Source organism: Candidatus Accumulibacter sp. ACC012 (genome assembly GCF_907163155.1).
Lineage (GTDB): Bacteria > Pseudomonadota > Gammaproteobacteria > Burkholderiales > Rhodocyclaceae > Accumulibacter > Accumulibacter delftensis.
On the sequence record NZ_CAJQUC010000021.1, the window covers coordinates 57,672 to 115,342 of the forward strand.

Consider the following 57,671-nt stretch of genomic DNA (forward strand, 5'->3'; position numbering starts at 1 on the left):
ATCGGGCTCTGTGTGAGCAGGCCTGAGGCTTAATTTGTCTGATATTTGTGGGGCTGCGATGAGTGGGTATTTTAAGCATTGGTCGGCTGATGTGGCGGCTTGCGAGATCGGCGATGGGTCCAGAATCTGGCAGTTCGTAGTGATTCTTTCGGGTGCTCGCCTGGGAAAATATTGCAATATCTGCGCCCATGTTCTGATTGAGGGCGATGTTGTGATAGGCGATCGGGTGACCGTCAAGTCTGGGGTTCAATTGTGGAACGGGCTCCGGGTGGGGAGCGATGTCTTCATTGGCCCGAATGCAACTTTTACAAATGACCGATTTCCGCGAAGCGGAGTTTATCCGGCTATTTTTTCACAAACGGTAATCGAGGAAGGTGCCTCCATTGGGGCTGGCGCTGTCGTTCTGCCAGGGCTCAGGATAGGGCGGCGAGCACTGGTGGCTGCGGGTTCCGTCGTCACGCGTGATGTTGCGCCTCTTAGCCTAGTGCGTGGAAATCCTGCGCGGCATGTTCGTTTTTTCAATGAGGAGGGGCAGAATGGATGTGAATAAATGCAGGGTCATTGAGTTACCAAAAATTGCAGATCCGCGCGGCAATCTAACATTCATTGAGGCAAACGATCATATCCCGTTTGATATCCAGCGTGTATATTACCTCTACGATGTGCCGGGTGGCGCAGAGCGCGGGGGGCATGCGCACCAAGCGCTTCACCAGTTGATCATTGCCATGTCAGGAAGTTTTGATGTGGTGCTGGACGATGGGGAGCAGAAGCGCCGTGTCCATTTGGCTAGATCGTATTACGGGTTGTATGTGTGCCCGATGATCTGGAGAGAATTGGATAATTTTTCGTCTGGATCGGTGTGTATGGTTCTCGCCTCGAATAAGTACGATGAGGCTGATTATTTCCGCAACTACAACGATTTTATGGCAGCAAGGTTGGACAAATGAACGTTCCGTTTCTTGATCTAGGGGCATCCTATCGCGAGATACAGGAGGAAGTTGAGGAGGCAGTGCTTCGTTCCCTACGTTCCGGATGGTACATAGGCGGAGAAGATGTCGAGTCGTTCGAGCATGATTTCGCTGCTTTCACGGAAGCGCGGTTCTGCGTTGGTGTGGCCAACGGCCTTGAGGCCTTGCATCTGGCGTTGCGCGCGCTTGGGATTGGGCCAGGGGACGAGGTAATTGTTCCGTCAAATACGTTCATTGCGACATGGTTGGCTGTCAGCCAATGTGGCGCCGTTCCCGTTCCCGTGGAGCCGAATACGGAAACCTTCAACCTGAATATTGCGCAGATTGAATCGGCAATTACCTCCCGCACGAAGGCCATCATTCCTGTCCATCTATACGGTCAGCCAGCCGATATCGATGGCGTGCTTGAGGTTGCGCGGCAGTACGGACTTCGTGTGCTCGAGGATGCGGCACAAGCGCAGGGGGCACGTTACAAAGGTCGAGCGGTCGGGGGGCATGGCGATGTAGTAGCCTGGAGCTTCTATCCAGGGAAGAATCTCGGGGCGCTTGGTGATGCGGGAGCGATCACCACGAATGACGAGGTCTTGGCTGACCGCGTCCGGGTATTGCGGAACTACGGGTCACGCAAGCGCTACATCAACGAGGTTCGCGGTTTTAACAGTCGCCTGGATCCTGTTCAGGCGGCGGTGTTGCGCGTAAAACTTCGTCATCTTCCGGAATGGAACGTCAGAAGAAGTACGATCGCCGAGCGCTACAGTTCGGAACTTGCCGGAATAGGTCTGATCTTGCCGCGAGTGGAGCCTTTTGCGAAACCCGCATGGCATTTGTATTGCGTTCGTCACCCTTTGAGAGATACCCTGCGTACGCATCTGTCGAATGCGGGCGTCGAAACCTTGATTCATTATCCGGTCCCGCCACACCTTCAGGGTGCTTACTCGGAGCTTGGGTTCCCGGTAGGAGCTTTCCCAGTTGCTGAATCAATGGCAGATTCCCTGATTAGTCTGCCAATTGGCCCTGCCCTTTCCCGGGAACAGGTGAATTACGTAATTTCCGCGATAAAGGATAGCCTGTCGCCATTTCATAAAGAGAGCCAGGCAGTCGCAGGCCTTGGGTAGGACAGTCGGTTCCCTTCGGCTTATTTGCATATTCTGGCTTTCCCGCATGCACCAAAGTAAGGAATTTCTTCGCAATGGGTGACGAACTTGTACAGTTGCTCCCTAGGGTTTCCGTAATTGTCCCTAGCTTCAATCATAAGAACTATGTGGAGGAGGCCGTAAACAGTGTGCTGAGCCAAGTGCAGGATACGTTTAAGCTGGAACTGCTGGTCGTCGATGATGGGTCGTCGGATGGAAGTGTCGATGTCCTCAAGGCGTTGCATTCGCGCGCGGGGGAGAGCTTTCAATTGATCCTGAAGGGAAATGAGGGGTTGTGCCAGACTCTCAACAGAGTAATCCGAGATTGCTCGTCAGGGACTTATATTGCTGTCCTTGCTTCGGACGATTTGTGGCATCCTGAAAAACTGACCAAGCAACTAGAATGCATGCGATCTAACCCGGCGGCGCGACTTTGCTACAGTAACGCGGAAGTCTTTGGATTTGATACGATGAGCGGGCGTCGGAAATCGGGTAAGGCGCAGCGATATCAGTTTTCTGGTCGAGTTAACAATCTGTTGCCTCTAAATAACTTCGTTCCGGCGGGAAGTGTAATGTTTTCTAGGGACTTGTTTGATGAGATTGAGGGATTCGATCAGAGCGGTCTCCGTTTGGAGGATTGGGATTTTCTTATTCGAGCATCGGTGCGCACGCCATTTTGTCTTGTGAAAGAGTGTTTGCTTTTTTATAGGCAGCATGATGAAAGCGCGATTTCGAGGATGCGTCGGAGCGGAACTCTTTTCTCTGAGAAGATGAAGGTTTTGAGGAAGAATTGTAAACTACTGAACCCGCTGGTTTTGGCCGCTTCGGTTTTTATCAATTTCGCCTTGGACAAGCTGATTCGGCCCGTGCTGAGCCGAGTTGCGGTCGATAGATTTTGAATGATTATCCTATGATACTGATAACTGGTGTGACAGGTTTTGTTGGCGGAGCGCTATGCTCCGCTTTAGAGGGACGCTTTGAGCTGAGGGGGGCGTTAAGAGCTAAAAAGTCTTGGCATGGTGGTTCGTCAATTGACCTGCGAGAGCAACAGTTGACACCAGACGAAGACTGGTCCGCGGCACTGCAGGGAGTTGATACGGTTATTCATTGTGCGGCCCGCGTCCATCTGCTCCGCGAGCAATCGACAAACCCGTCTGCGGATTTCCACTACGTCAATGTTGGCGGTACTCTCAATCTTGCCCGACAGGCATTGCATTCGGGTGTGCGCCGTTTCATTTTCTTGAGTTCAATAGGGGTAAACGGTGGGGAGACCGATCTGAACCCTATAAATGATAAATCGGATGCCTGCCCTCATTCTCCATATGCAATTTCGAAGCACCGAGCAGAACTTGCCTTGTTTTCTCTTGCGAACAAATCGGCGATGGAGGTCGTGGTTATCCGTCCTCCGCTGGTCTATGGGCCAAATGCGCCAGGAAATTTCGCTACGTTAATGAATTGGTTATGGTCGGGGTTTCCGTTACCCTTCGGGATGGTCACCAATAATCGGCGGAGTTTTGTCTGCATTGATAACCTGGTCTCCCTGATAGAGATTTGCCTAGATCATCCTGCTGCTGCAAATCAAACGTTCTTGGTTTCCGACGATGAGGACCTGTCGACCGCAGCGCTGCTGCGACGGCTGACAACCGCGCTGGGACGGCCAGTGCGGCTGATCCCAGTGCCGGTCGGGTTGATTACGCTGGGGGCAAAGATGATAGGGCGACCGGGCATTGCCCAGCGCTTGTGCGGCTCGTTGCAGGTGGATATCGGCAAGACCAAGGAACTGCTGGGCTGGTCGCCGCTGGTGAGCGTGGATGAGGGTTTGCGGCGAGCAGCGGAACACTGGCTGAAGTCTTGCGGTAAGCGCCAGCGTGTTTCGGGGTGAGGTCGTTGTTCAGGCAGGCGAAGCTTGATGCCCGGTGTTTGGTCTTGTGTAGCTTGTTCATGAAACGAGTGCTTGATCTGACTCTTGACTCGTGTGCGGCAGTTTTTTTGGCCGTGCGGATCTTCATCGCGGCAACTCTGGTTCGGCTGAAGTCGTCGGGCCCGGCGCGTTATTGGTCTGACCGGGTGGGCAAGGGAGCCACTGATTTGGTTTCGGATATCGAGATGGGACAATGCGCTATTCCTGTTGCCAGAGTTCGCGCGATGAAGAAAACCAGTTTTTCCCAGGTGGAGTTTGAGCGGAAGAAGCGACTGACCAGACGCGAGTTGTTTCTTGCTGAGATGGAAAAGATCATGCCATGGTCGGAATTGTTGTCGGTGGTTGAGCCCCTCTACCCGAAGGGAGCACGAGGCCGGTCGCCGATCGGACTGGAGCGGATGCTGCGGGTGTACTTCGTGCAGAAGTGGAACGGGCTGTGGCTTGAAGGCGTCGCGGACGCGATCGTCGATGGCCAGGCGCTGCGGGCCTTGGTCGGAATCGAGCTGCGCAGAGAAGCCGCCCCCAATCCGATAACGGTGCTGCGGTTCAGGCACCGGCTTGGACTCTGGCTCTCCATGTGCGGCGATCGTTTCTTCCTTCCCGGCGGGGTGGTGACGGCATGATGAGGAGGTTCCTGGACCTGCCGCGCTGGCACAAGCAGTTGATCGCTGTCCTTACAGATTATGTGCTGCTGCTCCTGGCCTTTTGGTCGGCGCTCGCACTGCGTTTCGACACATTCATGCCGGAACCAGAAGTCTACCAGTGGCAGATGATTGTCGCGCCGCTGCTTGCGATCCCGATTTTCGTCCGGCTCGGGCTTTACCGTGCGGTGATTCGCTTCATGGGAGACCGAGTCGTCTTCGTTGTTGCGGGCGGGGTGGTTCTTTCGGTACTCCTGCTGGCCGCACTGATTGCACTGACCCACAGCCCGGGCCTGTCACGTGGCGTGCTGCTCATCTATTGCCTGCTAGCGGTTGTCTACGTCGGGGCGACCCGCTTTTTCGCCCGCAGCTATTTCCGACATGGTGGCTGGCGGCGAGACGAGCGGATACGGATCGCGATCTACGGTGCAGGCAGTGCGGGAACCCAGTTGGCGTATGCCCTGCGTGCGGGGAAGGAATACTGGCCGGTGCTCTTCGTCGACGACAACCCGCTCATTCAGAAGACCGAGGTGGCCGGCTTGCGGGTTCATTCGCCCGAGGACTTGGACAGCGTCCTGAAAGCGCGGCAGATCGACGAACTGCTGCTGGTCATTCCATCGGCCAGTCGAGCCCACCGACTGCGGATCATTGACCGGTTGGAAGGGCTCCAGTGCAAGGTGAAAATCGTGCCGGGCATGGCGGCGGTGCTGAGTGGTCATGCCACGGTCGACGCCATCCGCGAGGTGGAGATCGAAGACCTTCTTGGCCGCGACTCGGTTGTGCCGCATCCCGCGTTGCTCGGACGGTGCGTTACGGGCAAGGTTGTGCTGGTTTCTGGCGCGGGTGGATCGATTGGCTCTGAACTTTGTCGCCAGATTGTACGCTTGCGGCCCGCCCGCCTGGTCCTGATGGAACTCTCCGAGTTCGCCCTGTACGCTATTGAGCAGGAGCTGGATGGCTTGTGTCGAAGCCTGGGGGTAAGCATCGGACTTGTGCCGGTCATGGGCTCGGTCACTCAGCAGCATCGCAACGAAATGGTGATGACCGGTTTTGGAGTGCAAACCGTCTATCACGCCGCGGCCTTCAAGCACGTACCGCTGGTGGAGCACAATCCGATTGAGGGCTTGCGGAATAATGCCGTGGGCACGCGGCGAATGGCGGAGGCGGCACTTGCCGCCGGGGTCGAGACCTTCGTACTGATTTCAACCGACAAGGCCGTGCGGCCGACCAACGTGATGGGGGCAAGCAAGCGCCTGTCCGAGTTGATCCTCCAGGCTCTGGCCAACTGCGGCGGCCGCACACGGTTTTGCATGGTCCGCTTTGGTAATGTCCTGGGTTCATCTGGATCGGTCGTGCCGCTCTTCCGCAAGCAGATTGCAGCAGGTGGGCCGATAACGCTGACCCATGCCGATATGACCCGCTATTTCATGACGATTCCCGAGGCAGCACAACTGGTGATTCAGGCGGGGTCGATGGGCGAAGGCGGCGAGGTTTATGTGCTGGATATGGGAAAGCCGGTTAGAATCATGGACCTCGCACGGCGCATGGTCCATTTGAGTGGGCTTGAGCTTAGGGATGAGCAGCATCCGGATGGCGATATTGAGATCGAGATTGTCGGTCTCCGCCCTGGAGAAAAGCTTTTTGAAGAATTGTTGATCGGGGAGAATGTCGCCGGAACCTCGCATCCGCTGATCATGCGGGCGAATGAGCATCAGCTTCCGTGGACGAAGCTGGTTGAGATGCTGGGGCAGATGGACGAAGCGAGCCGGGCATTCGACTACGAGCGAGTGCTGCTTTTGCTTGCGTTGCTGGTGCAGGAATACACACCGGCGCGGCACGGCGATGACGAATTGTGGTGGCGTATGGTGGCAAAGCCAGTCCCTGGAGACTTGGCGGTGCCCTGAGTGCTATGAAAGGTTGGCGTGATGAACGAAGATGAATTGGTCCAGGAGAAAGTAATCACTCTCTGGGACCTTTGGGGCAAGCTGCGCGCCGGCTGGCGGTATGTGGCGGGAGGCACTGCGCTGGGCTTGCTTGCTGCCGGCCTCGCGATCGGCGTAATGGCGCCCAAATACATTGCTGTGGCTCTGGTGCAGGTCGGGCAGGTCGGGCAGGTCGGGCAGGTCGGGGAGAGCTCCAGCGTGCCTGCAGAACCCGTGACTCAGGCGATTGAGCGCTTGAAAACGCGGGCCTTTCAAATGAATGTAGCGCAGCACTTGGGTCTGCAGAATTGGCTTGACGAGCTTTTGGGCCCTGTCGGTGCGACAAGTGCTTTCATGACAGTGCAGGTTGACAAGACCACAGCGGCAGCTCCAATGCCACTTATCGAGCTGAAGGTAACGGCTAGCAGCGCCGAAAGTGCGCGCAAGGTTGTCGACGCGGTCCTTGTCGGTCTGGCGAAAAAGCACGCCGAGATTCTGGAGCCTACTGTCAACCGACTGAAAGATGATCTGGCCCTCGCCAAGGAGCGGCGGCAGCAAGCAGAGACCGATCTGGCTACCCTGGAAAAGATTGCGGACGCCGCCGCGATCAGGGATGATCGGTTTACCCAGCTGGCTCTTATGACATCGCTGAGCCTGCAAAAGCGATTGGAGCTGTTCCAGCAGCGTCAGTTGATTGCCCAGCTTGATACCGCACTTGCTTTTCCGGCAACTCAGCAAGTTCGCTTACTTGATGGGGCCTTCGTTTCGGACAAACCCGTTTCGCCAAAGAAGGGCTTGCTGTTCGCCTTGGGCTTCGGCGGCGGCTTGCTGGTGGGCGTCGCGGCGGCATTTGTGGCCGACAGCTGGCGGCGACGGCGGTAACAAAGCAGTCGCCGTTTAGGCTTTTTCCCGGAGCGGGATGGAGCACTAAGCCAGCTACGGTACCCGAAGGGCAGCGACCGTGACAAGCGAGCGACGCCTCGACTTGCGATCCATCGCATCGCGATGTTTCTTCGCCAAGTCCGTCTGCGGCTTACCCGTTTGCTAGAATACCGCTTTTGCCCCGCCTGCGCCCCCGCCCAATGAGCCGTCAGATCCTCGTCACTTCCGCCCTGCCGTATGCCAACGGCGCGATTCACCTCGGTCATCTGGTCGAGTACATCCAGACCGACATCTGGGTACGCTTCCAGAAGATGCGCGGCCATGAGTGCTGGTACGTATGTGCCGACGACACCCATGGCACGCCGATCATGTTGCGCGCCGAGGGCGAGGGGATCACGCCGGAGGCGTTGATCGAACGCGTGCATGGTGAACACACGCGCGACTTCGCGGGCTTTTACGTCGGTTTCGATAACTACTACACGACCCATTCCGAAGAGACGCGTTCCTGCGCCAACGAACTGTACGCACGGCTGCGCGCCGCCAATCTGATCGAAACGCGAGTCATCGAGCAGTATTACGATCCGCTCAAGCAGATGTTTCTTCCCGATCGCTACATCAAGGGTGAATGCCCGAAGTGCGGCGCGCCCGACCAGTACGGTGACAACTGCGAAAGCTGCGGGGCAGCCTACACCGCGAACGAGCTGAAAAACCCCTATTCCGCGGTCTCCGGCGCCAAGCCCGAGCTCAGGCCGTCGGAGCACTATTTCTTCAAGCTTTCCGATCCTCGCTGTCAGGGCTTTCTGCGCCGCTGGACGCAGGGCGAAGGGCGCTTGCAGAGCGAGGCGGCCAACAAGTTGCAGGAGTGGCTGGGCGAGGTCGGCGAGAACAAGCTGACCGATTGGGACATCTCGCGCGAGGCACCGTACTTCGGTTTCGAGATTCCCGATGCGCCAGGCAAGTACTTCTACGTCTGGCTCGACGCACCGATTGGCTACATGGGCGCCTTCAAGAATCTCTGCGCTCGCGAGGGGCTCGACTTTGCTGCCTACTGGGGACCCGAGTCGACCGCCGAGCTCTATCACTTCATCGGCAAGGATATCCTCTACTTCCATGCCTTGTTCTGGCCGGCCGAGCTGCAGCATGCCGGCTACCGGACGCCGACCAAGGTTTTCGCGCACGGTTTCCTGACCGTCGATGGCGCCAAGATGTCGAAGTCGCGCGGCACTTTCATCACCGCCGAGAGCTATCTGGCGCAGGGCCTCAACCCGGAGTGGCTGCGCTACTACTACGCCGCCAAGCTGTCGAGCTCGATGGAAGACATCGACCTCAATCTCGACGACTTCATCGCGCGCGTCAACTCCGACCTGGTCGGCAAGTTCGTCAACATCGCCAGCCGCGCGGCGGGCTTCATCGTCAAGCGTTTCGCTGGTCAGCTCTGCCCGTGCGATGAATCACTGCCCGCCATCGAGGCCATCCGCAGTCGCCGTAGTGTGATTGCCGATCATTACGAGGCGCGCGAATTCAGCAAGGCAATTCGTGAAATCATGGCCCTCACCGACACCGCCAATCAGTACGTCGACAGCGTCAAGCCGTGGGAGCTGGCCCGCCAGGAAGGTCGCGAGAATGAACTGCAGGCAGCGTGCAGCAATGCCCTCAACCTCTTCCGTCTGCTCGCCATTCTGCTCAAGCCGGTGTTGCCCGCGCTTGCTGCCAAGGTCGAAGCTTTTCTCAACGTCGCCCCTTTCGTCTGGGACGACGGCGACAGCGTGCTTGCCGCCGGGCACGCGATCAATCCCTATCAGCACCTGCTGACACGAGTCGAGAAGAAGCAGGTCGATGCGCTGGTCGAAGCCAACCGCGACTCGCTGGCCGCCGCGCCCCAGCCGGCGCCGCAAAAACATGCCGAGCAGCAGGAGAAAGCCGCCGCCGTGGCCGTTGCCCAGGCGGCCGTCGGGCCAGAAGCAGGACCGCACATAGGCATGGACCAGTTCCTCAACGTCGATCTGCGTATTGCGCGCATCGTCGAGGCCTCGCATGTCGAAGGCGCCGACAAACTCGTTCGCCTCGTTCTCGATATCGGCGCGCTCGGTACGCGGCAGGTTTTCGCCGGCATCAAGGCCGCTTACGAGCCGTCGGCGCTGGTCGGGCGTATGACGGTGATGGTCGCCAATCTGGCGCCACGCAAGATGAAGTTCGGCCTCTCCGAAGGTATGGTCCTCGCCGCGTCCGATGCGGATGGCCAGCCCCCTGGCATCTTCCTGCTTTCGCCCGACGCCGGTGCGCAAGCCGGCATGCGCGTCAAGTAGGCCACGATGTCCGGTCGTCAGCGTCCGCGCGTCACCCTGCGCGTGCTTTTCTTCGCGCTGCTCGACGCCGCCGGGATTGTCGTTCTAGCGAGCGGCGCAATGTGGCTGGCCAGAGGCCAGACGCTGTTCATCCCCGACTTCCCAACCAGTACGCCGGCCGCGCTGCTGACCGTCGTCGCCGGCGTCGCCCTGATGCTCTGGGCTACCGCGCAAATGCTCGGTGAGCTGGCCAAACCGCCGGAGGGAAGCGGCGCTGACAAGTCTTGATGTCTCGGCTGGCAAACATGCGGCCTGAGTGAATCGCGATGTCGCGGTCTTCGGCCTTGAATTGTCACCTTACCCGTCGATGAGATTGCAGTTCGAATGACTCCGCAAAGTCAGAAAACTCCCAGCAGATATCGCCCTGACATCGATGGCTTACGGGCCATCGCCATCATTGCCGTGGTTTTCTATCACGCAGGTTTCCCCGGCTTTCCCGGCGGCTTCGTTGGCGTTGACGTCTTTTTCGTCATTTCAGGCTTTCTGATCACTGCCCTGCTGTTCAACGAGGCCGCCGCTACCGGCCGCCTCAGCTTGAGCGCCTTCTATGCGCGGCGCGTCCGCCGTTTGCTGCCCGCTGCTCTGATCGTGGTCGCGGTGAGCTTGTTGCTTGGCGCCTTCGTGATGCCTCCAGCATCGGATGAGCAGCGTTCCCTGGCTCGTTCGGCGATGGCTGTGGCTTTTTTCGCGTCAAATTTCTTTTTCTTCACCACGACGGGAGGCTATTTCGACGCGCCGTCGTTCACCATGCCCTTGCTGCATACGTGGTCGCTGGCAGTAGAGGAGCAGTATTACCTGATCTGGCCTCTTCTGATGCTGCTGGTTTTCCGCTTTTTCCGAGGAACGGCCACAGAATCGACGATGCGCGCACGTGTCGTTTGGGCTCTGGGCGTGATGTCTCTGATATCGCTTGCCGTGTCCATCGGGATGACGCCGGAGCAGCAGAGCTTTTCCTTTTACCTCCTGCCAGCCCGCGTTTGGGAGTTCGCCATCGGTGGCGTCGTCGGACTGGCGGGAAGTGCCTTGTGTGCGCGCCTGAGGTCGTGGGGGGAAGGGTTTGCAGTGCTCGGCCTGGTGCTGATTGTCTACTCCGTCGTGATGTTCAACGACGGCACGCCGTTTCCGGGGTCGGCGGCCATTTTTCCGGTATGCGGTACGGCCTTGCTGATTATCGGCATGACTGCGAATGAACATGGCATCGTACGCCGCGTGTTGGCTTCCCGGCCATTGGTGTTCATTGGCCTGTTGTCGTACTCGTGGTATCTGTGGCACTGGCCACTGTTGTCTTTTTATAGAATCTACAGCCTGGGTGCCAGGAGTCTGGCCGCAAATGCGTTGGCGATAACAGCCGCCCTGGTGCTCGCCTGGCTTACCTACGTGTGGATCGAGCGTCCGGCCCGGATGTATCGGAGAGGGCCTTTTCGCAGCATCCGTGCGACCTTGTTTACTGGCGGCGCAATTTGTCTGCTGACGCTCTCGCTATCCGCTGGACTATGGGCGTGGCGTCATCATCAGCAGTCCGCTGACGCGTATCAGTGGATCAAGACCGCGCGCGCTGATCGTCCTTCTTTCGTGGCAGCATGTTCGCAGCCTGAGCGTCCGCCAGTAGCCGATCTGCCGCTGGACGAGTGCACTTACGGCCCGCATAAGCAGCAGCCGAAGCTCCTCTTGTGGGGCGATTCGCACGCGCATCACTTCTTACCGATGCTGACCGCGGCGTTTCCGGATGTTGCCGTGTATGAACTCACGATGCCCAGGTGTGTGCCGCTGTTCGGTCCTGAATCCGAGAAGTTGACCCCGTTCAAGTCCTGCAATGAGTTCAATCAGCGTGCTCTTCAGGAAATTCTGGCATTGCGGGAAATCGGGCTTGAAGGGGTGGTTATTTCTGCGCGATGGCCCCTCCACTTTGGTCATCGGAGTTTCGCCACCATCGATCAACAGAGGGGCGCCCTGGAACTCGATTCGGAAAGACTTGCGCAGCTACGTGCCCAAATGCAGACCAGTCTGGAGAGGACTCTCGGTACGCTTGAGAGTATCGGCCTGCGCGTCCTGGTGATCGCGCCGACTCCACAGCTAGTCTATTCCGCGCCGCAATGCCTGGCTTTAAGAGGAGAAGCGGACTGCCATGCGCCGCGTGCACTCAACGACGAACTGTTGGACGATACGAGGATGGCATTGGCCGAGGTCGTGGCTCGGCATCGTGACGTACGCTTGATCCAACTGATGGATTTCTTCTGTGACGCACAGACCTGTTATGCCTCGCGCGATGGAAAAGTCCTCTACCATGATGCCGACCACCTTACAAAAGCGGCAGCCACGGATCTCGGACGCTATCTAGCCGCCGATCTCGCTTGGGTGCGTGGTGCGCCAACCGCGCCAGCGCCCAGTGAAACTCTTAGTGGGCCGTCGGCAAGCGGCGACTGATCCGCCCCGACCTCTCTGGAGAACGCATGCCCATCTCTTCGCGAGCCGCCGATTTTCGTCGCGGCGTCTTCGACATCCTTCCCGTCCTCGCCGCCGCAGTGCCGATCGGCCTGTTGTGGGGAACGCTGGCGGCTGGCAAAGGCTTCACGCCCTTCGAGGCCTGGCTGACCAGTGCCACCGTTTTTGCCGGGGCCGCGCAGTTTGTCGCCCTTGATATGTGGCGCGATCCGGTGCCGCTGCTGCTGATCGTGGTCACCACTTTCATCGTCAATGTCCGGCATCTGCTGATGGGTGCCTCGCTGCAGCGGCACCTCGGCAATTTTTCCGGCCCCGGCGGCCTCGTTGCGATGTTCCTGATGACAGACGAAAGCTGGGCCTTCGCCGAGCGCAGGGTGCTGGTCGAGCCGCTGCGGCCGGCCTATTACTTTGGTGTCGCCGTGCCGATGTGGCTGGTATGGACTTCCTCCTCGCTGGCCGGCGCCATCGCCGGGCGTTCGCTCGGTGACCCGGCGGTCTATGGCTTCGATTTCGCCTTTTCGGCGCTGTTCATCGCCATTCTCGCCGGTTTCTGGAAAGGCCCGCGCACCGGCGCAGTTCTCGCCACGAGTGCGCTCGCCGCGGCAATTGCCAAGCTGACGATCCCGGGTGCCTGGTACATCGTCATCGGTGGCGTGGCAGGGGTCATCGTCGCAGCGATCCTGCACAGCGACGAAGAGGATGCTCAGGGCGGGCAAGACGCTGGCGACAGAGCGGCTGAAGACGTGGGCAGCGCATGAGCGATGATCTGCTCACCGTTGCGACCATCTTCGCCATGGCGGCCGCCACTTATCTTACGCGCATCGGCGGCCTCTATTTGATGCGCGGTGTCCGCGTCAGAGGGCGGCTCAAGGCAGCTCTCGACGCGCTGCCGCCGGCCGTATTGATGGCCGTCATTGCGCCAACCGTGCTCGCCACCGGGCCGGCCGAAACCATCGCCGCCGTGATCACCGCCGCCGCGGCCTTCCTGCGTTTGCCGATGATCGCCGTCGTGGCCATTGGCGTCGCCGCAGTGGTCGCGCTCAGAGCCTTCTTCTGATTATTTGCGCTTGATTGCGCCGCATTGCCGCAGCCAGGTCAGTCGAGCCGAGCTTTTCGAGCTGCTCGGTCACCTGCAGCCGGTCTTGTCGAGAGCGATTCTGGCTCAGTTTGTACTTGCACTGGATCTCGCTCACCGCTACTTCGACACCGACGATTCCGTCAAGCATCGACCCCTTGTATTCGGGAGACCATGGTTTCTCGAAGCCTGACTCGTATCTTGCCGTCAGCGCATCGACGACTGTTTTCAGCTTCTCGTGGTCGCTGAACACGCGGCACTGGCCGTAGATGTGCACCGCCTGGTAATTCCAGGTCGGAACTCCGGGCGCGGCATACCAGGACGGCGAGATATAGTCGTGCGGCCCCTGCAAGCTGATCAGCACCTGTTGACCGGCAAGTTCGCGGTGCTGCGGGTTCTGCTTTGCCAGATGTCCGCTGCAAGTGGTCATGTCCTGACTGAGGAGAAATGGCATATGCGTGGAAAACGGTCGCCCCGCGACAGACGAAACGAGTTGCCCGAAAGCGTTCGCTTCGATGAATGCCAAGACTTCGTCTCTGTCAGTGACGTCGAAGTGCTTTGGTATGTACATGCCTCTTCCTGGAGTGAAGAACCGCGCCGAACGCCTGACGCAAGGGCGGCTACAGATAAGACCTTTTGTCGAAAACCGCAGCCTGGCCATGGTAGCCGCCGCGCTCGTCAATCACAAACCCGCCAGCGCTGCTACCCAGGCCTCGGCCGTCGGCCGCAGTAGTTCCAGTATCGGCATTGGATACACGCCGACGGCCAGAATCAGCAGCGCGGGCAGCAGCAGGACGGCCTTTTCACGCGCCAGCAGGTCTTCCCCGGCGGCTATCTCAGCGTTGCGCAACGGCCCGAGGAAGGCGCGCCGGAAAGGCGCCAGGAAGGCGGCGGCAGCGAGTACCGTGCCGAACAGCGCCGCCAGTCCGGCGCCGGTATGGCTGTGCAGGGCGGCGACGATAATCAACAGTTCTCCGGGGAAGCCGCTGGTTCCCGGCAGGCCGATTCCGGCCAGGCCGAAGAGCAGGAAGAAGCCCGATAGCAAGGGCATGCTGCGCATTACGCCGCCCAACTGCGCGATGTCGGTCGAGCCGCTGCGGCGCTGCAGGAAGGCGAGCACCAGAAAGCCGCCACCGGCGGCGACGCTGAAGTTGAGCAGTTGCAGCAGCGCGCCTTGCAGCGCCGACGCCGAGAAGCTTGCCAGCGCGAGCACTACCAGGCCGACGTGCGACAGGCTCGTATAGGCCAGCATGCCGCGCAGATTGCTGTGTGCCATCGCCGCCACGGCGCCGTAGAGTATGGCCAGAGTGCCGCAGCCGGCGAGCAGCCAGTGCAGGTCGCGGGCGGCGATCGGCGCTAGCGGGATGGCCAGGCGGATCAGCCCGTAGGCACCGAGCTTGAGGCCGACAATCAGCGCGGTGATTGCTGCCGGCGCGCCCATGGCCAGCGACGGCAGCCAGGTGTGCAGGGGCACCAATGGTACTTTGGCGGCAAAGCCGACGAGCAGCAGCAGGAAGACCACGTATTGCGTGCCGACGGGCAAGGGCGTCGCGAGCAGCGTCGGCAGGTCGAAAACTGGCGCGCCGGCACTCTCGGCGTGGCCGAAGGCCAGCGCCAGCAGACCGAAGAGCAGCGGTACGCCGCTGGCCAGCATGACCAGGAAGTAGCGTACGGCGGCCGTTTGCCGGGCGGCGCCGACGCCCCACAGACTGACCAGGAAATACAGCGGCAGCAGCGTGAACTCCCAGCAGAAGAAGAACAGAATCGTGTCCAGTGCGCAGAAGACAGCGAGCGTCGCTGCTTCCAGCAAAAGCAGCAAGGCGAAGTACAGGCCGGGCGACAGTGGCGCAGCCGCGGCGCGAATCCGCCAGCCGGCGATCACTGCGCCGCAGAAAAGCAGGGCCGTGGCCGGCAGGAAGAGCAGCGAAATGCCATCGACGCCGAGCACATAGCGGATGTTCAGCCCGACCATCCAGTTCGCCGCATCGATCAACTGGAAGCCCGTCTGCGCGCTATCGAAGGCGGCGACGATCAGCAGTGACAGCAAGAAGGTCAGCAGCGTCGTGCCCAGCGCGATCCACTGCGCCCACGGCGCACGCCGCAGTAGCGCCGTTGCCAGTGCGCCGCCGATCGGCAGCGCCAGAAGGGTGCTCAGGAGGGGGAAGGAAGCCAGCTCAATCATGGGTGAAATAGGCGGCGAGCGCCTGGGTTGCGCTGTCGGTCAGTTGCAGCCAGGGTTCCGGGTAAAAACCCGCGAGCAGCAGCACCAGCAGCGCGGCGCCGCCGACAGCGTACTCCATGGGGCTGGTACGGGCGATACTGCGCGCCGGCAGGTCTTTCGGCCGCGGCGCCAGAAAGGCGCGCTGAAAAGCCCACAGCAGGAAACCGGCGGCGGCGACGTTGCCGAGTGCGGTGGCGACCGTCGGCAGCGCGCCGAAAGCCTGGATCGACGCTTCCAGGACCAGGTGCACGGCATCAAAGCCCGGTGTTCCCGGCATGCCGAGCAGCGCCAGACCGCCGATCAGGAAGGCGATGGCGATGAAGGGGACGCGGTCGAAGAGGCCGCCGAGGCGGTCGAGATTGGTGGTCCCGGCGCGGCGGTAGACGTAGCCGATCATCAACAGCATGACCGTGATCGCCAGGCCGAAGTTGACCGCCAGCAGCAAGGCGCCCTGTACGCCGGCCGGATGCAAAGTGAATAGACCGATGACGATCAGGCTGGTGTGGCTGACGACGGCGAAGGCCATCAGTCGGCGCAGGTTCGCCTGCCGGAAAGCGAGCACTGCGGCATAGAAAACGCCGACCATGGCGAAGGCGACGACGTAGGGCTGCCAGATGACGACCGCTTCGGCCGTCAAGGGCAGCAGGAAGCGCGCCATGCCATAGATGCCGACCTTGACGCCGAGCAGGAGCACCGGACCGACGGCGATCAGTCCATAGCCGGCCGAATTGGGCAGCCAGCCGTGCAGGGGAAAAAGCGGTGTGCGGATGGCCAGCCCGTAAAACAGCAGATAGAAGGCCGCCGACTGGTATTTGCTGATCTGTGGCGTTGCCAGCAGGTCGAAGAGATCGAAGCTCCAGCGCTCGCCGAGGGGGTTGGCGTCGGCATGGCTCCAGACGAGGACCACGGCACCGGCGATGAACAGGCAGCAGCCGAAGAACTGATATTGCAGGAAGCGCGACAGTGCCAGCTTCTCTTCGCTGGCCGAAGCCCAGCGCCAGAGCAGATAGCCGATCAACGCCAGCTGCAGCGCCGACGCGGCGGCAAACCAGAGCAGGTTCATGGTCGTCAGCATGCTCATCAGCGAGGCCTCGATGAGCAGCAGCACGCCGAGCAGGTGTATCGGGGTGACCTGTTGGCGCGCCATGCCGTAGAAGGCGAGCAGCACGCCAAGCAGCGCCGTGAGCAGGATGAAAAGCACGCTGATGCCGTCGGCGGCGGCATGATAGGCGAGCAGGTCGAGCCGTTCGGCAAATTGCATGACGCTGCTCGAGACGTCGATGCGCCGATAGAGGTCGAGCGCCAGGAACAATTCAGCGACTGCAAACAGGCGGCCGACGGCAACCGCCAGGCGAGCCTTGCGCAGGATCAACAGCGCCAGGGCACCGAGCAGCGGCAGCAACTGCAGCATCGCCAGCAGCGGGTAGCCGGCCAGCGCCGCCCAGTGCACTTCATTCATAGAATTACCACCATCGTCGCCATCACCATCAGCATCAGGTAGCGCGGTTGTTCAAGCAGCAACTCGATGGCATCCGCGTAGCGGCCGATACGGCGCAGTGGTTTCATCATCGAATCGTTACCGCGCAGCAGCAGACGGTTCTCGATGCGCTGCAGCCATGCGGCAAAGGCGAACAAGGCGCGACCGGCGAAGCCGTGGCCGCCGATCAGTTCGTCCGTAGCCGTGGCATGGTTTTTGGCGACTTCGTGATCGGCGCGTGGCGTGCCCAGAAGGGGGTCGATGACCTGTGCGTCGAGGGCGCGTACGTCCCTGCCCAGCGCCAGCGTCGGGCGGGTCAGCAGGCTGCTCGCCAGTGCCTCGATCCAGAAGCGCTGCAGCGCCGCGCTATACAGCCAACTCTGCCGGGCCAGCCAGTTCGGCACCGGGCGCGCCGGACGGCGGACCAGGTGCATGTAGGACGGCGCGAGCAGAAACTGGTAGGCCCGCCAGGCGGCGTGCAGGCCCGAGTAGCAGGCGGCCAGCCAGAACAGCCCGAAGCCGCAGAGCAGGAACATCAGACCGACCTGGGTCACTGTCGAGAAGATCAGTGCCGACTTGACGTCGCTCTGCACCAGGGCGCAGAGCCCGCCGTACAAAGCTGTGGTCAGACCGACGACGACCAGTAGCAGCATCATGTCGGGCACCTGCAGCAGCAGTCCCTGCAGACGACAGAGCAGGAAAACACCGGCGTGCACCATCAGCGAGCCGTAGAACACCGCCGACGATGGGGTCGGCCCTTCGAGCGCACGCGCGATCCACGGCGTGAACGGCAGTTGCGCCGATTTGACCACCGCCGCGAGCACGAAGCCGGCGGCCAGCAGGCGTGCGCTGACCACGCTCAGCGTTCCGTCGCCGCTCAGCGCGGCCCATTCGACGCTGCCCACCGACCACACCGCGAGGCCGATGCCGAGCAGGAAAGCGGCGTCGCCGACGCGGTTGGCGACGAAGACGAAAAGCGCGTTGGCGCTTGCCACGGGTCGCTCCCAGGCGTAGGCGATGAGCAGCCAGGAGCTGATCCCCGCCAGTTCCCAACCGACGAAAGCCAGCACCGCGTTGCCGGCCAGGACGATCAGCAGCATGCCGGCGAGAAACAGGCACATGCCGAGAAAGAAGCGCGGGAAGGCACGCTCGCGGTGCAGATAGGTGGCCGAGAAACGCAGCGCAATCCAGGCGATCAGCGCCACCAGCGTGGCCATCGGCAGGCTGTAGGCGTCGAGGGCAAATGACAGGCCAACCTGCGTCAGGCCGATCGCCAGCCATTCGCCGCTGCGCAGCGTCTCCGGCACGCCGTTGAGCAGTGCCGCCAGGTCGAAAAGCAGCAGCAGGAGCAGGGCGCCGAGCGCCGCGCCGCTGGCCAGTCCGGCGGTCAGCGGCTCATGGCGGTCGCCGTGCTGTCGGCAGAAGAGCATGCGCATCCCGATCGCCGCCGCAGCGAGGAGCGGCAATAGCGGTACCAGCCACACCAGGCGCATGCTTTCCGTGAGTGTGCTCATGCTGCCGCTACCCGTGGCTGGCGCAGCAGGGCGGGCGGCAGCGCTTCGTGTCGACCGGCGAAGCAGTCGAGCGAACGTTCGACTTCGGTGATGTTCGCCGTCGCTTCCGTAGCCGGATCGGCGTGCCATGGCTGCCAGCCGCTGGCCGGATCGAAGAGGTGAATCGCTCCCGTTTCCGGGTGCTTGGCGGCCAGCACGACCCAGCCGTTGCCGACCAGTTCCTGCATCGGCGGCTGCCGCTGGTAGATCGCGCTGAGCAGTTCCGTCGTCTGCTCGACGACGACCAGCAGGCGCATCGGTTCGTGGATCTCGATCATTTGCAGCGGCAGGCCGGTGCGCAGGTCCGAACTGGCACCCTGCATGACGCCAAACAAGCCCGCCAGGTTGTGCATCACCTTGCTGCCGCAGCCGAAGCCTTCGTTATCGACGCTCGAGAAGTAGTACTCGAGGCTGATGCCAGCGCCAACCGGGCCGGCGGCAAGCAGGGTCGCTTCGAGGATGCGGCCTTCGAGGTCGGGCAGCGGATCGTAGGAAATCAGGAACACGCGGCGATCGAAAAAAGCACGCCGACTCATCGTCCGGCGACCAATGAAGGCGGTGGCAACGGTGGCATGGCCGAGTTCGGGTCGCGCCTGCGCGATATCCTGGCAGCGCTCGGCGAGATGCTGCCGCGCCTGAGCGGGCGACGGCGCGCGCGGCGCCGACGCCAAGCGGCGACAGCGTTCGACGGCGTGCAGACTGGTCGCTTGCGCACAGTCCCGGCGTATGGCCGCGAACGCCTCCTGGTGACTGGCCGGAAGATTTTCGAGGTCATACCAGAGGTAGCTTTCGTCGCAGGTATTGTGCTCGGCAGCGACGAAGAGCGTTGTCTCCGGAATCTGCAGGCCCTGTTCGGCAAGCCTGGCGCGAATCGTCGGGCGGTTGGCCAGGGCCGCAAAAACGCGCGCATTCGGGCCGCCGTGCCGGCCGGAGCAGGCGCCGCAATCGTAGGCCGCCAGATGCGGGTTGTTCCGACTGTCCGAACCGTGGCCGACGATCAACACCAGTGGTGCGAAGTCCCTGGTTAGCCCGATGCTGCGCAGGAAGCCACCGACGCGAGCGAGCTGTTCTTCCTCGCTGAAGCCCAGGCGAGGTTCGTCGGCAGTGGCGACGCGACGGGCTTCGCTGTCTTCAGCGGTCAGCCGCAGCATTGCCGCCAGAGGCTGGTCGAAGTTGTCGCGCTGGCGCGCGAGCGCCGCGCCGAAGCGAGCCGGCGCGAGGGTTCTGGCGAACAGGGCCAGGAGAGCGAAGGGGGCAGCGGCGGCGGTCAGCAGCGCTGCCTGCAGCCAGCCGCGCCGGCTGCCCTGATGCAGGCGCTCGCGCCAGGCAAGGCGCAACTGGCGGCGCCGCTGATGCGCTTGCTGTGCCGCCTCGCGGCCACTCGGCACTGCTTCGCGAATGGCGTTCGTCGGTCGTACGACGATCGGGCACAAGGCGCTTGGCGCCTCATCGTCGAGGCCTTGCCAGAGCATTGGTACGCCAAAGAAACCGGCGGCACCGAAAGTCTCGAACGCCGGATTGACTTCTTCCAGGTGGCGGCGCGAACCTTCCTCGCGGTCGTCCATGCAGAACACGAATTGCGCTTCGGCTTTGCCGGCCAGCGCCGCGGCGCGGCCGTGATTGGCAGCCAACGCAGCGAAGATCTGCTGCCGATAATGGTGTTCGTAGGCCAGCAGCCAGACCTGCCCACGCTGCTTGCGGCTCAGTGAAGCGGCACAGTCGAGCAGGGCCTGCGCGCCGGCCGAAGCGATCTCGCGCAGTTGCCGCCCGCCCAGACCGAGCTCTTGCGCGAGCACGAAAAGCGGCCAGGCCGCCAGCGTCGTTTGCTCGTCTTCGGAAAGCTGGCCGTCTCGCGGCTCCGCAAGACTGGCAGAGGAAAGTGGGGAAAGTGAGGACAGGCGGCTCGCAAATTCCCGCCACTTGGCTGGCGCGTCGCTCGCCGGCGACGCCAGGCAGGGGGTCACCGCCGCAAGCAGGTCTTCGCTCAGTTCTTGCTTGCCGAACGCGTGTCGTACCTGCAACTCGGCGGCGTTGGCGGCGAAATAGTCCCCCAGCGCCGCCAGGCTGAGCGGCAAGTCCCAGATGCGGCGAATCAATTGCTCGCCGTAAAGCCGTTCGAGTACCAACCGAACGGCCAGGAAATCGGCCAGCGAGACCGGCGGCTCGCCGGCGCGCGGGTGCGCTTCGCGCCAGCAGCACATACCGGCCCAGCCGGGTAGCTCGAGCACCAGCCGTTGCAGATAGGCGTCCCAGCTCGCGTCCTGAATACCAAGTTCCAGTAGCTCGCCAATGATCGTCAGCAGCGGGTCGTCCGGCAATTGCGCAATCTCTTGCCGTGCGCCGACGAATTCTTCAAGCTCCCAGGTCCAGTCGCTGGCAGCACTCTGCCGCCACGCGGCATAGAAGCCCTGGCTCAGCGCCGCGTTTCGCCACGCGGCAAGGCCCTGGTCGAGGTGTGCGCCGAGATGGCGAATCAGGCTGGCGTGCAGCGTGTCGCGGAGATCTTCGCCGCTGAGGTGGGCGAGCAGGGTGGCCAGGGTCCAGTGCTCGCCGAGGCCTGTGATCAGTTCCTGCCACAGTGCGCCGGCGGCTTGCGGAGCGGGCTGTCCACTCGGCGCTTCCGGCCACTGCGGCCATTTCGGCCACTCGTCGACGGCCGCGCTGGCCAGTGGCCTTGCGCTGGGCCCTGGCTGCAGAGCACAGGCGGCGGCCCAGAGATCGCTCACCGCCGCCGCTTCGTCGAATCCTTCAGCCTTGGCGGCTGCCCACAGCACTTGCCGCGTCGCCGCGTCGAGATCGATTTGCCAGCGTGCGAAGGCCGCGTGTTCCTCGCCATGCCAGCGAATCTGCGCTGCTGACAGCTTGCTCGGCGCATGGCGCAGCGTCGCCTGCAGGATTTCCCCGCGGGACAGTTCGCGGCTCCCGACGGCGAGCAGTCTTTCGTCGCTGCGCGCAGCCGGCAATTGCCGCAGAGCGGCGTCGAGGTCGCTCACCGTTACTCGCCCCTGCCGGTAGAGATCGCGACAGCGGTCTTCGTCAAGCCAGGTCTTGGCGCCGGTCAGTCGCCCGGCCTCGTTGCAAGCTTCGGCAAAGGGCAGATGTTGAAAAGCATGCAGGGTGTTGTGATGGACGAAATCACGCAAGGGCGCCTGTGCCGGCAGGACGTGTTCGAGGTGGCTCAGACAGCTCCTGATCCGTGCCCGGGCGTCGGTCGACGTCACGTTTGCGCTGGCCGCTTCCGGCGCTATGGGAGGGGTATTCATCAGTTGACCACTCAGCCTCCGAACTGCTGCGCCAAGCGGGCGACCGACGAGGACATCAAGCCGAGCAGCGGTGCCGGGTAAAACCCGATGACGACGATGGCCGCGCTTAACACGCTGGCGGTCACCGTTTCGCTGCGGGTGAGGTCGGCGAAAGTCGCGACGCCGGCCGCTGCCCCCGCGAAAGGCCGCTCAGGGCCGGTCGACAGCCGGCGAATGGCGCGCAGGGCGTAGGCTGCCGAGATCAATACGCCCATCGACAGCACCGCCAGCCAGCCGCCCCAGCGAGCGTAGGCGCCGATCAGTACCTGCAGCTCGGCGATGAAGCCGGCACTGCCCGGCAGGCCGACCGATGCCAGCAGGGTCAGCGTAATGAACACCGCAAAGCGTGGTGCGGTCCGGTTCAGCGAACCGTAGGCCGCGAGCTCGCGCTGATGGGTGCGCTCGTAAAGCAGGCCGATGAGCATGAACAGCAGCCCCGCCGCCAGTCCGTGCGCCACCATCTGCGTCAGCGCACCGTTCAGCCCGGCCTCGTTGAGGGCGGCGATACCGAGCAGCACGACGCCCATGTGCGAGATCGAGGAGTAGGCAATCATCGCTTTCAGATCGGTCTGCCGCCAGGCGAGAACCGCACCATAGATCAGGCTGAGCAGCGCCAATAGCGCCAGCCAGTCCTGCAGCGCCTGCGCCGCGCCCGGTAGCGTCCATACCGCGCGGATCAGGCCGTAGGCACCCATCTTGAGCAGGATTCCGGAGAGCAGCACCGAGATCGGACTCGGTGCCTCGACGTGCGCCAGCGGCAACCAGCCGTGCAGCGGAACGATCGGCATCTTGACGCCGAAACCGAGCAAGAGCCCGAGAAAGACCAGGATTTGCGTTTTCTGCGGCAATTGCGCGCTGCCGGCGGCCATGTCGTCCATCGCGAAACTGTGCCCGGGGGCGACGTCGTAGAGCAGCAGCAGCGCGATCAGCATGAACACCGAGCCGCCGAGCGTGTACAGCACGAAGTTCAGTGCCGCGCGGTGACGATTGGCTCCCCCGAGACGGTCGATGAGGAAGAACAGGGGGATCAGCGTCAGTTCCCAGAAGACGTAGAACAGCGACCAGTCGCGTGCGGCAAAGACCATCAACATCGAGGTCTCGAGGCCCAGGATCAGCGAGAAGTACAGCTTGGCGCCGTTGCGCACGGCGGTCGACGTGAAAATCGCGACGAAACACAGGACCGTTGCCAGCAGTAGCATCGGCAGCGAAATTCCGTCCACACCGAGCGCCAGGTTCGAGCCAAGGCGCGGGTTCCACGGACGGGTCTCGAAGAACTGGATGTCGCCGATTGTCGGGTCGAAGTCGATCAGCAACAGGCAGGCGCAAAGCACCGTCGCGGCGGCCACGATGCTCGCGACATGGCGCAGGAGGTCGACTCTGCGACTCGGCAACAGCAACAACAGACCCGCCCCGAGGAGTGGCAGCAGCAACAGCACTTTCAGCATGGACACGTGGCGGCGCCTTGTGGCGCGGCAGCTCCCCCCGGAATTGTTTTTCTCGCGGGGAGTGATTATGCCATCATCGACGAGGGTTTCCGCCGTGTGAGTTGTTCTTCAAGCTGCGCCAGCGACCACGCGTGAGGCGATCAGCCGAAATCCTCGCCTCAGTGGCCAACGCCAAACACTGCTCGAAGACCCCCGCCACGGCGACGCGATGCTTGACGCTTGCCGATGCAGGGCTGCTGCGCTTCTATCCTGGCGAACTCCGGCAACGTCGCACCGCGGTCAGTATCCCGCGCAGGATCTCGAGTGGCGGCGGCGGGCAGCCGGGCACCGCGAGATCGACCGGAATGACATTGGCCACACGCCCGCAACTCGCGTAGCTGTCGCCGAAAATACCGCCGTCACAACCACAATCGCCGACGGCAACGACCAGCTTGGGGGCAGGAGTCGCAGCGTAGGTGCGGCGCAAGGCGAGTTCCATGTGCCGTGAAACCGGTCCGGTAACCAACAGCATGTCGGCGTGACGTGGGCTGGCGACAAACCTGATGCCGAGTCCTTCGATGTTGTAGTAGGGGTTGTTGAGGGCGTTGATTTCCAGCTCACAGCCGTTGCACGAACCGGCATCGACCTGGCGAATGCTCAGCGCCCGGCCGAGAATGTCCAGGAGTGCGTGCTGAATATGCTCACTTTCCACGCGCAAGTCATTGCTGAACTCGGGTGGCACTTCACTGCGGATGCCGTTTTTCGCGATCTGTTTGACAATGCGCCACATCAGAGGTCGTGTCCCGAGTAGCTGAGGTTGAAGGATTTGTTGATCAGCGGAAAATCGGGAACGATGTTCCCCATGACCGCGTGTTCCAGCACCGGCCAGTTCTGCCACGATGGATCGTGGACGTGACAGCGGCGGATGCAGTTGGCGCCTTGCTCGCCATCCCATTCGAGAGCGACGAAGATCTCGCCGCGCCAGCCTTCGACCCAGCCGGCGCCGAAGGCCCGCTTGCTCGGCAGCCGCAGTTCGCCGCGCGTCGGGCCGTCCGGAAGTCGGGCAAGCAGCACGCGAATCAGCCGCAGTGATTCCAGAACTTCGTCGAAGCGCACGCTGACGCGAGCGGCTACGTCGCCGTTGCGCTGCGTCGCGATGTTTACTTGCAACTGCTCGTACGGCGCCCAGGCCTGATCGCAGCGCAGGTCAGCGGCCTGGCCGCTGGCGCGACCCGCGAGGCCGGTGAGCCCCAGTCGAGTGGCGAGTTCCGGTGACACCTGACCGGTGGTGAGGAAACGGTCCTGCAGGCCGGCATGCTCGTCGTACACTCGATGCAAATCCCGCACTTCACGCTCAATCAGGTCGCACTGGCCGACCAGGCTGGCGGCAGTCGCCGGAACGACATCTGTCGCCACCCCACCCGGGACGATACAGTCCATCATCAGACGGTGACCAAAAACCGCATTCGAGAGGCGAAGCCAGTCTTCCCTGAGCCTGGAGAACTGAGCCAGCCCGAAGGCGAACGCAGCATCGTTGCCGAGCGCACCGAGGTCGCCGAGGTGGTTGGCGACCCGCTCGCGTTCGAGCAGCAGCGCGCGCAGCCAGGTGGCGCGCCCGGCAAGCTGGCAGCCGGCCAGTGATTCCAGCGCCATGCAGTACGCCCAGCTGTAAGCGACCGTCGAATCACCAGAAATCCGCCCGGCCAGTCGATGCGCCTGGAGCGGGGAAAGCTCGGTAAAACGCTTTTCGACCCCTTTGTGTTTGTAGCCCAGACGTTGCTCCAGGCGCTCTACCTTCTCGCCAACGACCGAAAAACGGAAGTGCCCCGGCTCGATGATCCCCGCATGCACCGGTCCGACAGGAATCTCATGCACGCCGTCGCCTTCAACGCGAACAAAGGCATAGTCGGTCACTGCTCTCGGCGTGGCGGCAGCTTCCTGCGCAGCTTCCCGACGTAGCGGCAGGTAAGCCTCTGGCCAGGCACCGTGGTTCAGCCATGGTCGTCGATCGCTCGCGCCTTCGGCTACGACGCCGAGCAGATCCGCCGCTGCTCGCTGCATGCGGCCAGCGCAGGGAAACAGTGGCACCAGGTCGGGATAAGTGCCAGCCCGCTCGGAAAGCGGCAGATCGAGCCACAGTAGACCTTCCCTTAGCGCATAGGCCGACGAGATCGCCAGGCCGCCCGACGCCCCCTGCGTGCGATCGGACGCCCAGAGAGCAATTAGCCGACCGCCGGTCTCGGAAATTGCCCGCGCAACTACCTGCCAGGTTTCGGCGCGCACTGTCGCGCGCCACATCGGCAGAGGTGCCGGCAGGCGTTCGCAATCGAGGTTGAAGCCGGCGATTCGCATCGCCTCAACCGCCCATCATTGCGGCTGCCTGACGATACCATTCGTGCAGGTACGGCGGGATGTACAAGCCCAGCATCAGCCCCAGGCCAAGGTGCACGAAAACCGGCAGCAGCGCGGGCGCGTGGCCGAGGGTCTTCTTGAGGGAGGTTTCGCCGAAGACCATCGGCTGGACGCGGCTGAAGACGGCGGCGAAAGCCACGCCGAGCGCCAGCAGCAGAAACGGTGTCGCCCACGCGTGGTCGCGCATGGCCGTCGTGAGGATCAGGAACTCGCTGGCGAAAACGCCGAAAGGTGGCATGCCGAGAATGGCCAGCGAGCCGAGCATCATCCCCCAGGCAAGCCGCGGACTAACCTTGATGAGACCGCGGATGTCCGCCATGTTCTGCGTTCCGGCCTTCTGCGTGGCATGGCCAACGGCAAAGAAAATTGCCGACTTGATCAGTGAATGCACCGTCATGTGCAGCAAGCCGGCGTAGTTGGCAATCGCGCCGCCCATGCCGAAGGCGAAGGTGATCAGTCCCATGTGCTCGATCGAAGAGTAGGCAAACATGCGCTTGACGTCCTTTTGTCGTGACAGGAAGAACGCTGCCACCACCACCGACAGAAGACCGAAGCCCATCATCAACTGCCCGGCGAGGGCGTTTCCCAGCGCCCCGTCGGTGAGCACCTTGCAGCGCAGGAGGGCATAGACCGCGACGTTCAGCAGCAGGCCCGAGAGCACGGCGGAAACCGGCGTCGGCCCTTCCGCATGCGCATCGGGTAGCCAGTTATGCATGGGTACCAGTCCGACCTTGGTGCCGTAGCCGATGAACAGGAAAGCGAAAGCGAGGGTGATGATGGTCGGATCGAGCTGTGTCTTGACCGCGTCGAGATTGGTCCACAGCAGCGCGCCAACCTGGGTGCCGATCACCTTTTCAGCGGCCATGTAGAGGAGGACGGTGCCGAACAGGGCCTGGGCGATACCGACGCCGCAGAGGATGAAGTATTTCCATGCCGCTTCGAGACTGGCTGCGGTCCGGTACACGCTGACCAGCAGCACCGTGGTCAGCGTCGCCGCTTCCATGGCCACCCAGAGGATTCCCATGTTGTTGGTGGTCAGGGCCAGCAACATCGTGAAACTGAACAGCTGATACATGCTGTGATAGAGCCGCTGCCGCTGCGCTGTCATCTTGCCGTGGTCGTGCTCGATACGCATGTAAGGCCGCGAGAAGATGGCTGTGGTCAGTCCGACAAAGCTGGTCAGGGTGACCAGAAAGACGTTCAGCGGGTCAACGAAGAACTCGTGCTGCCAGGCGAACAGCGGCCCATCCGAGATGACCTCGACGGTCAGCAGGCAGGTGGCGATGAAAGTCCCGAGGCTGAACGCGACGTTGATTTCGCGCGCGATGTCGCGCTGCCCGGTAAACGCCAGAACCAGGCTGCCAAGCAGCGGGATTCCGAGAACATAGAACAGCGTTTCCAAGTCAGTCCTCCTTGAGCTTTTCCAGGTGGCTGATGTCGAGACTGTCGAATTGCTCGCGAATCTGGAACATGAAAACGCCAAGAATCAGAATGCCGACCAGGACGTCGAGAGCGATGCCGAGTTCAACGACCATCGGCATGCCGTAAGTGGCCGAAGTGGCGGCGAAGAAGAGGCCGTTTTCCATCGACAGGAAGCCGATCACCTGCGGTACGGCCTTCGCACGGGTAATCATCATCAGGAACGAGAGCAACACGCAGGCCAGCGCTATGCCGAGCGTGCCGTGGGCGATGGTGGCCGACAGCCTGGATATCGGCAGCGCCAGGTCGAAAGCGAAAATGACGAGCACGATGCCGATGATCATCGTCGTCGGTATGTTGATCAGCGTTTCGACGTCCCAGCGCACATCGAGGCGATTGATGACCCGATGCAGCAGCAAGGGAATCAGAATGACCTTGACTACCAGAGTGATGCCGGCCGACAGGTAGAGGTGCGGTTGGTCCGTCGCGTAGCCGACCACCAGCGTCGCCGCAACCAATGTTGCACCTTGCGCGGTGAACAGGTGGATCAGCGACAGAATCCGCCGCTGCGAAATCATCGCGAAAGCCAGGATCAGCAGCGTTGATGCCAGGAGATTGATCAACTGGGCGACGAAATCGCTCATCTCACGCGCGCACCAGGATGTGCACCAGCATGCCGATCACTGCCAGCAGGAAAGCGGTGGCGAGAAATTCCGGGACGCGAAAAATGCGCATCTTGGCACTGAGCGTTTCGAGCAGCGCGAGCAGCACGCCGCCGATCGCCAGCTTCAGGATCAACGCCGGCATCGCCAGCAGCAGTGCCAGCGGCGCCTGCGCCGCGGCGACGCCCCACGGGAAGAACAGCGCCAGGCCAATGCACGAATAGGCGAAAAGCTTGAGACTCGCGGCCCACTCGAGCAGCGCCAGATGGCGGCCCGAATACTCCAGGATCAAGGCCTCGTGAATCATCGTCAGTTCGAGGTGCGTTGCCGGGTTGTCGACCGGCACGCGGGCGTTTTCGGCCAGGGACACCATGGCGAAGGCGACGCCCGCGAAAGCCAGACTCGGATAGATGGCCAGGTCGCGATGTGCGAGCGTCTCGACGATGGTGGTCAGCGAGGTCGACTTGGAGATCAGCGACGCCGAGAAGAGGACCATCAGCAGCGCCGGTTCGGCCAGAAAGCCGATCAGCATTTCACGGCGCGCACCGAGCGTGCCAAAAGACGTACCGACATCCATTGCCGCGAGGGATATGAAGACCCTCGCCACGCCGAGCAGACCGACCAGGGCAATCGTGTCTGCCGCCGGCGACAGCGGTAGTTCGGTGGACAGCGTCGGGACGATCGCACAGGCCAGCGCCATGCACCCGAAAACGATATATGGAGCGCCGCGGAAAAGTGGGGACGCATGTTCGGCAAGCACCGATTCCTTGTTGAACAGCTTGTGCAGCATGTGGTACGGCTGCAGCAAGCCCGGCCCCGACTTGTTCTGTAGCCAGGCGCGGTTTTGATTGACCCAGCCACTGAGCAGGGGTGCCAGCAGCAGCGCCATGACGATCTCGAGAAATTGCGAGAAAACGCCGAGCCAGGTCATAACGTGACCACCAGCAGCACGGTGATCAGGGTCAAGAAGCTGTAGAGGAGATACACCGCGATCCGCCCCTGTTGCAAGAGACCGATCAGCTGTGCCAGACGCTCGACGGCGGCGGCCAGCGGCAGGTAGATCCAGTGCCAGAAGGGGTCGGTGACGCTGACGCGATAGCGCGGCGCGGCATCGAAAGCGGACGGCAGCTCGCGCTCCCAGCGAAAGAAAGGTTCGAAGATCTGTCGAATCGGCTGTCCGAAGCCTTCGGCGGTATCCTGCATGCGCGCGTTTTGCCAGGGGAATCCGCAGTCCCAGGGCGGCGAGCGCCGCAGGCGGCCGTGATAGAAGAGACGCACCAACAGGAAGGCGAGCGCGAAGCTCGCAGCGACGCCGAGCAGGAAAATTGCCGGTCCGTAACTCGCGCGCTCGATCGCCACCGGCGCCAGCAGCCAGCTGTTGGCGCCGACGGTCCTGGCGAGACCGGCGCCCACCAACAACTGCGTCACCGGATCGATGAGGGTGATGAACTGGACCGGAAACAGCCCGAGCGCCAGGCAGCCGGCGACCAGCCAACCCATGCCGATGCGCTCCCAACGCCCGGCGTCGTGCGCTTGCGCCAGTTTCTCTTCGCGCGGCTGGCCGAGGAAAATGACGCCGAAAAACTTGACCATGGTATAGCCGGCGAGCGCCGCCACCAGTGCGATCAAGGCGGCGACCACGGGAATCAGCATATTGAGGAATGAACTCGGCAAGTCCGGCGAGAACAGGAAACTCTGTAGCAGCAGCCACTCCGAGACAAAGCCCCCAAAGGGCGGCAAGCCGGCGCTGGCCAGAACACCGATCAGCATTGCCCAGGCCACCCAGGGCATATAGCGGATCAGACCACCGAGCTTGCCGAGGTTGCGCTCAAGGGTGGCGTGCAGCACTGCTCCGGTGCCGATAAAGAGCAGCCCTTTGAAGAAGGCATGGCTGGCCACATGGTAGAGCACCGCCGTCAACGCCAGTGCCGCCATTACCGGCATGTTCTGGGTCGCGAACAACACGGCCAGGCCGATGCCGGTGAACAGCAAACCAATGTTCTCGATCGACGAATAGGCCAGCAGGCGTTTCATATCGATCTGCACGGCGGCGAAGACGACACCGAACAGGGCGGTCGCCAGACCAACCGCCAGCAGCACCAGGCTCCACCACCATATCGGCGTACCCAGCAGGTCAAAAATGACACGCAGCAAACCGTATATCGCGGTCTTCAACATGACCCCGCTCATCAGCGCAGAGACCGGCGACGGCGCAGCCGGGTGAGCCTCGGGAAGCCATACATGCAGCGGTACGATACCCGCCTTGGCGCCGAAACCGAACAAGGCCAGCAGGAAAGCGAGCGACGCACGGTCGGGCAGGATGGCCTGCGAGCGCATGTTGGCGAAGGTGTAGTCGCCGGTGTTCGCCTGCAGGATGCCGAAGCACAACAGGATGCCGATAGCGCCGACATGCGCGATTAGCAAGTAGAGGTAGCCGGCACGCTGAATCTCGACGATGCGGTGGTTGGCGGTGACCAGGAAGAACGACGACAGGGCCATCGTCTCCCACATCACCATGAAGGAGTAGGCATCGTCGGCGAGAACAACCAGCGCCATGCTCGCCAGAAAGACGTGGTATTCGAGCGCCAGCAAGCCGGGCGGCGTTCCTTCGCCCTTGCGGAAGTAGCCCGCCGCGAAGGCCGACACACCGGCCGAAACGCCACCGATGATCATCAGGAAGAATGCTGACAGGCTGTCGAGGCGAAGATGGAAGGGCAGACCTGGCAGGCCGATCGGCAACACGGCGACTTCCGGCGAGATGAGCATCGCGCTCAGAGCGACGCCGAACAAGAGCAGGCCGAATGCCCCGCCGACAGGAAACAGGACTCTCGCCACCAGGGCCAGGCGGTGCAAGGCGAACAAGCCTGCGGCACCGATCAGCAGCCAGGCAGCAACGACCAGCAGGACCCAGTCCAGATGCACCCAGGTGCTTGGATAAAGGAAGACGCCGCTGCTGATCATCATCGGCAATGGGCGCCACGCAGTGCCGCGCCGACACGGCTTGCGCGTGCACGCGTCGTCGCGTGCGCGCCAGGGCCAGGGCCAGCGGCAATGGCTTCGCATGCCAGGGGAGACAGTACATCGCGATCACTACGGATGGCGAACAACATGGCGTTCAGCTCTCCAGGAAACGCTTGAGAAAAACGCGCAACGAGGTGCTCGAAGACTTTTGCGGCGTCGGTAGGCGCTGCACGCTTCAATTGCCCAGGTTTCTTCGGTGCGAATTGCATAGCAAGTATATTCGCTACTGATACAATTGCAATTGTAATTTAACTCACATAAAAAGCGCTGATATGGAAAATCGTACGGCACGCCTGACCATTCTCGTCGACCCTCTCAAGAAGCAAATCTTCGAAGAGATCTGCGCGGCTCATGATCTGACGCCTTCCCAGGTGGTCAGGAAACTGATCCGTCAATACATTCTTGAAAACGCCGGCGACCGGGAACTTCCTGAGTGGCTGAAGGGACGGTCATCGTCCGACGGAAGCGTCTAGCCTGATGAGTGATGCAGTTTGCCGAAATTTGCGTATTCATGGCCGCGTGCAGGGCGTTGGCTACCGCTGGTCCCTGGTTGCCGAAGCGACACGGCTTGGGCTGAGCGGCTGGGTGCGCAACCGCCGCGATGGCAGCGTCGAAGCGCTGGTCAGCGGCTCGCTCGAGGCGGTTCACGCACTGCTCGTCTGGGCCCATCGCGGGCCGTCGATGGCCCGCGTCGATCGCGTCTTGTGCAACGAAGGCAATGCCGGCGAACTGGGCAGCCGCCCCGGCTTCGTCCAGATTGCGACGCGCTGAGCAAAAGCCTTGCTGCCTTCAGCGCACGCTGATTTCGACACGATCGTAACGACCGGCGTCGTCCATGACTGTGATCTGGTAGCGTCCGGCATCGCTGAAGCGCTGTTGCAGGGCGCGACCCGCCGGGACGCGGCCGATCTGGCGGCCGTTCAGTAGCCAGATCAGTTCGTCCTGGCCGCCGCGCGCTTCGAGGCGCAGCTCGGGCGCCGGGCCGTTGCCGGCGCGGCGGATGGTGGCGCCGTTGCTGATGCCGACGATGCGCAGGCCGCCTTCCGGCGCGCGTGCGCCGATGCAGTCTGGCGCCCACTCAGGGGGCAGTGCGCGGGTTCGCGTCGCCGCGTCGAGCCAGGGTTCGAGGGCGGCTGGCCAGCGTGCCATGTCGACGGCAGTCATCTCGCCAGCGGCACAGGCTGCGCGGACGCGTAGGCCGCTGGCGGCGTCGCGGTAATCGGTATAGCGCGGGCTGCCGCCGCGCAGTCGGTCGGCGAAGGTCGGCGGCGCGGTGTCGTTGACAATCCAGGCCGTTCGTTCCTGATGGCAGAGCGCGGGCGGCGTGCTGTCGCTGCGCGTGCCGAGTGGCCAGCAAATGCGGGTCGTAGATACGCTCGTCGGCGGTGTGCGCGGCCCTGGTGGTGAGTCGTCGACGACCGCAAAGACGTCGACCAGCAGGGGTGCCGCGACGTTGGCGCCGAAGAAGCCGGGGTTCGGCGTGCCATCGGGTCGGCCGATCCAGGCGCCGACCGTGAAGCGGTCGCTGACGCCAACTGCCCAGGCGTCGCGAAAACCGAAGCTGGTGCCGGTTTTCCAGGCGATGCCACGGCGTGCGCCGACGCCGTCGTTGAGCTGCCGCGCGACCGGGCCACCCGCTTCGAGGATGTTGCGGATGATGAAGGCCGCGCCTGCGCTCATCATCCGTGCTTCCTCGCGCGGCGCGTCGGCAAAATAGCGCGGCTGGCCGCTGACCCCGGCGCGCGCCAGCGCGGTATAGGCGCCGACCAGACCTTCCAGGTTGACCGCCGTGCCGCCAAGGATGACGCTGAGGTTGGCTGCGGCGCCCTGCGGCAGTGCCAGCTTCAGGCCGCCGCGGCGCAGCAGGGAAACGAAGCGCTGCGGCCCGAGCCGTTCGAGCACTTCCACTGCCGGGACGTTGAGCGATTTCTGCAGGGCTTCGGAGACGCTGACCGGGCCGCTGAAGTTGGCCTGGAAATTGCCCGGCTGATAACCCGAGAAGGATTGCGGCACGTCGGCGAGCAGCGACTCGGAGTGAATCAATCCTTCGTCGAGGGCCAGGCCGTAGAGGAAGGGTTTCAAGGTCGAACCCGGCGAGCGCGCCGCCTGCACCATATCCACATGCGCAAAGCGCGCGTCGTCGCTGAAATCGGCGGAGCCGGCGTAGGCCCGCACTTCGAGAGTCTGGTTATCGACCACCAGTGCCGCCATCGACACGCGTGGCGGCAGCAGCGGCAGCCTGGCCGCAAGCAGGTATTCGACCGCTTGCTGCAGGCTCGCGTCGATGGTGCTGTCGATGCGCGCGACCTGTGGCCGCAGTCGCCGCAGGCGTTCGGCGAGCAGCGGCGCGAGGAGCGGCTCGCGGATGCTTTGTGCGATCACCGGTTCCTGACGGGCGTCGGCGATCACTGCCGCGCCCCAGCGCGATTGCAGGCGATCGAGGACCTTGTCGCGCGCCTGCCGGGCAGCTTCCGGGTAGCGGTCGGGGCGCAGTCGCGAAGGGGCTTGCGGCAGCACGGTCAGCAATGCCGCTTCGGATTCGCTCAGTTGTCGGGCCGATTTGCCGAAATAGGCACGGCTGGCTGCTTCGACACCCTCGACGACGCCACCCATGGGCGCAAAGCTCAGGTAGATTTCGAGAATCTCGCGTTTCGAGAGGCGCAGTTCGAGCTGCAGCGCGCGCGCGATCTGGCGCAGCTTGCCGGCAGCACTGCGCGAGGGCGAGTCGGGTTCGAGCAGGCGCGCTACCTGCATGCTCAGTGTCGAGCCGCCGGAGATAATCTGCCCGTGTCGCTGCCATTGCCAGGCGGCGCGCAGCAGCGCCCAGGGATTGACGCCGGGATGCCACCAGAAGCTGCGGTCCTCGTAGGCAACCAGCGCTTCGATATAGCGTGGCGAGACGTCTTCGACGCCTACCGGGTGGCGCCAGATGTGCTCGCGGTCGGGGAAGGCGCGCAGTGGCGTTCCGTCGCGGGCGACCACCAGTTGCGCCTGTGGCGCCGACTGCCCAGGCAGGGGGGGCGGGAAAAGTTGGTCGGCGATGAGGAGTGCGGCCAGCGTGCCGGCGAGCATCAAGCGCCAAGCCCTGGGCGATGGTAATGGCAGCTTGCTGCGCGTAGCAAGGGTCACGATCAGGCCAGAGCAGGCGCTTTGTGCAGGGCTTGGCGCTCAAGCTCGCGCATAGCCAGCCTCCCGTTGACTGCGCACGGCCAGGACAAAAACGGTGTCGACTTCAGGCGCATAGACGTATAGCGCCAGATAGCCACGCGAAGAACGCCCGATCACCAGTTCGCGCTGGTCACCATTGACCGCTCGGCCAATCAGCGGGTTATGTTCCAGGACGCTGATCGCGGCGATGATTTCGCGCAAATGCGACGCGGGGTCGGCGCCCGCGTAGCTGGCGAGATGATCAAGGATTCGCTCGAAGTCGTCGCCGACCTCCGGCGCGAGTTCGATGCGTGACATTCTTGGCCCGCTAGCCTGCCAGCTTGCGAGCTGCCGGGCGCTTCAGCGTATTGCCGGCCAGGCGGTCTTCAAGATAGGCGCGCATTTCCTGCCAGGGAATGGCCTGGCCCGAAGCCAGGATGCGCGCATGGCGCTCATCGGCCAGCGCAGCGAAATCAGCGCGCAGTTCGGCCGCTGCCGCCTTCTCGGCGATGGCTTCGAGAATGAAGCCATGCGCGCTGGTGCCGGCGCGCTCGGCCGCCGCCACAACACGGGCTTTCAGATCGTCTGGCAAGCGAATCGTCGTCGTGGACATGCTTGTCTCCTGTCGAATCAGAGGTCTGAGCCAACTGTAGCACATTCGTGCTACAGAACCTTTCCAGCTTGCTCCCTCGGCGGCCTATCGGCTCTCGCTTCGATCATCCTTGCCATCGCTCACCAGCAAGGTCTCGCCACCCCCTGCCAGGCCGTAGATCTGCGGCTGGTACATGTCTTCGGCGTAGGTCGGTGGTAGCACGAAGCGCCCCGGCGTAACGACGCGCACGCGGTAGAAGAAATGCATCTTGCCGGAAAGTCTGGCGGCGACGACGAAACGATCGTCGCGGAACTCGACATGCTGGATGCTGTTGTGCTGCATTGCCTGGCGTGGATCGACGCCATCGATGGTGATCACCGCCTGCTCGCCCTGGACGATGTTGGTGTTCTCGATTTCGAGACCGGCCGGGATGTAGTCGACGACCAGGCCGTTGACGTAGCGTCCGGCGCTGTTCACCTGCAGGCGAACGATCGCCGTTTCGCCGACGCGCAGTGGACGCTCGCCGAGCGGCTTGCCGTCGGCCGAGAACCAGTCGCGGCGAAGATCGAAGTCCGTGCGGCGTGCGGAGGGCATGCTCAGCGGGTTGCCGGCGAAGTTGAGCTCGGCGACGAGGGGGGCGTGGCCGGGGTTCCTGATCGTCACTCCTGTCGCCAGTTGCTCGGTCGCCAAAGGAAGGTACTGCGTTCCCTGGCCACCGATCATTTGCGCCTCGCCTGCCGACAGAAATTCGCCGCGCCATTCCCTGGCCGTGTCGGTAGCGAAGCTGCGCCCGAGGAGGAACAGCGCCATCTGTTCCTGCGTGCTGTAGCTGCGGTGGCTGAGCATTTCGCCGGCGACCTGGGCAAGCAGGTCCTCGCGTCCAGCCGGCGTCAACCCATGCTTGTCGAGCAGCACGTAGATCAGCGCCCAGTCGCGCAGATTGCTGCCGTAGTCGCCCCACCAGGCGCCGTGTGGGCCGGCACGCCGCTTGAGCAGGCCGGCGGCGATGGCGCTGTTCGCGCGTGCCTCGTCGCCCATCAGCTTGAGCGCCAGGCCAAGCTGGACCAGGGCCAGCCCGGACGGTGCGGCGGCTTGCGCGTCGGCCAGCTGGCGCAGTGTCGACAGCGGCGCCTTGCCCTGGCGCGCGAGGACGTAGGCGCCGTAGGCGAGCACCGCGAAACGGCCGGAGCCGGCGTAACGGGGGTCGTTCCAGACCGAGTTCTCGTTGTAGGTGACGGTGCCTGTCGGCAAGCCGGCAAGGCCTTCCTGCAGGCCCTTGAGGAGGAAGCCGAGAGCGCGTTTCTCGACTTCGGGCGGCACGTTGAAGCCCTGTTCGCGCGCGTCAATCAGGAAGTTGCTGACGTAGGCCGACAACCAGTACTGGTACTCGGAGAGGTTTCCCCACAGGCTGAAGCCACCGTTTGGCGCCTGCATGCCGGCCAGCCGGGCGATGGCCTTGTCGAGCATCGCAGCACGCTGGGCCTGGGTGAAGGGCTGGAGCGCGAACTTCCGCGCCGCCGCCGCGTCGATGAAGACGTGCGGATAGGCGCTGCTGGTCGTCTGCTCGGCGCAGCCGTAGGGGTAGCGCAGCAAGCCCTGCACGGCGTTGCGCACGTCGATCGGCGGCTGGTTCGAGATGGCCAGCGTCGCGGCCACCGTTTGCCGCAGGAAACCGCCCAGCTCGGCGTCGCGGACTTCGATGCTTTCGCCGGGAGCGATGGAGAGCCGCTTGATCACCGTCTGGCGTGGGGTCGGCGCCTGCACCTGTAGCGGGAAGCGGCGATTGATCTTGACGCGCGGGCTGTCGACGCGCACCTGTATCTCGGTCAGGCCAAGGGCGCTACCGGCCTCGATCGGGATGCGCAGGGTCCGCTTCTGCTGATCCTGGAGCCAGAATTCTTGCTCGCCATCCTGGATCAGCAGGCCGTCGCTGTTGCTGACTGCGAGGCTGATCTGCTGCGCGCTGCCGGCCAGGTTCTGCACATCGAGTGCCAGCACGGCGCGGTCACCGACCGAGAGGAAGCGCGGCGTCGCCAGTTCGACGATCAGCGGCGCGGCGACGGTGACTTCGGCTTCCTGCCAGCCGAAGCGCTCGCCGCTGGCGGCGACGGCCATCAGCCGCAAGCTGCCGTTGAAATCGGGGACCGGCAGCGAAACCTCCGCCTGGCCATTTTCGTCGAGCATGACCGGGCCGCTGAAGAGGTCGACCAGGCGTACTTTCTTGGGCAGGCTGCGCGTTGGCTGCGGCCCGGCGTCGCCGCCAAACTTGAGCTTGCCCCGGTCGCCGGCCATCTTCTCGATGACCCGGCCGTAAATGTCGTAGGCGTCGGCACCGTAACGCAGCTTGGCAAAGAAGAAAGCGAAGGGATCCGGGCTGGCGAAACGGGTGATGTTGAGGATGCCTTCATCGACCGCTGACAGGGTCAGCAAGGTCTTTTGCCCCTTGGCCTCGGGAACGCTGATCTTCACCTTCAGTGGCTGTTCGGGTTCCACCTTTGGCGCGGTTTCGAGGTTCACCGCCAGTTTGCGGCTGTCGCGGTCGAGTGGCAGGTGCAGCAGGCCGAGGGCCCGGGCCGGGGTCACTTTTTCGTCCTTGCCGCCGGGACGCAAGACCATCACCGCGACGTAAAGGTCATGCCGTTCCCAGGCCTTGTCGATGGGGATGGCGATGCTCCCGCCGTCGGCGCCGATCGTCAAGCGGCGTGCCCACAGTCCACGCTCGCCTTCGACGGTGACCAGCGCTTCGCCGGCGTGCGGCGGGGTGATGGTCAGGCGCGCCGTTTCACCGGCCAGGTAGGCGGGCTTTTCGAGTTTGAGCGTCACCCGGTCGGGGCGGACGCCCTGCGTCTCGTCGTCCTTGGCCGACCAGCCGGCGTAGAAGCGGAAGCGCGTCGTCTGGCCGGTTTCGGGGTCGAAAACTTCGACGCGGTAGCGACCGTACTTGACCGGCAGGCTCAGCATGCCGCGTCCGCCAGCGGGCACCGAGACCTGCGTCGTGGCCACCAGTTCATTGCCTTCGGTGAAACCCGAATGCCAGCCACGCTGGTCGTCGAAGCGCCAGTAGTAGTGCCTGTCCTCGCGGAAAAGCCGTACCGGCAGTGCCGCTCCGGCGAGCAGGGCGGCGTCGGCATTGGTGCGCACGACTTCGAATTCGGCCGGTGCGCCCTCGCGCGCGTAGTCGCCGACGAACATCGGCCGCAGTCCGACCAGGACCGGTGCCGGCCAGAAGACGCGTTCGATGCTGCGGATCACCGGCCGGCCGCCGCTTTCGAGCAGGCTCAGCGTGGCGCGCACGGTGAACGGCGAATGCCGCGCGACGATCGTCGCCAGGTCGACTTCGATGCTCGCCTGGCCCTTGTCGTCCATGCTCGTTTCCGGCAGCTCGCTACGCGACTTGACGCTGTCTTCGTCGGCATCGCCGAAGACGAATCCCGGCAGCTTCTGCGCCAGCGGATTGCGGTTGCGTGCGCTGCTCACCGCGCCGACCAGCTGGTTTCCGGCAGCCGCGGCACCGTACAGGTAACGGCCGCTGACGTCGACCTGCCAGGTAGCCGAGGCTTCGCTCAAGTGATCGCTGGCGGTGCTCAGTTCGAGCTTCATTCTCTCCGGCAGGAATTCCTCGACCGCGAAAGCCATGCTGGTGCTGGCCATCCTGGCCGCCGGGTCGGCGCGCAGTTCGAGTTGCCAGGAACCGGTGGCGGCGTCGACCGGCAGTTCGATGGCGCGCTGGTAGTAGCCGGCGAAGGCCGGGTCGGGTTGCCAGGTGGCCGTCCACTGGGCCTTTCCGTCGGGGCGGCGAAGAATGGCCTGGATCGGTTGTGGGGGGACGGGATGGCCGTCGGCATCGCGGGCCAGAACCGAGACTTCGAAGTGCTCACCCGGCCGGTAGAGGTTGCGACCGCTGTAGGCAAAAAGGCGCAGCGGTACGTAGGGCATGCCGGCGATATCGAATTCGGCGAGGTCGAGCGCCGCTTCGCGCAGCGTGATCAGCGACATCTGCTCGCCTTCTCTGGCCATCAGCACGCGCGCGCCGGCCGGTTTCTCGGCAAAGCTGACGCGGCCGTCAGCGTCGCTCTCGGCACGTGCCAGGGTCTTGCCCTGTTTGTCCACCCAGCTCACGTCGACGCCCGCGCGCGCCTTGCCGTCGGTCAGCGAACTGATGTAGGCATCTGCGCCACTGGCGTACTGGCGCAGATGCAGGCCGAGATCGCTGACGTAGAAGTAGGTCGTCTGGTAGTCGCCGCGGAAACGATTCGGTTGCGACATCACCGCCACGTAGACCCCGGGTTCGCGGAGCGCCGGAATGCTCTCGACCGGGATGAAGGTGACGCGGCGGCGATCGGCTTGCTGTTCGGTCAGAAAGCGGCCGACGAAGGCGCTGCTCGTCAGCTTGTGCAGCTGATCGAGATCCCAGTAGCTGACGGCTCCCTTGAGGCGCGTGCCACGCTTGTAATAGTCGTGGCCGTCATCGGCATCAACATCGTCGTCGCGAGCCTGCTCGCTGCTGGTCGCTCCCTGGGCGACGACTTTTTCGAGGAAGCGAGCCAGTTGATCGGGCTTGACCTTGAGGAACTGGATGTCCACTTCCGGCACGTTGACCGTGGTCACCGGCAGGCCGCCGTTCTGCGCTGCCGGCAAAACCATGCCGCGGCTGGCAAAGTAGAAGGCCGGCGGAACAGCTGCGGTAACAATCGAGAAGCGCGCTTCCTGGTCGAGCTTGCTGCCGTTGCTGGCCGGCAAACCGGGCTGGACGCGTACCACGTAGCGTACCTGCGGCTTGATGCGTGGGAAGAACAGCAGGTGTGGGTTTTCGCCGACGACCCAGGCGCCGGCAACCGGCTTGCCGCCTTCGAGTTCGGTATCCTGCGGCGCGGTGCTGGTGGTGGTTTGCGCAGAGCGGTCGTCGTCCCCTGCGTCGTCCGCAGCGGCATCGTCCACGCTGCCGTCGTCGCGCGCCGGGCGGGCTTCCGTCGCGGCAGGCATTTCCAGAACCTGCACGAACTTGTCGTAGTTGCGCTTGCTATCGAGGGGCAGGCTGAACGACAGGGCCAGCGCCGGCGAGCCGTCGAGTTCGCGATGCGTGCCGTCGACCACCTCGAAGTGCACGCCAGCCGTTGCCGCGTCATCCCTGTCTTTGTCTGGCGAATGGCCGATGGCCAGAAAGATTGAAATCGCCGCAATCGCGGCTGCGACAATCGCCAGCATTTGCGCCTGGCCAAGCTGTCGCCAGCCTTGTCCGCCGCCCTGTTCCGCCTGTCGTCCGATCTGCATGGCTTTCTCCAGAGGCAAGTTCTCCAGGGATTCTAGCAGGCAGCCGCTGCGCGGTGGCGAGGTCCACGGCAAAGAGCGGCGAGCGCAAGGCTCCGCGCTTGGCCGTGCCGGGGGACGCTCAGCTCAGTTTCGGGCTTCGCCAAGCGCGCAGTCGACCTGAAAGAGCTCGCGGTCTTCAAGGCGAATGGCGGTCAGATGGCGGCCCCAGAGGCAACCTGAATCGAGGGCCAGCAGATTGGCTTCGATTTTCAGCCCGAGCGCTGACCAGTGACCGGTGACCAGCACGTCGTCGGCGCTGCGTTGGTTGGGAAGCTCGAACCACGGCATCAGCCCGGCCGGGGCGCTGCTGAGCTCGCCCTTGGTCTTGAAATCCATGATCCCCTCCGAGGTGCAGAAGCGCATGCGGGTCATGGCATTGACGATGACTCGCAAGCGCGGCCATCCTTCCAGATCGTCCGACCACGCGGCGGGTTCGCTGCCCCACATATTGGCCATGAAATCGAGGTAGGTCGGGCCGGCCAGTACTGCCTCGACCTCCGCCGCCAGCTCGCGAGCCCTGTCCGTGGTCCATTGCGGCAGCAGTCCGGCATGCACCAGGCAGAACGGACCTTCGCGGTGACACAGCGGGCGATGGCGCAGCCAGCCCATCAATTCCTCGCAGTCGGGCGCGTCAAGGATGTCGTCGAGCGTGTCACCCTTGTTGCGCCGGTCGAAGCCCGCGGCGGCCATCAACAGGTAGAGGTCGTGATTGCCGAGAACGGTGGTTGCGGCAGCGCCCAGGTCACGCACGAAGCGCAGGGTTTCCAATGAGCGCGGGCCGCGGTTGACCAGGTCGCCGACAAACCACACGCGGTCTCGCGCCGGGTTGAAGCGGCATTTTTCCAGCAGCTGCTGTAGCGAGTCGAAGCAGCCCTGGATATCGCCGATTGCGTAAGTTGCCATGATCGTCCGTCAGGTCCTGGCGCACTGCTGCTGCCAGCGCCAGGCATCGCTGCACATCTCGTCGATGCCTCGCCGCGCTTGCCATCCCAACAGCTCTGCGGCGAGCGCCGGATCGGCGTAGCAGGCGCCGATGTCGCCGGGCCGCCGCGGCACCAGTACGTAGGGTATCGGGCGTCCACTGGCGGCTGCAAAGGCGCGCACCATGTCCAGCACCGAGTAGCCGCAACCGGTGCCGAGATTGACCGTCAGCAGGCCACCCTTGGTGAGCAGATAGTCAAGAGCTGCCAGATGGCCGTCGACGAGATCCATGACGTGAATGTAGTCGCGCACGCCGGTGCCGTCGGGCGTCGGATAGTCGTTGCCAAAAACACTCAGTTGCCGGCGTTCGCCTGCCGCCACCTGTGCCACGTAGGGCAGGAGGTTGTTCGGAGTGCCACTCGGTTCCTCGCCGATCAAGCCGCTGGCGTGCGCGCCGACGGGATTGAAATAACGCAGGCGCGCGATCCGCCACTCCGCATCGGCCTGCGTCAGGTCGGCCAGAATGTCTTCGATCATTAGCTTGCTGGCGCCGTAGGGGTTGGTCGTCGAGCGCGGAAAATCTTCCCGGATGGGCACCGACGCCGGGTCGCCATAGACCGTCGCCGAGGAGCTGAAGATCAGCGTTTTCACCGCGCTTTCGGCCATCACTTCGCAGAGGCTGATCGTGCCCCCGACATTGCAGTCGTAGTAACGCAAGGGTTGAGCGACCGATTCTCCGACCGCTTTCAAGCCGGCGAAATGAATCACCGCGTCGATCGGCGAGGCGGCAAATACCCGCCGCAAGAGGGCTCGGTCGCGGACATCGCCCTCGAAAAAGACCGGCCGCTGGCCGGTAATCCGAGCAACGCGATCGAGAACTTCGGGGCGACTGTTGGACAGATCATCGACGACGATCACGCCATGGCCTGCCGCCAGTAAGGCGACGCAGGCGTGCGAGCCGATATAGCCGCTACCTCCCGTTACCAGGATATTCATTCTTAGCCTCACATGAATGCGCTTTCGAGCGCGTGGCCAGCGCTGTGCTGCGCGATCAGGCTCTCGTCGGGCTCGCTTTCGCGGCCCTCGCGCCGCGACAAGCGTGCGCTATTGGTCCCGGATTCGCTGGCTCAACTTTTTCGCACTTCTGCCCATGCTGACGCAGCGCCAGGGGCGAAAACGGGGTAGCGGGGAATAGTAACAGGCACACAGGCAACAGACACGCAGACAAATCTTGCGGCAATTTCGAGCATTTCAAAGCCATTCCCAGCATTTCCCACTGGCATCGGGAACGGCACAACAGCGCGGACTGTTCGCCGACAACTCCGGCCGCAAGCGGGCGCGGAGTGCCGGCATCAAGCGGCGCTGCGCGCCCTGCTAGCGAGCCACGAGAAACTCGTCCCGATGCCGACCCTGCCCCTCAAGGCTGGTCAGCCAGTTTGGCGCCTTGCCGCGACCTGACCAGGTTTCACCATTCGGCCCGCGAAACTTGACGGCGACCGTGGTGCGTATTTTTCCAGCCACGACGCCGAGGCCTTTGAAGCCACAATCGGCGGCTGTCAAACCATAGTCGGCAATCAGTTCCTTGGCCTGGGCGATCGCCGCCGACACTTCCGAGCGCCGCGCTTCGGCGATCTGCTGTTCCAAGGAATCACGCTGTTCCAATAACTCTTTGTAAGTCGCCATACTTATCTCCTGGGGTAAAAATGTGTTATCAAAAAAAGCAATTGAAACAGGCTGCGAGCCACCCATCAAGGGAAAATCTCACAAACCCGGGGTTACTCTCTGCCGGTCGGAAGGCCGGCTACAGAGGAGGTCGTGCAGGTAAGTCATTTGCTCACCGCCTTGCTTTGCCCGGTACACCACCATCACCGCTGCAGCCAGGCACCGCTGCGGCGGAAGCGGACCCCAAGCGCTTGGGGTCAAAAGTTGCAGTCTGTTCTCTCAGCGTTATCGCTCCGCAATTCCGCGCAATTGGCGATAGCAGCCACCATGAAAAATCAGGGGGTCACTCGCTTCGCCGCGGGCAAAACGCTGCACCCGGCCGAGAAAGACGAGGTGGTCACCGCCTGGGTGCTGCATTTCGTTGACACATTCGAACCAGGCCGAGCAGCCTTCGATGAGCGGTATGCCAGCGATGCCACGGCTCGTCGCCACGCCGTCGAAACGATTGCTATTGTCCGGGGAGGCGAAGCAGTCGGAGAGGTCTTGCTGATTGGCCGTTAGCACGTTGACCGCGTAGTGCGTTGCACGACGGAAGGCTTCAAGCCTTGGCGAGTGAGCCGACAGGCTCCAGATAATCAGGGGGGGGTCCAGAGAAACCGAGTTGAAGGAGTTGATGGTCACGCCCATCGCCTGTCCATCCTCGGTCAGCGCCGTAAGTACGGTAACCCCGGTTGCAAAGCTGCCGAGCGCATCGCGGAAGTCACGGCAGACAAGATCTCTGGTCGCCAGTGCGCGGCCCGTGTCGCAGGTCTCGCACGGTAGAGGCTCGGCGAGCGCGGTAATGGACGTCGGACATGCCTGGGAATCGAAGCGCTGGGGCATCAGGGGGCGCCGATGCGTGTTCGAGGCATGCTGAAATTCGTGGTCGGCAGGAAGATTCGTGAGGTCCTCAATGGCAGAAAAAACACTGGGCGTTGGCGTTGATTTCATCGCCGGATTTGACACTCTCGATATTATGGTTGCTGCAGGCACGATCATGTCCGATGCCGGCAATAATACTAGGGACAGGATTATCCTCGTGTAGCCTTTCTGTGTCGACATAATTCTGGCCCTGGCTCACAGGAAAAGTCTACGGCATCGGCTGGGCAGAACTTCATGGCTTGTCGCTGATAACCTCTGGAAAGAGCGCAGTAGCCCGTTTTAATTGGGAAATCCGCTCAGCACTCGGGGGTATCTCTCGCCTTCGCGCGATTCTCTGCTGGCATTTCAGGCGCCTCTGGGTGCCGGGCGCCGCGCTGAGCGATAGGAGCGCGAAGGAAGTCCTCGCACGCAGCCGGGCGGGCCGGTTTGTGCACGACAAGACAGCGCGAAAAAGAGGAGAATCGCTAGCTTTCTGAGAGGAGCCTCCACTTGATCCGTGCCGCTGATTTTCCCATCCGTCGGGGACGCCGCCTGGCGTCGCTAGCCGCCCCTGCGGCTGGCGAATCGATGCGCGTCGCCCTGGGACTGGGACTGGGACTGGGACTGGGACTGGGAGCGCTGATCCATGGCTGACTCTCTGGATGCGGCGCAGCGCGGTTTCGCGCGCCGCATCATCATCTGGCAGGAAGGGCATGGCCGCCACGATTTGCCCTGGCAGAAAACACGAGACCCGTATCGGATTTGGTTATCTGAAATCATGCTGCAGCAAACGCAAGTGCAGACGGTGCTTCCCTATTACGCGCGTTTTCTGATGCGTTTCCCGACTCTGGAAGTGCTTGCTGCTGCGCCGCTCGAGAGCGTCCTCGAACTATGGTCGGGGCTCGGTTACTACGCGCGCGCGCGCCATCTTCACCGTTGCGCGCAAGTCATCGCCGCGGGCGACGGGACGCTGTCGGCAGATCCCGAAGGAAACGCACGCTTGCCGGGGATCGGGCGCTCGACAGCTGCCGCGATCAGCGTTTTTGCCTTTGGTCGCCGGGCGGCCATTCTCGACGGCAATGTTAAACGCGTGCTGGCCCGTTGTTTCGCTGCCAAAGCAGCGGCCACTGCCGCGCAAGATGAACGCCAGATGTGGGCCCTCGCTGAATCACTGTTGCCGGCCAGCAGTATCGAGAGCTATAGCCAGGGCATGATGGACCTGGGGGCGACGGTGTGCTCTCGCCACAAGCCGCAATGTGAGCTTTGTCCGCTCCGCGAGATCTGTCTCGCCTGCCGTGACGGTCGGCAGGCCGAACTGCCGCGGCGGCGAGTGAAACGTGCACCAGCGCAACGGCTGAGCAGCCTGCTGCTGCTCAGCGACGGTCGGCGCATCCTGCTCGAACGCCGGCCGCCTATCGGCATCTGGGGTGGACTGCTGAGCCTGCCCGAAGGCAGCGGCGATTCGGCGGCTGTTTTCGCCGAGCGCCACGGCTGTCGTCTGCTGAGTAGCCGGGAACTGACGCCCATCGAACACAGCTTCACCCATTTCCGCTTGACCATGCAGGTGTTGCACTGCCAGGTGGAGGCGATCGGCCTGCAGGCCAATCAAGCCCCGCTGCAATGGTTGCCGGTCGATGAAGTCGTCGCGGCGGCCTTGCCGGCGCCGATCAAGAGGCTGCTGCTGGCGCTGGGGATGCGCGACGCACCGTCGATCGAGGAAGCGAGCGTCGCCGATGATGAGGCGCACACCACCCGGTCGGAAAGCTGACCGGGTGATTACATTTCTGTAATAGGCCGCCCAGCGGCGTCGCAAGCAGGCACAATCTCGCGCAATGACTGGGCAGCGGACGACGCACATGAAGATACTGATTGTCGAAGATGAGCCAAAGACTGGCGACTATTTGCGCAAGGGTTTGCTTGAGGCGGGTTTCGTTGTCGATCTTGCACGTGATGGTCTCGATGGTCTGCACCTGGCACTGAGTGGCGATTACGATCTGATCGTGCTCGATGTGATGCTGCCTTCGCTGGACGGCTGGGGCGTCCTGACAACGGTGCGCCGTAGCGGTCACGAAACGCCGGTACTCTTTCTCACCGCCCGCGACGGCGTGGAAGACCGGGTGCGTGGGCTGGAACTGGGCGCGGACGATTACCTCGTCAAGCCCTTTGCCTTTTCCGAGTTGCTTGCCCGCGTGCGCACCCTGCTCAGGCGCGGCCGTTCGCAGGAAGTCGAGATGCTGCGCGCCGCAGATCTGGAGTTGGATCTCTTGCGCCGTCGCGTCAGCCGCGCGGGCGTACGCATCGATCTCACGGCCAAGGAATTCGCGCTGCTCGAGCTGCTCTTACGCCGCCAGGGGCAGGTCTTGCCGCGCTCCCTGATTGCCTCACAAGTGTGGGACATGAACTTCGACAGCGACACTAACGTGATCGACGTCGCGGTGCGTCGCTTGCGTGTAAAAGTGGATGAACCCTTCGAACCGAAGCTGATCCGCACCGTGCGTGGTATGGGCTACGTGCTCGAAATTCCGGCAGCTCTCTGAACGTGCGGGCGTGGCCGAGGTCACTGACCACCCGTCTGGCGCTGCTCTTCGCGCTGCTGACGGCGACCTTGTTGCTGGTTGTCGTGCTGGTGCAGGGGAGCGCCGTCGAAAGCCATATGCGCGAGCTTGACGATCATGAGCTCACTGGCAAGGTGACGCTCATCAAGAACGTCCTGCATGATGCCGAACCGTCCGCATCCCTGTCACGTCGGCTTGACGACGCTTTTATCGGGCACGACATGTTGGCGGTGGTACTGCGCGACGCCGAGGGCAGCGTCGTCTATGCACTGCGTCCGGAGTTCTTCGGCGAACGACAATTGGCCGCTGACTCAGTGCTGGATGTCACCACGACATGGGAAAAAGGCGGGGAAAAAGGCGGGGAAAAGGGCAGCGACGAGAGCAGCAAACAATACCTTGGGCTGGAGACTCTCGTCGAAGCGCTCGATTCCGGCTCCAGGCCGACTCGCTTGCGCGCGCTGGTCGGACTCGATGTCTCGCATCACCTGCGCTTCCTCGAAGAGGTACGCAAGCGCCTGTGGATCGACATTTTCTTCGCTGCGATCATCGCGGCTTTGTTCGCCTGGTTCGCGGCACACCGCGGACTCGCCCCCTTACGGCGAGTAACCGCTACCGCCCGCGGCCTGTCGGCAGAATGTCTCGGCGAGCGCCTTCCCGAGCGCGACGCACCGAATGAGGTTCGCGACTTGGTGATCGCTTTCAACGGCATGCTCGAGCGACTGGAATCCTCATTTCGCCGCTTGTCCGATTTCTCGGCCGATATCGCCCATGAGTTGCGCACGCCGGTCTCGAACCTGATGACCCAGACCGAGGTCGCCTTGTCGCACACCCGGAGTCCGGACGAGTACCGCGACGTTCTTGCTTCCAACCTGGAAGAGTACGAGCGCATTGCACGCATGGTCAGCGACATGCTGTTTCTTGCCCAGGCTGAAAACGGGCATCTGCTGCACTCGTCCGAAGCGGTCAATCTGGCCGATGAGGCGCGGGCACTGATTGACTTCTACGAAGCGCTGGCCGAGGAGAAAGGCGTGCAGATCGTCCTTGCGGGAGAGGCGAGCATTACTGCTGACCGTTCGATGATGCGTCGTGCACTGTCCAACCTGTTGTCGAATGCTCTTCGTCATACCCCGTCAGGAAGTATCGTCGAGATTTCGATTAGCAGTCAGGCCTGCTTGGCGATGCTGGCCGTGAAGAACCACGGCGATACGATTCCGTCCGATCAGCTGGCGCGGATTTTCGAGCGCTTCCATCGTGCAAGTCCCGAGCGACACCGACACGGTGAGGGCGCCGGCCTTGGGCTGGCCATCACGCGCAGCATTGTCGAGGCGCACGGCGGTCAGCTCAAGGTGACGTCCGCGGCCGGCGTAACCACCTTCACGCTGCATTTGCCGCTAGTGTAAGCTTGCGCGTAGTGTGGAACACAGGCATTCCAGACATGACAAGGGCTGCCATGGACACGAACGAAGCTTGCGTGCCAAAGGGCAGAGTCTTCGACTAGCTTGAAATGCGCCACGTATCACGGGTAAGCGAAACCTTTCTGTACGCCGATGGACGATTCACGCTGCTGATTTCTTCCAGGAACTTGTCAGGATCGTTTGACGGTAGGCGTTTGAGCACTTCGGGGTCCACTTCCCACCACTTCGAACAAAGGAGTCTGGCAACTGTTTCCGGAGTGTGGCGGTATTTCACAATACGTGCTGGAACACCGACTACGATTGCGTATGCTGGAACGTCACGAGTCACGACGGAGCGTGCTCCGATGATCGCTCCGGTTCCTATCGAGAGACCTTTCATAATCATGGCCTCTCTGCCGATCCATACATCGTTACCAATAACTGTCTGCGCGGGATCTTCCAATTCCTGGTTGAGAGCGTCATTTTGTAAACAACCTGTACTTACCCAATCTATGGGATGGCTTCTCGCATTTTGCCCAAGAACTACCTCATTGCCGATCGAACAAAAACGTCCGATGGCTGCAACGTTCAATAACTCACTTCCACTCCTTATATAAGAGTAGGCTCCCACCTTTAGATATTCGAACTCGGTTACGGAGGCATTGATGGACACCTGCTCTTCCAGGATCAATATTGCGTGTCGTTTGAATCCAGAAACTCCTTGCGATAGCTTTATATTAAAGCGGTGCAGAGAGCTGTTGAGGATGGTCGCTTGCAGTTTTCTTAGCATGGCTAGTACGGATGTGGGGAGAAGAAGCATTTCTTCCTTGCCAAGAGCCGGCCAGTTCGCTTGGAAATGTGGCGTGACTTTGAGGCTTGGCCGGGAAACCGGTATTGTGCCGCTGCAACTTGCTTACCACGTGGTGGCCGGGGCCCCTTGGGGCCACGGCTTCTCATCGGAATTTATCGACGAAGCGGGCTTGCCACGTACAGCCACTCGGGTTTCGCGTTTGAGCAGTCCGACCTGATCGCTGAGAATATGCGCGGCCTCGTCCAGCAAGATATCTTTCGCATCTTTCCGCGCTTTTTCCGCTGCCAGTTCCTTCTTGAGATCACGTTCGTCGGCCTGCAGGCCGTCGTCCTGCACTGATCCCGTATTCCTGGCCTCGGTTTCCTCGCCGTTAGGCCCGGACTGGGCATCCTCTTCGGTGCCCCGCAGTTTTTTTCGCAAGGCAATTTTTGCCTCCTGGTCTTCACGCTCGCGGCGTCTTTCGGCCTCGTTTAAAGAGACTGAAGTTCTCTTGCGAAGGCGGCTTGCTTCGGCCACGTCCTCTTTCAGAAACTTGAAACCCTGAACAGATTTTATCCGGGCTTCGTGGCGCATTTGCAAGCTGGGCAGGAGCGCTTTCTGATTGCCCTGCGGTGAATAATCAGCTGCCTGGACTTTTGCCCAGGGGAGCGCATTATCGAAGCTTGATTCGCCGGAGTTCTCTTCGTCTGTAAACGAAGGGAAGTTGATGTCGGGTTCTACACCCCTGAGTTGCGTGGTGCCGCCATTGATACGGAAGAACTGGGCAATGGTCAGTTTCAAGTCGCCGAGTGCCGGAGTCTCGTTCTTGACGATTTGATCGAGGTTGATCATGGTTTGCACAGTGCCTTTTCCGAAACTGCGCTCGCCAATCACAAGGCCGCGGCCATAGTCCTGAATTGCCGCGGCAAAGATCTCCGAAGCGGACGCCGAATTCCGGTTTATGAGCACCGCCAATGGTCCGTCCCAGGCGACAATGGCATCGGCAGCCCTGGCCACGGTAAGGCTGCCTTTAGCATCGCGCTGTTGTACCACTGGCCCCGCGCCAATAAACAGGCCAGTCAGCTGGACGGCTTCAGCCAACGACCCGCCGCCGTTATTACGCAAATCCATCAAGACACCGTCGACCTTGTCCGTCTTCAGCTCATCCAGCAGACGATTCACATCGCGGGTGGCGCTTTTGAAATCCGGGTCACCTCTTCCCCGCGCTTCGAAATCCGCATAGAAGGCGGGCAGGGAGATCACCCCGATGCGGCGAGTGGTCTTTCCTTCGGCCACCGAGATGATCGACTTCTTGGCCGCTTGCCGATCCAGTGTTACTTTCTTCCGAGTCAGTGCGACTAGTTTGTGCTGGCCATCAGGACCGGCATCGACGGGCAGTATGTCCAGCACTACGATGGTGTCCGGCTCGCCGCGAATTTTCGCTACGGTGTCGTCCAGGCGCCAGCCGAGGATATCGGCGACGACCCCGTTTTTTCCCTGAGCAACGCCCATGATGCGATCGCCGGGCTTCAGTTGCTCGGAGAGTTGAGCGGGCCCGCCCGGAACAAGTTCTCGAATGATCGTGTAATCGTCTTTCTGGGTCAGTACCGCACCGATGCCAACGAGAGAGAGCCGCATTGAAATGTCGAACTCCTCCGTCGCCCTTGAACCCATGTAGTTGGTATGCGGTTCGATGGACGTGGCGTAGGCATTCATGAACAGCTGGAAGGCGTCTTCACTCTTGGTCAGGGCCACTCGCTGAAGGGAATTCTCATAGCGCTTGTCGAGCGTCTCGATAATGGCCTTGTCGTCTTTTCCGGCCAGTTTGAGTCGCAACCAGTCGCTCTTGACCCGTGTACGCCACAATTCCTTGATTTCCTGCTCGGATTTCGCCCACGCGGCCTTTTCTCGATTGTATTGGTAATGCTCATTCTTGCGGAAATCGAAACTGTCTTTGAGCAAGCTGCGGGCGTAAGTGAAACGCTCGACGACCCGCTGCGTGTAGAGGTTGAAAATGGCAAAGGGAAGGCCGAGGTATTCATTGTAGATGGCGTCATCGAAGCTGGTGCGTGCGGCTTCGAGGTGATCGATGTCGCTTTGAACAAAGAAACGCTTCTCACCGTCGAGCAATTTCAGGTAGCGGTCGAAGATCTTCGCCGACAGTGCGTCGTCCAGGGGGACTGGCTTGTAGTGGTGTCGGGTGAGCAATTCTGCTGCCAGGTGTGCTGCCTTCGGCTGTTCCGACAGGGGCTTCAAGGGCGGGACAGCTTGCGTCGTCAGTTCGGACGTCGCGGCCTGCACCCCCATCGCTGCCACAAATACGAAGCACCACAGTAACTTTTTCATTGATCTCCTGCCTCATCGAGCCGCCGAGTCCGGCAGGGCCTAGGCACTCGAATGGCATGGCGTTTCTTGCTGGACCGGCGAAGCGAAAAATCGTTAACATTCATGGACTTATGACAAGGGCTTGTAAACCCCTCTGGAATCAGGTCTACTCTCGTCTTTTGGACGACCGAAATGAGTGTGACGAATGGAGCCAGCCTGATGCGCTGCTTGAGGGAAGTAGACGATCCGCGCAAACCCAGCAATGGAACGCTGCATGATTTTGTGGAGATTCTGGTGATTGCCATGGCCGCTGTGCTCTCAGATTGTGACACCGTCGAAGACATCGCCTATTGGGCGTCCGAGAAGGAGGATTGGCTGCGTGACTTTCTGCGACTCAAGAACGGCGTGCCCTCCAAGAAGACGTTTCTGAGGATCTTCCAAGCGCTGGACCCGAAGCAATTCGAGGTGGCGTTTCGCCGCTGGGTCGCTGAGGTGGTCGGTGCCCTCAATGGCGGCATCGCGGTCGATGGAAAGACCGTGCGTGGATCGGGCAGCGGCGGTGAGACGGCCATTCACATGGTCAGTGCCTTCGCCACAGCATTGGGCGTCGTTCTTGGCCAGGAAAAGGTCGCCGCCAAGAGTAACGAGATCACGGCCATCCCGGAACTGCTCCAGGCCCTGGATATCAAGGACTTGCTGATCACCATTGACGCCATGGGGTGCCAGAAGAACATCGCCCGTCAGATCACCGACCAAGGCGGTGACTACCTGCTTGCGGTCAAAGGCAACCAACCGGCGCTGCTGGAAGCGATCGAGACTGATTTCATTGACCAATACCAATCGGAAGCCGTCGACCGCCACCGCCAAATCCATAAGTCCCGTGGTCGGGTCGTCGGCCAAATCGCCTCGGTCCTGCCCGCAGAAGGGACCGTTGACCTGGCCGATTGGCCCAAGTGCAAGACGATCGGTCTGGTCGACTCCTTGCGCAAGGTCGGCGATCAAGAGTCGAACTTCGAGCGGCGCTATTACATCAGCTCTCGCGAATTGACCGCCGAACAACTTGCCGTCGCCGTGCGCGGCCATTGGGCCATCGAAAATCGACTTCACTGGGTGCTCGACGTCAGCTTCGGTGAGGATGCCAGCACAGTACGTAAAGACAACGCCCCACAGAATCTTTCCCTCTTGAAGAAGATCGTTCTCAATCTGATTCGGCTGGATACCACCGACCAGAAGAAAACCAGCTTGCGCCTAAAGCGCAAGGCAGCCGCTTGGGATGACGACCTCCGGGCGAAGATCATGGGTCTCGTCAGACTATGCCATTCGAGTGCCTAGGCCCTGCCGAGTCCGGTGACTGGGTGCAAAATCGGTATGTCTGCCTTGACCTTCCGGGAACTCGCCGAACGGTCGCAGCAATTGTTGAGTGCGCGCAATACTAGTGGGTTTGTCGGACAACCGATAGACAGGAACTGTAACCGGATGTGCGTGATTTTATATCCGCCAACGCTATCCTGGTCCTGGCCGGCGTGCGCTCGGGGTCGGGCGAAGGGCGCCCCGCTCGGCGCGCAGCGTCTTCCAGGCGCTGTTGGCCACCCTGGGGGCGGTTGCCAGCCGCATCGGTTCGGAGTTCATGCCGACGCTCAACGAAGGCTCGCTGTCCTGCTTGCCGGCATGTCAGCCGGATTCCGTTTCGCTGCTTTGCCACGCACTGCTGACCACAGGTGCAAGCCGGCATGGCCGAAGTTATCGCGAGCAATGGCGATGCGGTAGCTCGGACACGGTGGTCGCGGTTTAGATCCAGGACGGCCATGTCCCGGCAAGAGTTTGGTACGCCAAGACGGGAGGTTGAGGGAATCGTCGCGGATCTCTTGTCTTGCCACAAAACTCGAGCGAATTTGTCGGATTTTCTTACACTACCGGCGAAGGAATCGGCCGCTTGCCGTCGATTGGTGGCCGCGAAGCGTGAAAAGCGCAATTAATTCAGCTTCGCCGAGCGGTATCCAAAACCTCTGGCACGATTGCTGCTTCGACTAGGCGTGCACGGCGATTCGCCGTAAGGGGCTCGGATCGTTGAGCTCCGACCATTCTTCCACGACACCTGCTACGGGAGTTCCCCATGTTCAAACCAATCTCAATCCTCTCGCTATCCTTGCTGGTGGCGAACGTATCCCATGCCGCTTTGGTCACCGATCCGAACGACGCGCGTTCGTGGCAGGGCGCAACAGTCGGCACCTTCGCTGCCCTCTACTATGGCTCCGACACGCTGGCGAACCGTCAGTTGGTCGTCGACAATCAACTTCTGGACGATAGCTATTTCCAGTCGGCCGGCTTCGCTGCCGCGCAGTTCATCAAGTTCAACGGCGTTGACCTCGTCGCCAACCCTGGTTACAGCAGTTATGGCACGTCGTTGGACCAGCCAAATGCCAGTGACGGCAACGATGGTACCTACAATTACACCGCCGGTGCTCCGGGAGCAGTCGTCGGCGGTAGTAGCGTCGATCAGCACTGGGTACAGACTGATAATGTGATCGGCAATTCGATCTGGGATCTCGGTTTCCAGGCCACCAAGGCTGCCGTTTTCAACACCATCGACCATGGTCCCTTGCCTCAGGAAGCCATCGAATCAACGGTCTACCTGTCCAACGACAAGCTTATCTGGACGCAGGCGGTGACCGAGCGTGTATGGCTTGAGGGCATTTACGCTGACAGCTCGGTGGTCTGGGACGGATTTGCCTACGCCGTGGGCACCGGCAGCAACGCAACTTTCCGCTATGCGTCGGTAATTTGGGGTGGCCCCGGCGCCTTGCTGGCTGACGGTGACAACGAAATCAACGGCATCATGGGTTTGCAGTCGGATTTCCAGCCGCCTCCAACCGACGTTCCCGAGCCAGCCTCTCTCGCCTTGCTGGGGATCGGTTTGGCCGGTCTCGCAGGCATGCGTCGCCGTCGCGGCGCCTGATCAAGCGTGGTGCCGGATGATGATTGCTCCGCCGGTGTCCGGCGGGGTCTTCTCGTTCGGCCAAGCGCCATTGTCGGACCGTGTCCAAGCGGGCTGATGGGAGCAAGCGGGGGGAGACGGTACCCTGTGCCCCCGGAGTTCGACAGGCGACGTCGCAAGTTGTGGAATATGCAGAAGTCGCTTAGGGAAAGGAGTCGCTCGCTGGGTGTGCCCGCTTGTCCGCGCTTATCCCGGTTCCGCCGCGGCCTACTGACGTTTTCCGTGTCAGGAGTGACCGCTATCGTGCCGCTGATGCAAGGCGCTCTCGATCTTCTTGAGCTCGGTGATGCGGCGAAAGTTGATCAGTGAAACCTAGCGCGTATGCTTCGCCCGACAAAATCGCTACCGGTGTGCGAACGCTGCCGCTGAGACTTGCCAGTCTCGTTCCCTTTCAGCCGCAAGTGTAGGCTGGGCGGGAACGAGACTGATGCGCAAGTTTGCGAGAGGCAGGAACAAGCATGAAACGGCAGCTCATGAAACGCAGTGAAATCTGGTACCACCTCTATCCGCTCGGTTTTCTGGGCGCGGAGGAGCGGAATCCTGCTCCTGGTGCGGTTGATGGCCCCACTGCGCACCGACTGAGGGACCTGGTGGGCTGGCTGGACCATCTGGTCGAGCTTGGGGTGACAGCATTGCTGTTAGGCCCGGTGTTCGAATCGGAATCGCACGGCTATGACGTCGTCGATCCCTTTCGCGTCGATCGTCGACTGGGCAGCGAAACGGACCTGCTCCACCTCATCGACGAGTGCCACCAACGTTCTCTGCGCGTGGGACTCGATGTGGTTTTTAACCACGTCGGGCGCGGCCATGCTTTTTTTGCCGACGTAGTGGAACATGGTCGTGAATCTGCCCGCTCGGATTGGTTCCACATCGATTTCGATCGACCGGGTCGCGACGGATTCGGCTACGCCAACTTCGAGGGTCACGGCCAGCTGGTGAAACTCAGGCATGCCAATGCCCAGGTTCTCGACTGGGCCGTGGATGTCGCCACCTATTGGCTGGATCGTGGCGTCGATGCCCTGCGCTTGGACGCGGCTTACGCCATCCCGGCCGGTTTCCTGGCGAGCCTTGAGAAACGCATGCGTGCCGCAAGGCCGGATTTACTACTGATCGGCGAAGTGATCCACGGCGACTACGCAGCAATCGCCAAAGCGTCACGGCTGACCTCCGTAACCCAATACGAACTATGGAAAGCCATCTGGAGTTCTCTCAACGAGCACAACTTGTACGAGTTGGCGCATGCGCTGGAGCGGCACATTGATTTCTGCAGGCATTTTGTGCCGTGGAATTTCGTGGGCAACCACGACACGACGCGTATTGCCAGCAAACTGCGCGACCGGCGCCATCTGCCGCATGCGCTGGCGATCCTGTTTACGATACCGGGCATCCCGGCCGTCTACGCCGGAGATGAGCAGGGCGCTGAAGGTACGAAGTACGATCGCGAGGGTGGCGATGCGGAGATTCGCAGGCCTTTAGCGCATCAGCCCGCCGACCTGGCCGGCGACAGCCTGCGCACTTGGCAAATGCACCGTGAATTGATCGCCCTCCGTCGCGCTCGACCCTGGCTCGTCGATGGCGTGTTAAAAGTTACGCAGCTCGGTAAGCGTTCGATTGCCTTCGAAGTGCGCGCCCAGAAAAACCTGCTGGTGACGGTGTTGAACACGGATGAGCGCTCTGTTTCGTGCACCCTTCCACCCGGCCTGGTTCTGGTCGCCGGGCACGCAGTGAGCAAGTTGCAGGCGAGCGAGCTACCCGCGCAGGGATGGGGAATCTGGTCGTCGGCGTGAGGCCTGTTGCGCTTTCGGCCAATCACCTGCCAAGGGCTGCTTGACGGGCGCCAGAGAGTAGGCCAGCGAAGCGTTTAGCAAAGCGGCTACCCCGGCAGCAAAGCGATGCGGGTCACGGAGATCCTTCGTTGCGGCCTGCGTCAGTGGCCGCGGCGACAGCCTCCGCTGCTGCCGGCTTGTCCTTGAAGATGCGCTTGATCAGCACATAGAACATCGGCACGAAGAAGAGGCCGAGGACGGTGGCCGAGATCGTGCCGCCGAGTACGCCGGTGCCGATCGCGTTCTGGCTGCCGGAGCCGGCGCCGGTGCTTATGGCCAGCGGCAGCACGCCCAGTGCGAAGGCCAGCGAGGTCATCAGGATCGGGCGCAGGCGCATGCGTACCGCGCTCAGCGTGGCGCTGACCAGATCGTGGCCGGCCTCGACCTGGGCCTTGGCGAATTCGACGATCAGAATCGCGTTCTTCGACGACAGGCCGATGGTTGCCAGCAGGCCGACCTGGAAGTACACGTCGTTGGACAGGCCGCGACCGCTCGCTGCCAGCAGCGCACCAAGCACGCCCAGCGGCACTACCAGCATCACCGCAAACGGAACCGACCAGCTCTCGTAAAGCGCCGCCAGGCACAGAAACACGACCAGCAGCGACAACGCATACAGCGCCGGCGCCTGCGCTCCCGAGCGGCGTTCCTCGTAGGAAGTGCCCGACCATTCATAGCCAATGCCCGGTGGCAGCTTGGCGATGAGCTCCTGAACGGCATTCATCGCGTCACCCGAGGAGAGTCCGGGGGCTGCCTGGCCGAGCACTTCGATCGACGGCTGGCCGTTGAAACGCTCGAGAAGCGGTGAGCCAAAGCCCCATTTGGCCGTGGTGAAGGCCGAGAAGGGCACCATTTCGCCTTTGCCGTTGCGCACATACCATTTCTTGAGGTCGTCCGGCGTCATGCGAGCAGCCGCCTCGGCCTGAAGATAGACTTTCTTGATTCGTCCGCGGTCGATGAAGTCGTTGATGTAATTGCCACCCCAGGCCGTGGACAGCGTGTCGTTGATGCTCGCCACGCTCACCCCGAGGGCGCCGGCCTTGGCATGGTCGATCTCGAGCTGGTACTCGGGCATGTCTTCCTGACCATTCGGGCGCACGCCGACCAGTCGCTTGTCCTCTCTCGCCATGCCCAGGAACTGGTTGCGTGCCGCCACCAGGGCATCGTGGCCGAGGCCGCTGCGGTCCTGTAGCTGGACGCTGAAACCGTTGGAGGTGCCTAACTCGATCACCGCCGGCGGGACAAAGGCAAAGACCATCGCTTCGCGGATCTTCGAGAAAGCGGCCATCGCGCGTCCGGCGATCGCCTTGACGCTCATGCCCGGTCCCTGCCGCTCGCTCCAGTTGCGCATATTGATGAAGCCAATGCCCATGTTCTGGCCGCGGCCGCCAAAGCTGAAGCCGGCGACGGTGAAGATCGAAGCTGCGGTGTCCTTTTCGTCGTCGAGGAAGTGGCGCTCGACTTTCTTGAGGACCTCGATGGTGCGCTCCTGGGTGGCGCCTGCAGGCAGCATCACCTGGGTGAACATCACCCCCTGATCCTCTTCCGGCAGGAAGGAGGTCGGCATGCGCATGAACAGGAAGCCGAGCACCACCACGATCAGCGCGTAGATCACCAGGTAGCGCCCGCTGCGCTGAAGAATGCGCCCGACCGCGGATTCGTAGCGCCCGGTGTTGCGTTCGAACATGCCGTTGAACCAGCCGAAGAAGCCGCTGAACCAGCCGCCCTCGCCGTGGCCATGGCCCTTGGCCACCGGTTTCAGCATGGTGACGCACAGCGCCGGGGTGAACACCAGGGCGATGAGCACCGACAAGGCCATCGCGGCGACGATGGTGATCGAGAACTGGCGGTAGATGACGCCGGTCGAGCCACCGAAAAAGGCCATCGGCACGAAGACCGCCGACAGCACCAGGCCGATGCCGACCAGCGCGCCGGTGATCTGGCCCATCGACTTGCGGGTTGCATCACGCGCCGAGAGGCCTTCCTCGCTCATTACCCGCTCGACGTTCTCGACCACCACGATGGCGTCGTCCACCAGCAGGCCGATGGCCAGCACGGTGCCAAACATGGTCAGGGTGTTGATCGAAAAACCGAAGGCCGCCATCACTCCGAAAGTTCCGAGCAGCACCACCGGCACGGCGATGGTCGGGATCAGGGTGGCGCGGAAATTCTGCAGGAACAGGAACATCACCAGGAACACCAGCACGATCGCTTCGAGCAGGGTCTTCACCACTTCCTCGATGGAGATCCTGACGAACGGTGTGGTGTCGTAAGGGATGACCACGTCGACGCCGGCCGGGAAATAGCGCTTCATTTCTGCGAGGGTGGCACGCACCGCAGTGGCCGTTTTCAGGGCATTGGCGCCGGCCGCCAGCTTGACGCCGATACCGGCCGCCGGCTGGCCGTTATAGCGGGCAACGGTGCTGTAGTCCTGGGC

General features: G+C 62.2%; 46 protein-coding genes (2 of these 46 cut by a window edge). 23 read left to right on the forward strand and 23 right to left on the reverse strand.

Annotated features, from left to right (window positions below):
- The 14 genes from QZ648_RS20175 to QZ648_RS20240 form a co-directional block, all read left to right on the forward strand.
- Nucleotides 1–26: the 3' end of a glycosyltransferase family 4 protein gene (locus tag QZ648_RS20175; protein WP_291998111.1), read on the forward strand. Its footprint begins 1,039 nt before the window's first position; the window shows 26 of its 1,065 coding nt (coding positions 1,040–1,065); its start codon lies beyond the left edge, outside the window; the stop codon is at nucleotides 24–26.
- A gap of 32 nt (nucleotides 27–58) precedes the next feature.
- Complete coding sequence (locus tag QZ648_RS20180; RefSeq protein ID WP_291998112.1) at nucleotides 59–550, forward strand: acyltransferase; 492 nt, start codon at nucleotides 59–61, stop codon at nucleotides 548–550.
- Entirely contained in the window at nucleotides 537–947 is a 411-nt protein-coding gene (locus QZ648_RS20185; protein ID WP_291998113.1) for an FdtA/QdtA family cupin domain-containing protein, read from the forward strand. The genes QZ648_RS20180 and QZ648_RS20185 overlap by 14 nt, the downstream gene beginning before the upstream one ends.
- A complete protein-coding gene (locus QZ648_RS20190; RefSeq protein ID WP_291998114.1) occupies nucleotides 944–2,083 on the forward strand; it encodes a DegT/DnrJ/EryC1/StrS family aminotransferase in 1,140 nt (379 codons plus the stop codon). Before QZ648_RS20185 ends, QZ648_RS20190 begins: the two co-directional genes overlap by 4 nt.
- 74 nt (nucleotides 2,084–2,157) lie before the next feature.
- On the forward strand, nucleotides 2,158–3,000 hold the full coding sequence (locus QZ648_RS20195) for a glycosyltransferase family A protein (RefSeq protein WP_291998115.1): 843 nt from the start codon (nucleotides 2,158–2,160) through the stop codon (nucleotides 2,998–3,000).
- The gene (locus QZ648_RS20200; protein WP_366144208.1) at nucleotides 2,997–3,983 is read left to right on the forward strand and encodes an SDR family oxidoreductase; all 987 of its coding nucleotides are present in this window, start codon (nucleotides 2,997–2,999) and stop codon (nucleotides 3,981–3,983) included. The genes QZ648_RS20195 and QZ648_RS20200 overlap by 4 nt, the downstream gene beginning before the upstream one ends.
- A gap of 68 nt (nucleotides 3,984–4,051) precedes the next feature.
- Complete coding sequence (locus QZ648_RS20205; protein WP_291998116.1) at nucleotides 4,052–4,645, forward strand: transposase; 594 nt, start codon at nucleotides 4,052–4,054, stop codon at nucleotides 4,643–4,645.
- Entirely contained in the window at nucleotides 4,642–6,567 is a 1,926-nt protein-coding gene (locus tag QZ648_RS20210) for a nucleoside-diphosphate sugar epimerase/dehydratase (RefSeq protein WP_291998117.1), read from the forward strand. Before QZ648_RS20205 ends, QZ648_RS20210 begins: the two co-directional genes overlap by 4 nt.
- A 21-nt stretch (nucleotides 6,568–6,588) precedes the next feature.
- Complete coding sequence (locus QZ648_RS20215; RefSeq protein ID WP_291998118.1) at nucleotides 6,589–7,467, forward strand: GNVR domain-containing protein; 879 nt, start codon at nucleotides 6,589–6,591, stop codon at nucleotides 7,465–7,467.
- A 200-nt stretch (nucleotides 7,468–7,667) separates the two neighbouring features.
- Entirely contained in the window at nucleotides 7,668–9,773 is a 2,106-nt protein-coding gene (gene metG, locus QZ648_RS20220) for a methionine--tRNA ligase (RefSeq protein WP_291998119.1), read from the forward strand.
- A gap of 6 nt (nucleotides 9,774–9,779) precedes the next feature.
- Nucleotides 9,780–10,040, forward strand: a complete 261-nt coding sequence (locus tag QZ648_RS20225; RefSeq protein WP_169065222.1) for a hypothetical protein — start codon at nucleotides 9,780–9,782, stop codon at nucleotides 10,038–10,040.
- 96 nt (nucleotides 10,041–10,136) lie between these two features.
- Nucleotides 10,137–12,236: an acyltransferase family protein gene (locus QZ648_RS20230; protein WP_169065223.1), complete on the forward strand. Its 2,100-nt coding sequence runs from the start codon at nucleotides 10,137–10,139 to the stop codon at nucleotides 12,234–12,236.
- A gap of 26 nt (nucleotides 12,237–12,262) precedes the next feature.
- Nucleotides 12,263–13,012 carry an AzlC family ABC transporter permease gene (locus QZ648_RS20235; RefSeq protein ID WP_291998120.1) on the forward strand — a complete coding sequence of 250 codons (750 nt, stop codon included), beginning with the start codon at nucleotides 12,263–12,265 and terminating at the stop codon, nucleotides 13,010–13,012.
- Nucleotides 13,009–13,311 (forward strand): AzlD domain-containing protein, encoded by a 303-nt coding sequence (locus tag QZ648_RS20240; RefSeq protein ID WP_291998121.1) that lies wholly within the window; start codon nucleotides 13,009–13,011, stop codon nucleotides 13,309–13,311. The genes QZ648_RS20235 and QZ648_RS20240 overlap by 4 nt, the downstream gene beginning before the upstream one ends.
- Here QZ648_RS20240 and QZ648_RS20245 read toward each other — a convergent pair.
- The 12 genes from QZ648_RS20245 to hyfB form a co-directional block, all read right to left on the reverse strand.
- The gene (locus tag QZ648_RS20245) at nucleotides 13,295–13,990 is read right to left on the reverse strand and encodes an FMN-binding negative transcriptional regulator (RefSeq protein ID WP_291998122.1); all 696 of its coding nucleotides are present in this window, start codon (nucleotides 13,988–13,990) and stop codon (nucleotides 13,295–13,297) included. The two genes, QZ648_RS20240 and QZ648_RS20245, sit on opposite strands and share 17 nt — an antisense overlap.
- A gap of 21 nt (nucleotides 13,991–14,011) precedes the next feature.
- Nucleotides 14,012–15,511 carry an NADH-quinone oxidoreductase subunit M gene (locus tag QZ648_RS20250; protein ID WP_169065227.1) on the reverse strand — a complete coding sequence of 500 codons (1,500 nt, stop codon included), beginning with the start codon at nucleotides 15,509–15,511 and terminating at the stop codon, nucleotides 14,012–14,014.
- Nucleotides 15,504–17,009, reverse strand: coding sequence for an NADH-quinone oxidoreductase subunit M (locus QZ648_RS20255; protein WP_169065228.1), 1,506 nt, complete (start codon nucleotides 17,007–17,009; stop codon nucleotides 15,504–15,506). Before QZ648_RS20255 ends, QZ648_RS20250 begins: the two co-directional genes overlap by 8 nt.
- On the reverse strand, nucleotides 17,006–18,541 hold the full coding sequence (locus tag QZ648_RS20260; RefSeq protein ID WP_291998123.1) for a proton-conducting transporter membrane subunit: 1,536 nt from the start codon (nucleotides 18,539–18,541) through the stop codon (nucleotides 17,006–17,008). The genes QZ648_RS20255 and QZ648_RS20260 overlap by 4 nt, the downstream gene beginning before the upstream one ends.
- Complete coding sequence (locus QZ648_RS20265; protein WP_291998124.1) at nucleotides 18,538–21,843, reverse strand: DUF2309 domain-containing protein; 3,306 nt, start codon at nucleotides 21,841–21,843, stop codon at nucleotides 18,538–18,540. Before QZ648_RS20265 ends, QZ648_RS20260 begins: the two co-directional genes overlap by 4 nt.
- Nucleotides 21,844–21,854: 11 nt before the next feature.
- Nucleotides 21,855–23,327, reverse strand: a complete 1,473-nt coding sequence (locus QZ648_RS20270) for an NADH-quinone oxidoreductase subunit M (protein WP_169065248.1) — start codon at nucleotides 23,325–23,327, stop codon at nucleotides 21,855–21,857.
- Nucleotides 23,328–23,571: 244 nt separating this feature from the next.
- On the reverse strand, nucleotides 23,572–24,096 hold the full coding sequence (locus QZ648_RS20275) for a formate hydrogenlyase (RefSeq protein ID WP_291998125.1): 525 nt from the start codon (nucleotides 24,094–24,096) through the stop codon (nucleotides 23,572–23,574).
- Nucleotides 24,096–25,658 (reverse strand): NADH-quinone oxidoreductase subunit C, encoded by a 1,563-nt coding sequence (locus tag QZ648_RS20280; RefSeq protein WP_291998126.1) that lies wholly within the window; start codon nucleotides 25,656–25,658, stop codon nucleotides 24,096–24,098. The genes QZ648_RS20275 and QZ648_RS20280 overlap by 1 nt, the downstream gene beginning before the upstream one ends.
- Before the next feature lie 4 nt (nucleotides 25,659–25,662).
- Nucleotides 25,663–27,120, reverse strand: a complete 1,458-nt coding sequence (locus tag QZ648_RS20285; RefSeq protein ID WP_169065233.1) for a hydrogenase 4 subunit F — start codon at nucleotides 27,118–27,120, stop codon at nucleotides 25,663–25,665.
- A 1-nt stretch (nucleotide 27,121) separates the two neighbouring features.
- Nucleotides 27,122–27,781, reverse strand: a complete 660-nt coding sequence (locus tag QZ648_RS20290; protein WP_169065234.1) for a formate hydrogenlyase — start codon at nucleotides 27,779–27,781, stop codon at nucleotides 27,122–27,124.
- A gap of 1 nt (nucleotide 27,782) precedes the next feature.
- The gene (locus tag QZ648_RS20295; protein WP_169065235.1) at nucleotides 27,783–28,730 is read right to left on the reverse strand and encodes an NADH-quinone oxidoreductase subunit H; all 948 of its coding nucleotides are present in this window, start codon (nucleotides 28,728–28,730) and stop codon (nucleotides 27,783–27,785) included.
- Nucleotides 28,727–30,763 carry a hydrogenase 4 subunit B gene (gene hyfB, locus QZ648_RS20300; RefSeq protein WP_291998127.1) on the reverse strand — a complete coding sequence of 679 codons (2,037 nt, stop codon included), beginning with the start codon at nucleotides 30,761–30,763 and terminating at the stop codon, nucleotides 28,727–28,729. Before hyfB ends, QZ648_RS20295 begins: the two co-directional genes overlap by 4 nt.
- A gap of 329 nt (nucleotides 30,764–31,092) precedes the next feature.
- Here hyfB and QZ648_RS20305 point away from each other — a divergent pair, with 329 nt between their 5' ends.
- A complete protein-coding gene (locus tag QZ648_RS20305) occupies nucleotides 31,093–31,293 on the forward strand; it encodes a CopG family transcriptional regulator (RefSeq protein WP_169065237.1) in 201 nt (66 codons plus the stop codon).
- Nucleotides 31,294–31,297: 4 nt separating this feature from the next.
- The gene (locus tag QZ648_RS20310; protein ID WP_291998128.1) at nucleotides 31,298–31,591 is read left to right on the forward strand and encodes an acylphosphatase; all 294 of its coding nucleotides are present in this window, start codon (nucleotides 31,298–31,300) and stop codon (nucleotides 31,589–31,591) included.
- A gap of 18 nt (nucleotides 31,592–31,609) precedes the next feature.
- Here QZ648_RS20310 and pbpC read toward each other — a convergent pair whose 3' ends face one another.
- From pbpC to QZ648_RS20350, 8 genes are all read right to left on the reverse strand, one after another.
- Nucleotides 31,610–33,892, reverse strand: coding sequence for a penicillin-binding protein 1C (pbpC, locus tag QZ648_RS20315; RefSeq protein WP_291998129.1), 2,283 nt, complete (start codon nucleotides 33,890–33,892; stop codon nucleotides 31,610–31,612).
- A gap of 96 nt (nucleotides 33,893–33,988) precedes the next feature.
- Nucleotides 33,989–34,285 (reverse strand): type II toxin-antitoxin system RelE/ParE family toxin, encoded by a 297-nt coding sequence (locus QZ648_RS20320; protein WP_291998130.1) that lies wholly within the window; start codon nucleotides 34,283–34,285, stop codon nucleotides 33,989–33,991.
- A gap of 10 nt (nucleotides 34,286–34,295) precedes the next feature.
- A complete protein-coding gene (locus QZ648_RS20325) occupies nucleotides 34,296–34,580 on the reverse strand; it encodes a ribbon-helix-helix protein, CopG family (protein WP_169067364.1) in 285 nt (94 codons plus the stop codon).
- An 84-nt stretch (nucleotides 34,581–34,664) separates the two neighbouring features.
- Nucleotides 34,665–39,830 carry an MG2 domain-containing protein gene (locus QZ648_RS20330; RefSeq protein WP_291998131.1) on the reverse strand — a complete coding sequence of 1,722 codons (5,166 nt, stop codon included), beginning with the start codon at nucleotides 39,828–39,830 and terminating at the stop codon, nucleotides 34,665–34,667.
- Nucleotides 39,831–39,953: 123 nt separating this feature from the next.
- Nucleotides 39,954–40,772 carry a symmetrical bis(5'-nucleosyl)-tetraphosphatase gene (locus tag QZ648_RS20335; protein ID WP_169067365.1) on the reverse strand — a complete coding sequence of 273 codons (819 nt, stop codon included), beginning with the start codon at nucleotides 40,770–40,772 and terminating at the stop codon, nucleotides 39,954–39,956.
- A 9-nt stretch (nucleotides 40,773–40,781) separates the two neighbouring features.
- Nucleotides 40,782–41,786 (reverse strand): UDP-glucose 4-epimerase GalE, encoded by a 1,005-nt coding sequence (gene galE / locus QZ648_RS20340; RefSeq protein ID WP_291998132.1) that lies wholly within the window; start codon nucleotides 41,784–41,786, stop codon nucleotides 40,782–40,784.
- 378 nt (nucleotides 41,787–42,164) lie between these two features.
- Complete coding sequence (locus QZ648_RS20345; protein WP_169067416.1) at nucleotides 42,165–42,473, reverse strand: H-NS histone family protein; 309 nt, start codon at nucleotides 42,471–42,473, stop codon at nucleotides 42,165–42,167.
- Between the two features lie 264 nt (nucleotides 42,474–42,737).
- Nucleotides 42,738–43,490, reverse strand: a complete 753-nt coding sequence (locus QZ648_RS20350; protein WP_291998133.1) for a flavin reductase family protein — start codon at nucleotides 43,488–43,490, stop codon at nucleotides 42,738–42,740.
- A 372-nt stretch (nucleotides 43,491–43,862) separates the two neighbouring features.
- Here QZ648_RS20350 and QZ648_RS20355 point away from each other — a divergent pair, with 372 nt between their 5' ends.
- From QZ648_RS20355 to QZ648_RS20370, 4 genes are all read left to right on the forward strand, one after another.
- On the forward strand, nucleotides 43,863–44,006 hold the full coding sequence (locus QZ648_RS20355; RefSeq protein WP_169067367.1) for a hypothetical protein: 144 nt from the start codon (nucleotides 43,863–43,865) through the stop codon (nucleotides 44,004–44,006).
- Nucleotides 43,999–45,120: an A/G-specific adenine glycosylase gene (gene mutY, locus QZ648_RS20360; protein WP_169067368.1), complete on the forward strand. Its 1,122-nt coding sequence runs from the start codon at nucleotides 43,999–44,001 to the stop codon at nucleotides 45,118–45,120. The genes QZ648_RS20355 and mutY overlap by 8 nt, the downstream gene beginning before the upstream one ends.
- A gap of 88 nt (nucleotides 45,121–45,208) precedes the next feature.
- On the forward strand, nucleotides 45,209–45,889 hold the full coding sequence (locus QZ648_RS20365; RefSeq protein WP_169067369.1) for a heavy metal response regulator transcription factor: 681 nt from the start codon (nucleotides 45,209–45,211) through the stop codon (nucleotides 45,887–45,889).
- The gene (locus QZ648_RS20370) at nucleotides 45,886–47,307 is read left to right on the forward strand and encodes a heavy metal sensor histidine kinase (protein ID WP_169067417.1); all 1,422 of its coding nucleotides are present in this window, start codon (nucleotides 45,886–45,888) and stop codon (nucleotides 47,305–47,307) included. The genes QZ648_RS20365 and QZ648_RS20370 overlap by 4 nt, the downstream gene beginning before the upstream one ends.
- Nucleotides 47,308–47,401: 94 nt before the next feature.
- Here QZ648_RS20370 and QZ648_RS20375 read toward each other — a convergent pair whose 3' ends face one another.
- Together QZ648_RS20375 and QZ648_RS20380 are read right to left on the reverse strand one after the other, a co-directional pair.
- The gene (locus tag QZ648_RS20375) at nucleotides 47,402–48,091 is read right to left on the reverse strand and encodes a CatB-related O-acetyltransferase (RefSeq protein WP_211203775.1); all 690 of its coding nucleotides are present in this window, start codon (nucleotides 48,089–48,091) and stop codon (nucleotides 47,402–47,404) included.
- 123 nt (nucleotides 48,092–48,214) lie between these two features.
- Entirely contained in the window at nucleotides 48,215–50,437 is a 2,223-nt protein-coding gene (locus QZ648_RS20380; protein WP_291998134.1) for a carboxy terminal-processing peptidase, read from the reverse strand.
- Between the two features lie 198 nt (nucleotides 50,438–50,635).
- Here QZ648_RS20380 and QZ648_RS20385 point away from each other — a divergent pair, with 198 nt between their 5' ends.
- The 3 genes from QZ648_RS20385 (at nucleotide 50,636) to QZ648_RS20395 (ending at nucleotide 55,198) form a co-directional block, all read left to right on the forward strand.
- The gene (locus QZ648_RS20385; RefSeq protein ID WP_291997237.1) at nucleotides 50,636–51,748 is read left to right on the forward strand and encodes an ISAs1 family transposase; all 1,113 of its coding nucleotides are present in this window, start codon (nucleotides 50,636–50,638) and stop codon (nucleotides 51,746–51,748) included.
- A gap of 781 nt (nucleotides 51,749–52,529) precedes the next feature.
- Nucleotides 52,530–53,372, forward strand: a complete 843-nt coding sequence (locus tag QZ648_RS20390) for a PEP-CTERM sorting domain-containing protein (protein ID WP_291998135.1) — start codon at nucleotides 52,530–52,532, stop codon at nucleotides 53,370–53,372.
- Nucleotides 53,373–53,869: 497 nt separating this feature from the next.
- Nucleotides 53,870–55,198 (forward strand): alpha-amylase family glycosyl hydrolase, encoded by a 1,329-nt coding sequence (locus QZ648_RS20395; RefSeq protein WP_291998136.1) that lies wholly within the window; start codon nucleotides 53,870–53,872, stop codon nucleotides 55,196–55,198.
- Between the two features lie 112 nt (nucleotides 55,199–55,310).
- Here the strand turns inward: QZ648_RS20395 and QZ648_RS20400 are convergent, their stop codons facing one another.
- On the reverse strand, nucleotides 55,311–57,671 hold the 3' portion of the coding sequence (locus tag QZ648_RS20400) for an efflux RND transporter permease subunit (protein ID WP_169067374.1). Its footprint extends 813 nt past the window's final position; only the last 2,361 of its 3,174 coding nucleotides appear in the window; its start codon lies beyond the right edge, outside the window; it ends in the stop codon at nucleotides 55,311–55,313.

Coding starts and splice junctions, on each gene's coding strand:
- QZ648_RS20345 (WP_169067416.1), bottom strand. CDS start 42,473: ATGGCGACTTACAAAGAGTTATTGGAACAGCGTGATTCCTTGGAACAG.
- QZ648_RS20330 (WP_291998131.1), bottom strand. CDS start 39,830: ATGCAGATCGGACGACAGGCGGAACAGGGCGGCGGACAAGGCTGGCGA.
- QZ648_RS20295 (WP_169065235.1), bottom strand. CDS start 28,730: ATGACCTGGCTCGGCGTTTTCTCGCAATTTCTCGAGATCGTCATGGCG.
- QZ648_RS20250 (WP_169065227.1), bottom strand. CDS start 15,511: ATGATTGAGCTGGCTTCCTTCCCCCTCCTGAGCACCCTTCTGGCGCTG.
- QZ648_RS20310 (WP_291998128.1), top strand. CDS start 31,298: ATGAGTGATGCAGTTTGCCGAAATTTGCGTATTCATGGCCGCGTGCAG.
- QZ648_RS20395 (WP_291998136.1), top strand. CDS start 53,870: ATGAAACGGCAGCTCATGAAACGCAGTGAAATCTGGTACCACCTCTAT.
- QZ648_RS20215 (WP_291998118.1), top strand. CDS start 6,589: ATGAACGAAGATGAATTGGTCCAGGAGAAAGTAATCACTCTCTGGGAC.
- QZ648_RS20350 (WP_291998133.1), bottom strand. CDS start 43,490: ATGATCGTGCCTGCAGCAACCATAATATCGAGAGTGTCAAATCCGGCG.
- QZ648_RS20190 (WP_291998114.1), top strand. CDS start 944: ATGAACGTTCCGTTTCTTGATCTAGGGGCATCCTATCGCGAGATACAG.
- QZ648_RS20180 (WP_291998112.1), top strand. CDS start 59: ATGAGTGGGTATTTTAAGCATTGGTCGGCTGATGTGGCGGCTTGCGAG.
- QZ648_RS20235 (WP_291998120.1), top strand. CDS start 12,263: ATGCCCATCTCTTCGCGAGCCGCCGATTTTCGTCGCGGCGTCTTCGAC.
- QZ648_RS20240 (WP_291998121.1), top strand. CDS start 13,009: ATGAGCGATGATCTGCTCACCGTTGCGACCATCTTCGCCATGGCGGCC.
- QZ648_RS20375 (WP_211203775.1), bottom strand. CDS start 48,091: ATGCTAAGAAAACTGCAAGCGACCATCCTCAACAGCTCTCTGCACCGC.
- pbpC (WP_291998129.1), bottom strand. CDS start 33,892: ATGCTCGCCGGCACGCTGGCCGCACTCCTCATCGCCGACCAACTTTTC.
- QZ648_RS20210 (WP_291998117.1), top strand. CDS start 4,642: ATGATGAGGAGGTTCCTGGACCTGCCGCGCTGGCACAAGCAGTTGATC.
- QZ648_RS20320 (WP_291998130.1), bottom strand. CDS start 34,285: ATGTCACGCATCGAACTCGCGCCGGAGGTCGGCGACGACTTCGAGCGA.
- QZ648_RS20325 (WP_169067364.1), bottom strand. CDS start 34,580: ATGTCCACGACGACGATTCGCTTGCCAGACGATCTGAAAGCCCGTGTT.
- mutY (WP_169067368.1), top strand. CDS start 43,999: ATGGCTGACTCTCTGGATGCGGCGCAGCGCGGTTTCGCGCGCCGCATC.
- QZ648_RS20260 (WP_291998123.1), bottom strand. CDS start 18,541: ATGAGCACACTCACGGAAAGCATGCGCCTGGTGTGGCTGGTACCGCTA.
- QZ648_RS20380 (WP_291998134.1), bottom strand. CDS start 50,437: ATGAAAAAGTTACTGTGGTGCTTCGTATTTGTGGCAGCGATGGGGGTG.
- galE (WP_291998132.1), bottom strand. CDS start 41,786: ATGAATATCCTGGTAACGGGAGGTAGCGGCTATATCGGCTCGCACGCC.
- QZ648_RS20185 (WP_291998113.1), top strand. CDS start 537: ATGGATGTGAATAAATGCAGGGTCATTGAGTTACCAAAAATTGCAGAT.
- QZ648_RS20195 (WP_291998115.1), top strand. CDS start 2,158: ATGGGTGACGAACTTGTACAGTTGCTCCCTAGGGTTTCCGTAATTGTC.
- QZ648_RS20225 (WP_169065222.1), top strand. CDS start 9,780: ATGTCCGGTCGTCAGCGTCCGCGCGTCACCCTGCGCGTGCTTTTCTTC.
- QZ648_RS20305 (WP_169065237.1), top strand. CDS start 31,093: ATGGAAAATCGTACGGCACGCCTGACCATTCTCGTCGACCCTCTCAAG.
- QZ648_RS20245 (WP_291998122.1), bottom strand. CDS start 13,990: ATGGCCAGGCTGCGGTTTTCGACAAAAGGTCTTATCTGTAGCCGCCCT.
- QZ648_RS20290 (WP_169065234.1), bottom strand. CDS start 27,781: ATGAGCGATTTCGTCGCCCAGTTGATCAATCTCCTGGCATCAACGCTG.
- QZ648_RS20335 (WP_169067365.1), bottom strand. CDS start 40,772: ATGGCAACTTACGCAATCGGCGATATCCAGGGCTGCTTCGACTCGCTA.
- metG (WP_291998119.1), top strand. CDS start 7,668: ATGAGCCGTCAGATCCTCGTCACTTCCGCCCTGCCGTATGCCAACGGC.
- hyfB (WP_291998127.1), bottom strand. CDS start 30,763: ATGATGATCAGCAGCGGCGTCTTCCTTTATCCAAGCACCTGGGTGCAT.
- QZ648_RS20270 (WP_169065248.1), bottom strand. CDS start 23,327: ATGCTGAAAGTGCTGTTGCTGCTGCCACTCCTCGGGGCGGGTCTGTTG.
- QZ648_RS20390 (WP_291998135.1), top strand. CDS start 52,530: ATGTTCAAACCAATCTCAATCCTCTCGCTATCCTTGCTGGTGGCGAAC.
- QZ648_RS20275 (WP_291998125.1), bottom strand. CDS start 24,096: ATGTGGCGCATTGTCAAACAGATCGCGAAAAACGGCATCCGCAGTGAA.
- QZ648_RS20230 (WP_169065223.1), top strand. CDS start 10,137: ATGACTCCGCAAAGTCAGAAAACTCCCAGCAGATATCGCCCTGACATC.
- QZ648_RS20265 (WP_291998124.1), bottom strand. CDS start 21,843: ATGAATACCCCTCCCATAGCGCCGGAAGCGGCCAGCGCAAACGTGACG.
- QZ648_RS20385 (WP_291997237.1), top strand. CDS start 50,636: ATGCGCTGCTTGAGGGAAGTAGACGATCCGCGCAAACCCAGCAATGGA.
- QZ648_RS20255 (WP_169065228.1), bottom strand. CDS start 17,009: ATGAATGAAGTGCACTGGGCGGCGCTGGCCGGCTACCCGCTGCTGGCG.
- QZ648_RS20280 (WP_291998126.1), bottom strand. CDS start 25,658: ATGCGAATCGCCGGCTTCAACCTCGATTGCGAACGCCTGCCGGCACCT.
- QZ648_RS20365 (WP_169067369.1), top strand. CDS start 45,209: ATGAAGATACTGATTGTCGAAGATGAGCCAAAGACTGGCGACTATTTG.